Genomic DNA, 57,671 nt, shown 5'->3' with positions numbered 1-57,671 from the left:
ATAAAACGCTCAATGGGCAAGAGACCATCGCTCTTGTAAACCATGAGTATTTAAAGATAGCCAGTTATATGTTCTTGGTTGAATTCTGGCAAACATACAGTCTAGACAGAGTACTCCGAGAGCGAGGCACAGTAATCAGTGACGAAAGCCTTAAGCAAATAGGGATTCAACCGGTCGCCTTTCGAACGCCAATGATGAATGTGGGTCCACTTAACTTGGTGTTCAACACACAACAAGTTGGCAATCCACAATGCACACAAAGTAATAATCAGCCTTTCGATGTGACGTATGACACCCTCTACAATATGGTTGTAAAGCTTCAGAATCATCTAACAAGCCCTGATGAAATTGCAGCACAAACGGCACTACTCTATATCAAGGCGTACATCTATCTAAGAATCCACGCGCCGAACTCTACGTACACCTATGCCAATAACGATTGCTTGTCAGATGTGAATGGACTATTGACGTGCGCTGATGACCTTATCGACCATGAAGCGATTAGCAAGCCGCATTTAGACAGAATTAGACAATACATGAACGTTGATTTGGAAAGGCTGAAGTTTGAGTACGGTACCAGAGATGCATTAGCCCAGTGCACATTGACCAAATGGCACTATATCCAGAGCAGCGGCGCCTCCGAGCCTTTGAATGATGGCGCCATTATTGCAGCATCGGAAGCGCTGATGGCCGACACTAGCTACAGCCTCAAAACAAAAGCACAGGCGAACACCGGATTCGGCAGTATCTTAAAGGATACGAAAGAGATCATGTTGTTTATTTACTATCCAGAACTTTTTCCGATCAAGGAAGGGTTTAAAGCCCGAGATTTAGTCAAACCCTTGTTGATCAATCAAATGAAACTGGCGAGCTACCGGTTAAGTTCTGTGTTGAAGGATGAGAAACTATTGAATTATGCCGCGCCACAGTCTAAATGATTACGCAGTCTTCGAGCACCAAAGCTACAAGACAAGCTCTGTTCAATCCACACATGGCCACAACACGTCGCTTGCAACGAACAGTGAGATAAACCAGTTTGGTTTCATCGTTTGCCGTAACCTTACCCAGTTGCAGCGGGTGAAAGCGTATATTGGCCTATTTGTGGTCTGCAATAAGCAGCCAGTCCGATTGCTTACTAGGGTCAGCGGCGCGCGAGGGAGGACCGTCGAAGAAATGGTTGACGTTGCAAGAGTCAACTTCTTACTCGATGTAAGCATTGAGAATGGCCGTATCTCCGTGTCCGACATGGGGCCCATGCTAAACGAAGATCCCTCGAGGTTTGTGCAATACGCGTTTCCGACAGGTGTCGTAAACTATCGAAGCACAACGTACCAGTTATTCTGAACATGCGAATGCATACGATACATAGACCAAGAGATCCACTTCAATCATAAGTACTGCCCATACTAATGTGTGGTGGTGCAAAATATTTGATATCATATGTTGTGGTTCTAAGGGAAGGGTGGCGTTGATGAAACGATTGAGTTTACTAGAGATTGGAAGCCGGTTGGAAGGAGCGATTTACGACTCGTCGGATAACGCAAGCAACTCACTTTCTATAAAGCAAGTGATTGTAGGGGCTCTAGCTGTAGCTACAATAGCAAGTGGTATAAACCAAGCCTTTGCCATGCCAAGTATTACGGAACCATTAGTGGCTACGTCAAGTCGCGCCGAGCAAGTTCATGAAGCTTATAGTTTCACCGATTCAGCGCTGGCTTTGGGAAAGATACTCGCGAAAACCAACAAATCTAACTCTAATATTGACTTTGCTGGTGCTTCTAGGATTAACAACTGGTCAGATATGCAGTCAGCTGTGAAAGCGGCAAATAGTCAGACAGTGGTTTTGATAGAATCGCCGTACGCTGGGGTAGAGATCACTTACCTAGTCAACGCCAAGGAAATGAAGGCTAACTCGGAAACCCACAGCTACCAAAAGGTTCAAGACGAAATAGCTCAACACTTCAAAGAGAATGTAGAGTTGGCTCAGGTTCTTAGCCCTCGGTATTTGAAAAAGGCCCCGCAACTTATCACCAATAGAAGTAAGGCTAACGCCGAACTGAACCACTTCAATGCGAGTTTGGAGCCTATGGCCTTTAAAACGGTAGTACCCCAATCCGAAGAATATCTAAAAGTGAATGTTGTTCACGTGGAACAATTACACAGGCCGGCCTATGAACTGATGAATGAGATTTCAGATCAAGACTACCCACTCTACAATGGGCCGCTGGTGGACCACAAAATGGCGAGAGAAGTTACGGTTGAAACCGCTTCGGAGATATCTGCTACTTTCATAGCCATGCACGAACTAGGTCACTCATACATGTATAGGACTCTGGATGTAGATAAGGCGATGGAAGACATCACTCAAGGTTCGTCTAGTGTGTCAGATGTCGTTCTAAGTGAGTTTTTGTCCATGACCTACTCAGAGGCGATCGCAGATTCTACAATGCTAATTGCTGGCGCCAAGAGCCTACAAAGCAACGAGTGGGAATCGCTGAAACTTGATTATCTGACGATGCGTGGTAACCCCGAGCAGTACAAAACCACCAGCACCAATGCAGCTCTAGCTCACAACACAACGTTCTTCACAAAACCGTTAATTTCATTTCTCAATCAATATAGGCAGCAACCGGACAATTATCCGGAATTCAATGACATCACTGCGGACCTAAACACCACCGCAACTGCAATGACGTTACTGTACCACCAAATGCAGATTCACTCGGGAAGTAGCGTAGGACAGCTGCTTGAAAAGCACAGTAACGATACTTATTCATTTAGCAAGGCTACTGAGTCTACGTACCTAGACACAGTCTCGGCGTTATTAGGTTCAAAAGAACATAGATTTGAGCTGTTGAATGCGACAGGTTTAGCAAAGCAAGTGAGTGAAGCCAACCACATATTAGAGGCAAAAATGGGTCACAACCAAGACGTCTCGATGACGCCGAACGATAAATACGTTCTAACACCCTATTAGGCCGAGAATGATTACTAGTGATTACATTGTCAATATCAAAGGAGACGAAGTGACTTTGATTATTGGAGAAAAAATTCCTCAACGCTTCATTATCGAAAAGATAAGGGTACGTCATGAATCTGAGACTCTAGAACTATGCACACTGAATAGTAAAAATGATGTATTGGTGCAACTGGAGTCAAAACACGCAAATTACATTTGGTCTAAGCGAGATCTGCTATCTGAGATGGGGATTGTGTGGAATAGCTCAGGCATCTACCCGCCCAAGTTAAAACACCTATCTGGTGCGGTTGTTACAAGTATCGACTGGGTTCCAAGCTAACTTCTACTTGTCAGTGACTATGCCGGTTACTGAAGTAGACGAATCTGACGCGAGAAATGAACTCGCGTGGCTCAGATATTTCAAGGTCACACAATCATCGGATTAGTCATAAGCAGGGCTAATCCGAGTTTCCTATCACGTTACATAAAAACAGCAGCTTAACTCAACTGAACATAAAATGTACTACCATGTAGGAAACAATCATTTCCAATATGGGCAATTAGTTTTTATGGATGCTGACAATATTGAGTTTAAGTGGGTGTTCAACCCGCCAAAGAAAGAAGTTAAACAGCCCGATACAATCTCACTCAAAGACTTTGATAGTCTTATTGACCGAATCGACAATCCTAGTGTTGACCCACTGATAGCAGCCCGTAACCAAGCGATCTTGTGGCTTACTCTTGGCTCAGCTTTTCGAGCAATTGAGTGCTCCAAATGGCTAGTTAAAGAGGCACTATACGAGAATGGGGAATTGATGCATTTAACTAGGATTAGAGCTAGCGCGACTAAAGGAAGCCAACCAATTATCGCACCAGTGATTATCGATAAGGAGCGATTCTACATAAATAGGTGGTTAGATCTGAGAGTCAAACATCGAGTCGGGTTGAACTACGGTAAAAGACGGGAGCAGTATCGCGGCCTAGATCCTGATAGCCCTGTATTCATGAGTAATCATCACGGAGAGTGGAAGTCATTCGCTTTACAACGAAAAACGGTAAAAGGTAGAGAGTACGAAGTCTGTACCAGTATGCAAAATACGATTAAAGCACTATATCGTGAATACGGCCATGCGGGATGCTCTTCGCACACAGGTCGCCATACAATAGCGCGGCTAGCTCAAAAAATTCTTAGTAAGAAATGCACAGATGCGGAACTGAAAGCCACTATTCAACACCTACTTCACCATAGGGACATTAGATCACAGGATGAATACGTCGATATCGAATGGAAGCAACTTAAGGATAAATCAGCCCTTATGTTTCGTTGAAAAATTACAATCACGCACACTGCGTCACGCACCTTGCATGACGCAGTGTGCGTGATATGATATAATTCTGTGTAACGAATACAGGATATTAAAACAATGCGATCAGACCCTTTTCCAAGACGAGTAGTAACAGGCCAAGGTTTTTGCAATAGAGCCAAAGAAAGAGCAAAGCTCAGTAAACTGTTACTTCAAGGTACACACGTTTGGATACAAGCCCATAGACGGCATGGCAAAAGCAGCTTGCTTGAGCAGGTAGGTGAAGACATTAGACAAGAAGGGCATGATATTACCTTAAAACGATGCCATATCCTTTTTAATAGCGGTAATGAGAGTCTGATTAAACAACTTCTTCAAACCACATCAGATCTAATGGGCCAAACTGCGAGCATTCAGGCTAGTAAGTGCGGCTACACAAAATCTGACGCTATAATCGACTACATCAAAGATAAATTCGATAAACGCGAGTTGAATGTCAAACTTGACCGAGGAATGCCAAGTATTTCGTTCGAAAAAAGCTCTGATAACATTTCACTTAGCTCATTGCGCAGTGCTATGAGCCAACTTGACGAATACGCCTACGAGTCTGGTATCCGTGTGATTTTCATCATAGATGAGTTTCAGGAACTTGGTAAAACAGATGGGGGCATCGAAATTGAGTCAGCCATTCGCCACCAGCTAGAACAATCTAAGGCCATCACTTTCGTATTTTGTGGATCAGAAAGAGCTTTAATGGCTCAAAGTCTAACCGATCAGAAAAGACCTTTATATAACCATACCAAGCCGTTTCCATTAAACAGAATAGCCGTAGAGCATTATAAAGATCATTTCAACAAACTGGCACAAGTTGAGTGGGGAAGCGTTCTGTTAGATGGTGTTATAGAAAGAATACTCGAACTCTCGGAGTGTCACCCTTACTACGTGAACTCTATTTGTAGTGATCTTTGGTTGTTACCTGATCCCCCTACAATTGCAGATGTGGATGAGGTATGGCAGGAAGTGGTTGATATGGCCGAGCGTGAAGAAAAAGGCTTGATATTGAGCCTCAGTACAAACGATAAGAAGTTGCTATCGGGCATAGCCAAGGGCATTAACGAGAGGCTTCAGTCAAAAGGGTCATATACAAAGATGAACATGGCTCCTAGCTCAGTGAAGCGCTCCGTTGACTCACTCATCAATAAAGACCTGATTGAGTTAACTTCTGGTGGAATTTACCGTGTAATTAACCCTGTAATTGCTGAAATAGCAAGGCGACATAGTTAATTGGAAACTGGGCTGGTGGCACTAGCTCTATCAGATAGGAAAAATAACACATGATCAAAGCACTAATAGAGCGGGTTCTTTTACGAAAAGGCTCAACTGGCACTGGGCAGTTCACGTTTGAAAAGAGTGGTGAAATCTGGATTTCAGCGGAAGAAAGAAAAGACCATATTGAAAACTTCGGTCAGCCAAAACCAGTAGTGGGTAAAACTCGATTTAACGATCGACTACTTGAGCAACAACGTAAGCTTGAAGAGGCTTTCGAACTTGTTCCTGAAGGAGTTGTTGTTGAGTGGGGTATCACCGATGGAGTGATCGAATTTCTAGTGAAAGAAAAACCCGTTGATTTTTCAGACCAGCAAGTCAAAGAATTAGTCGCTAATTTGAATGCAATTGCACAGGAAACGGCAGTGTTATCCAAGTAGGAAAATTCCAGAATTAAAAAGACCATTTAAATGGTCTTTTTAATTGACCTGCTTTACTTAAAGACCTATTATAAACACTCTGAAGTAGTCTCTATTAAAGGTTAAACATGGCAACTATTAGACCCATTCTTGCAGATAACTCTACAAGCATTACTGAGTTGAAGAAAAACCCTATGGCTGTAGTAGAAGAAGCTGATGGCTTTCCTGTTGCAGTTCTAAATAGAAACCAACCGGCTTTCTATTGTGTTCCTGCTGACGCCTATGAATTACTAATGGATAAGCTTGAGGATATCGAGCTTGCTCAAATAGTTAAAGATCGCCAGAACTCTCCAGAAATCGAGGTTTCATTGGATGACCTATAAGTTACGTTTCAAGGTTGAAGCTGAGAAAGAGTGGAAGAAACTGGATTCAACGGTAAAGAACCAGTTCAAGAAAAAATTAGGACAACGACTAGCTAATCCTCACGTACCGAGTGCCAAACTTAGTAGTTTACCAAATTGCTATAAGATAAAGCTCCGTAGCGCAGGATATCGCCTTGTCTATGAGGTTCGGGATGAAGAGGTTGTTGTATCGGTTGTCGCTGTGGGCAAGCGTGAGAGAAATGAAGTGTACAAGTCTGCAATAAAGCGACTTTAACGTGTGTAGGAAACATCATGGTACTACGTAGATCTTTTTCTGGACAACTAGACTGTAGATTTTCATAGTCTGGAAATCGTTGGTAACGACAGCGGCGTTTGCTTGCGTTATCAGCGGTTTAAGTAACCGACAGGGCGCTAGTCCACTCTGGAAAGTCAGAGACAAAACCAAGACTTTCCACAGCGAATTAGCTTGTTTAATTCGGTAATCACAAATCTCCGGAAAAGAGCTGGTGGCATTGACTTGAAAGGCTTTCAAGACTTCTTCCAGACCAACAAGTAAAGAGTAATGGAGAATAGATGGTCAGATCCGAATGTTTGCGATAACTGACCATGAGATTGGAGCTACCCACCTGTTTGACGCATCCAAAGCCAGTTCCAGTTTATTCCACCAGCATGCTGTCTAATCCAAAGTGCGTTGTGTCACAAAGTAGGAACATAAATGAGTCCTATATGTACATTATGTCTCTAGAGGTATTCCTGTAATTTCTACATATGGTGGTCAATATCAAATCGATATAGGCTACAGGAAACAACGGGTCGAAAAAGAGGTTTGATATGGCCGAGTCATCAATTCTATGGCAGAACATACAGCGTCGAATGGTTGATTTAGGAATTAGGAACATCGCTCAACTATCAAAGGAAAGTGGGGTATCACGGACTGTGTTGCAGAACTTAAAAATGAAGCCACACAAAAGCCTAATGTCTGACTCCGCACTAACACTAGCAGCTTTTTTAGGGTGCGGGGTAAGGTGGCTTGTGAGTGGTGAAGGGCCAATGAACGACGAGTGTTTGGTTAATGATATAGTCACAAGTCAGACGGTGCCCGTGGTTACATTGGAGTCCTTGTCAGCTGGGGTGGTAAGAGCCGATAGCAGCGTAAGGGTATCATGTCCCACAGGAGCAAAGGCAAGCGTTTTCGCTGTAGATCTGTCCTCTTCGCAAATCCCGCAAACGTTAAAAGAACGCTTTTCAGAAAATGGATATCTCTACTTTGACCACTCTCACACTCCCGTCAGTGGCAAGTTAGTCATCACCTTACCCAGCGAGGGAGTCCCTGAAATAATGGAGTTTGCGTCTGCATACGGCAAGGCTTTCGTTAAACCGTTACACAAAGACATTCCAACCAAGTATCAAATGCAGCCCTTAGAAAACCCTTCTTCGCTATTCGCGACAGTAGTAGGCTGGGCTACATCACTTTAGCCGACGAATAGGGTGCCTTTCTGGGTCTGTAGACGCAATTGTACTGGCCCAGTTTACGAGAAGTCAGATGGTCGAATTGGGCACCATAGCTCAATCATGGCGAGTAACATATCACGCGCTTTGTCACTTGGAATTTGATGCTCTGGCTTATACTTTTTGTGAACCTTGAGAGACTCACTGAGTACGTAGTCGTAAGGTAACAAAGTCTTATCCGACAAATCTGAACGAGTCGCGGCATGAGGATTGGCAACCATATGGTGGGCGAAGAACCGTAAGTAGGTTCCTAAGCTGAATAAGCCGGATTCAGAATGGATAGTCACTGCCATGTTCGCTCGTTCGATGACTCGAGCCGCAATATGAAAATCCTTATAGGTGATATTAGCGTTATTTTCTTCCACCAGCTCATTAAAGAGGGCGGGAGATACAGAGTACAACTTGTGGCAGAATGTCGATTTCATAAAGCTCAGTTGACGATGAGCGGCTGTGTAATACTGAAAAGCCATGCGACATGCTTCTTTCACTTGCGAAGAGTGATCGCTGCTCGTCGTAGCTGCATAAGGCTCTAACAGAATTTCAATGATGTCGCTAAACCAAACAGTGAGTGCACGATAATATTGCGCCTCATTTTCAGGTTTGTAGTCATTGTCGCGATATAGTTCAATCCCATGCTCAAGATATTCACCAGACGGTGCACTGGTTTTCGAACGGCAGAGCTTGTTTAAGAACGCATTCACTTCGGATTCCAGCTCAATTGCCATACTATTGAAACCGCCGTTTGATACGTTTTCTTCAATTTGAGTTTGGGTCAAACCTCGACCAAGCATCTCAGTTGCATTTTTGTAGCGAGTAACGAACGACGCAATCTTTTCCTCATGATTGGGGCCGGCAAGCTGAAACACTTGCTCAAACTGGCTCGGGTAGTGTTCAAGAAGAAACGTATTGATCTGGCTAACGAGGTCGTATGCAAAGGGATGGCCGGTGGCTTTGGCCACATTGTCTTGCGTGCGGGTATAGCAGTTGTTGATGTCGGCTACTGCATTAGTCAGCATCCGCGCGTATGCCGAACGGACGTCATTACGATAGTTATTCGCTGGGTTGGCGGTATTGTCTCGAATAAGTTGCGCGACGCGCTCTGAGTCGTAATACATACGTGACCTCACTTCTTGTTGCTATCCTGAGACTCAATAAGAGTGCTCTCAGTACTAAACCCTAATTGATTGGAAAACTCATGGGACAGTTCTACTTTCACTGGCTCGTAGAAGGGTGCCAAATCACCTTCCAGCTCCATGCTACTAACAGAATACAATTGGTCGTATTGCTCTTGGTACACCGGAAGCCAATCAGTACGTGGAATGATATGACCTTCTGGTGCCAATGGCGTAGTTACATCATCCACTGAAATGTTGCAGGCTTTCATCGCTGTAAATAGATCATAATTTTGTTTTGTTGGTTGTTCTGGGAAATAACGGTCGAGCCCAATGACATGTCGAACGTATGAGCTAGGTAGTTTATCTCTCATTTGAGATACATCACCGAAACACTGGGACAGTTCGTGAAATGCCGGCGCATTAATGCGCTGCAAAAGTAAGAGAGTCGCAGCAACAATGTAGATCAATGGGAATTTCTCATGGAGGGTCACCATGTATTGGTGGTACTCGCGAGAAACATACTCATCTAGCCATACTTTGGTCATAGCTTCGATACCACCAATAATGACATCTTGCTCATCTACAGAGAACTGCTCGCGCATCAGTTCTTGAACGGAAACGCTCTGAGAACCAACGGTCAAGCGCTTAGCAAGTGGCTTCGTCATATCCAAGCAGGGTTGCTCGTCAAGGATATAGCGCGAGATGGAGTAGATCTCTCTCATGCGGATGAGGTCATCTGCTAGTGAGACATCATTGGGACAATAGGTATTGAACAGAACGCTTTCCTTTGTTGGTTCTCGAAGAATGCGCTCTTTGCACTCTTGCGGCAATCCCCAATAGATCAAAAAAGGAGTAGCTGTTGAGCGTTCACCTACCATCGCAAAGCTACCAGCCAATCCCATAATGAAGTGTGCGTATCGGGACGCATCGTTCAAAGAAATAGCACCCATATTGCGCGTGCGATAGTTAGAGTGAAAGTTATGGTAGAAAGCGTTAACAGCAATCTGGGTAAGCACCTGAAACTGTGGGTTTGCATCGTTACACATGGCACCAATGGAATCGTAAGCGATGTATCGAGCGTCAAAACCAGAGGCGTGTGGTTTTTTGTATAGCTCGGTCTTGGCCATGCTTGCACCAAGCATTCGACCTTGAATTTGCTTAACACCACAAAAGCGTTGCCAGTCATGCCAAACTTCATATGCCAGAGGATAGAGAGCAATAGAGTTTTGAAGATCCAATCGTCGAGTGTTCAAGTTGGCAAAGAATGTTTCACGAGCATCAACTTGAGCTTGTTGCATTCTCGCTTGGTTGAGTTGCTCCGCTTGCATTTCCGCCATACGGCGGCGTTCATACCAATCACGTAAATGCTCTTGGTCACGCAAAGCACGCTCGATGCGCTCGATGCGTTTGGATTTCATGTATTGATCCGCAAGAAACTGACTCATAACTTCCTTTCACTTGTTTCACTAATCTCAAAATTAATCTTAACACGGTTATTGATTCCATCCCTACCAAAACGTAGAATATGTGATATATTATTTTTCATAATATTGATTTTTTATTGGTAGGGATTTAGGGATGAGCGCACGGAAACAAACCAATACGTCTGCAACGGCGAAAGACATAGCCAAAGGCGCAGCTAAATCCGGAACCTTAGATCTCCGTAACTTCACTCACTATACCCATACCTCCCTAGTGCAAGCGATTTACCTGCAGGCAGACACGATTAAAAACCAGCGCAGAAACAACCTGCTTTTGCTCGGTATGACTGCATTGTTAACCATTATGCTCGGCATCACAGTTTCCCAGCCCAGTCCTAAACCAGAGTATTTTGGTTGGGACGGCAGTAAATTCGTACGGATTGAGCCTTTGTCAGAGCCGCCTGTCAATATCAACGCAGCGCGTAACTGGGTCGAGGCTTGCATTATCAACGCGCTGGATATTTCTTTTATTAACCCAATCAAGCGCATTAACACCATTATCAATGATTGCTTCAATGACAATGGCAAATTGGCCTACCAGCAATGGCTTACCAAAGGGGCGAGTAGCGAGCTTGTTACGATAGGAAAAGCGGGGAGCGTACCGGTAGACAGTGAGTTGGGGCAGATAATATCAAAGCGCATTGCTCTAGACGCATCGGTAAAAGCACCGAGCCGTATTATTCCTATTGATCCGATTAAGGATGCGGAAACAGACGAAACCATTCTTCGATGGGAAGTCTCATTTCCAGTGATTATCCGTAAAGAAGTCGCAGATGTCGGGTCTGGCACTGCAACCATCGTGGTTAAGACAATCATCGTGCGAAACAACTCAGAGCAGTACCCGCATGGTGTCGCCATTGATAGCTTTAATCTAACGCGGGGCTAGATGATGGAGCGTTTTATAGTAGGTCTTTGTTTTACTCTGTCTTTCGGTGTCATAGCCGAGGATCTTGAAGTGAGTGCAATTGACTCCTTGCTTCAGCAAACCATACAAGAGCAAGCCGCTCGCCCAACCGTACAGGAGAGCACGGAAAGTCCTACAGCCAGCAGTGAAACATCATCTGAAGTAACCACACAAACCACTCGGAAGCGTACAGCAGCAGAAATACTCAGCACCCCTATTGATGGGTCGCCAACTGTGTACAATCAAAAACTGACCGCACTTCAAGCGGTACTAAAGCGCACCGATGACCCCAATGCGTTACTCAATGCTCTTATTGCCGAAGGCACTCTTCAGCTGTCGCCGAATGATATTTTTTTGCTGCGCTTGGCCATTGACGAGATAGAACGAGCCAAAAATCAGAACTTTGTCAATCCAACCTTGATAAACGACGAGTACATGGTGGATTACCGAGATAGGTACAAAACCTATGATCTATTTGTCCACGATACCGGAGAAACGTTGCTCGAGTTCTTGGATATAAACGGAGAACCATGGCCGATTTTCGACAAAAGTGAGAGTGATGACCTCAACATTAGGCAGGGTGAAGACCACATGTTATGGATTTCACCTAATACCAAATATCGACAACTCAACCTTTTCGTGACGCTGCAAGGATACAAAAACCCTATCCAGTTCATTGTGAAATACAGCAATGACAAAAGGCATGGATTGACAACGTTTAAAATCCCGACAGTGAGTCCCACCAGCACATTGGCAAAAACGACAAAATCGCAAGGGAATGTCACGTTATCTAGCCTATCGAATACGGTTGAGAGTGCAAACAGTGAGTTTGCGCCGGAAGGTCTTTCCTATGAAGACCTCACGTATTTAGCAAGCACTGGCCGATTTAGAGAAGAAAGTGAACTAAACGCATCGGCAGTGAACGTTCTGGTTTCTGATCCCTCAATCGCACAGGTCTGGTTTGTTAATGACCGCTTTGTCGTGAGAACACCTTATCACCTCTATGGTTTTGATGACATCATCAACGCTGGTGGGGCGATGAAAGTGTTTGTAACCACCCGCCTCAATAGCGTGGTGCCGATGAATACCGGAAGTGGTCAGGTCAACCTATACATTCCCAATTACCACAACTACGTGAGACGGTAGATCATGCAAGATTTAGCAAGTACAGAGCAGGTTGCGGAACAAGAACCGTCGGTGCACGAGACGTTAGCAAGCCAAGCGCACGAGCAGAATGAAAAGCCGAAAAAGAAAAAGCTCGAACTCACGAAACGAGGCAAATTGCTCACGCATATTGGGATGCTGCTATTTGTGGTTATAGCGATCATCATAGTTTTGGATTACATGACCAGTTCTGAGCCACAGGCCGGAACTACAGTGGCAGCACCCAACTCTATTACAGGAGCGATTCAAACTAGTGATTCGACAGTATCCACTGAACAACAGCAGCGCTTAGATGTACAGGAACAGCAAGACTTAGATAGCTCCAATCAAACCGGCAGCACGTTTGTTCAAAGCAATCTTTTTGATGTCGACGGCTTCAAAGAGGCCGAAAGCTCACCCAAGATAATTGTGGGCGCTTCAGCGAATGAACATGAAAAAGCAGGTGCACAACAACAGCAACAGTCCACTCAGATCAGCGCCGAAACTCAACCGGTGAATGTACTCGATGATGCCACTGATACCACTCGGCTTGGCGGGAGTGCTCAAGGGCGAACTGCCGGCTCAAGTTCTAGTGCTGTAACGACAGAAGCGAAACTTAATAGAATCACTGATCTGATGGGTGAATTCGACAATTCTCGTCAACAATCAGGTCGAACTGGTTCGATGAAAGCTGGAAATCGGATGCGTGTTGAGCAAGAAGAGCAAGTCGATTTCGGTCTCTCCGATACCGTAATTGCAGGCAACGCCACCACAGATAACCTATCTCAAGAGTTCCAGCCCCGCGCAACCAACACAAAAGGAAAAGGGCGAGGCTTGAGAGTTGGAGATACGCTAATCGGCAAAGTGAAAAATGGGCTAAGGTCAACGTCTCCCAGCCCACTGTTGTTAGTAGAGGTTGTGCAGCCAGAAGAATTGAAAGGGGCAATGTTCAGTTTTACCCCGCAGGTGGCGTATGACAATTATGTGTTTCAGTCGAATTCGTTCAACTACTTCGGTGAATCAGATCAAATCAACGCAATTGTCGTAACACCCAGTGCCAACTTAGAAACTGGATACCGCACGGACGTGGATTACCATCGCCTCTACAAGTGGGGGATGATTTTCTTCAGTGGGATTTTTAGCGGTGCAGCGGACTATGTGAACAATTTAGGTGGTTCGGTTGCGGTTGGTGGTGACACAGTGATTGAAACTAATGAATTTGATTGGAAAAAACTGGTCGCTTCATCCGCTGGTGGTGTGGCCGATAGCGCGCAGCAAGAAGTGGAAAAGGCAATACAGATACCACCAACAGTATGGATAGATGCCGGCGATATCATAGGAATAATGATTGCGGAAGACTACAACCCACAGTGGTTCCCGTTCATTCCCAAGCAGCGCAATGATTTGCTCGATAGTCGTCGAAGCCTTAACTAACAAGAGAGACTTAGTTGAATTATGTCAGATAAACATCAAGAAAATGAGCACACCATTGACACGCTAAGCGATCCAGAACGCATGCGAGAAGGTGTGGACCAAGACATGGATGAGTATGATGCGTTCACTGCCATTCAAGATGAAATCAACAACAATCAGGCATCATTCGAGGATGATGAGGAAGATGTAACCTCCGAGTCAGAGTCTGACGTTGTGGACCCATCGATTGAAGAAGGTAAGTCGCAAGTTGAGGATAATTTCGAACAGCTATTGAACCAAGTGACACCGACGACATTGGACACAGAGCCTGCTGAGGGAGTGAATGACGACAGTGAACAATGGATGCAAGCAGAGCGACCAATAGATAAACAAGAAGAAGATGTCGAGGCTCTACCTCCAAGTGATGACACAGAAGAGGCGCCCACTGAACTGAGCGATGCAGGTGAACAGACACCGGAAAGCTTACCGTTCTACCTCACCACCAAATTTTTTGCGGTGGTTGGCGTCATCATATTGATCAGTTTAGGTCTTCTGGTGATGACAATTGTCGATGATCTATCAGCAGGGGATGAGAAACCGACCGGAAACACAATGGGTGGGCAAGTGGGCACTGTTCAATCACCACCAACAGAACTTGCTTTGCCAGTATCAGAGGTGAACACGTCCGAGAGCATGGACACACCGACAGGGGAAGCGCTGTGGAATGGAGTCGCGATTAGCACCCAAAAGGATACGAACGACTACACCGATAGTGACCCGATCACGAGAGACCGTATTCGCAACCTGCAATCACAACTTACCGATATGACGATGAGACTCGATAGGGCCAATCAGCAAATCGACATCAAGGATACGGAAATACAAAGCGCGCTGAAGGAAAGAGATAGCGCACTGAGCACTATAGCGAGTCAGAAACAAGATATTGTGAAAGTGACAGAACGCTGGGAACAGGAAATCGAAAAATCCCGACTATTACAAAATGCTATCGCAAAAGCGGAAAACGAAATCACCACGTTGAGAACCGACTTGGCCACTGAGAAAAAGCTCACTTTACGGGAAAAACAAGGTCGAGAGGTAGCTGAGCAACGGTATTCAGAGCTATTAGCATCGCAATCCAAAGAGTTTATCGAACTCAAAAACTCAGTAAGCAGTTTAGGTGAGCGATTTGATGATGTAGTCGCCGAGCGAGAGCTGCAACAAGCCAAGAAATACTTAGCGGAATTGTCTCTGATTGAAGTGGACCAAGACTCGGGCATTGGTCGGTTTGCAGTCATAAAAAACGGCAAAGTAACCAAGCCCATAACCTTGCGTCAGGGCGAAGAACTCAAAGGCCGAGGGATTGTCAGTCGAATCGACCCATACGGATGCATTGTATTCGCAGATGGGGAATCGTATGAACCGCTCAATGGCTATTGCCCATAGGACGCAGACAAATGATTGAGTTAATCAAGTTATTCTCATACGCGACGTACATCATCTATGTCGCAGCAATTGTGGCGGGTGTAGTTATATGTATCAGCGCATTTATGCACCTAGACAGACTGAAAGGGAACCAATCAAGCGGGATGATGCAACCTGACAACACACCGCTGCATACTGTCACGCGATTCATGTTCGGCATTTTTCTGATTGGTTCGAACATGATCGCAATGTACTCAATACGGTCACTAGGAGCGGCAGAAAGTTACGTGACGGACCCATACGCTGCACTGGGGTACATTCAAGGAGTACAGGTCAGTGAAGATGAAAAGATTCTAGCGTTGTTCGCGCTTACCTTATCAAGAACCATTGGTGCTCTAGCGATCACCAGTGGCTTGAAACACGGCTCAAATATGAGTCATCCACAGGAACAGGTTCGACAGTCGGCACGATTACGCTTGCTGTGGGCCGTTCCTTGTTCTTTGATTTTTATCTACCCAGAGTGGTGGATAGACATCGCAGCAACCTATTACAGCAAAGCCGCATATTTTTCAGGCCTCATTCATGGATTGTAATTAAAGGAAAACCAAGATGACTAATCTAGTAAATGGCCGTATGGCCAACACACTCAAATCAAAAACAAAACTCATGGCAGCGAGTGCATTGATGCTTACTTCGTCGCCAGTGTGGGCCGCAGACCTTACAACGCTAGGAGGTCGAGTTGTTCAGATTCTATCGCTAGTGGTAGGGATCTGTTTACTCGGCGCTTTCACGTACGGAATCATCAAGATGGTGGGCTTTTTTGCGGGGCTGAAGAAGCTTAAGGGTGCACAGCAGCAGGACCCATCAGCTGGCAAAGATCTTGGTATCGACTTCGCTATGGCCCTTGGCCTAATGGGTGTAAGTGTCATCATTAGCTACGCGGTAGTCTCATTCTTTGGCACAACAGCAATTATCGATGCAGTTGTTGGCTCAACAGGTCAAGAGTCAATTATTAACCTTAACCTTGGGCAAGGAGAATAATCAATGGCAGGGCATGTCATGTATCATATCGGTATGAATCGCACGCACGGAAGAGACCGTCTACTCGAGCAAGGCAATGCTCAATTTGTAGCCATGGCAAAGACTGTCATGTTACGAGATGAGTACACATGTCAGTGCTGTGGTTTCAAATCAACCGCGTGGCAACAAGTGGTCACGCGCAATGAGCAGTACACGCTCGCTGATTATACCGAAGCCAATATGATCACGGTGTGCCCATTGTGCTTTTTGGGGTTAAGACTGGGTTACGCCGCAGAAGAGGACAATATCACCTTCGTATACCTTCCAGAACTGACACAAGCTGAACTAAACAACTTGATGCGTCTGATCTATTTCTATTTAGAATTGCCAGAAGTGGATGTTGAGGAAGAAAGCCTAACGGAAGAGCAGCAATCTTTGAACGATTGTAAGTCCTATGTCGAGGCACTATTGATGGAACTCAGAGACCGTCGACAGGTAGCAGATAAAGACGTATACACGCACTGTAAAATCAATGATCTCAAAATGTTAGCCACAATGTTTGCGCAGATGCCTGATGACAAGTACGCGAAACGAGAGGCATTCTTGAAACCAATGAGGTATCTGGCCGATCCATCAATAATGGTCAAGTTCAACAATCACTATCGTGACACCATTTTTAAACAGTTGGATGGTCATCGAGAAATCTTAAAAAGCGCGAGCTTCAAACTGGACTCTTTGATTCGATAGAGTGAGTTATGACCGATGAACGAATTTGTGCTGATATGGAAAGTGAACCCGCTAGAAAACCACTCCCAGTGGTTATGCATTTGGCCGGACTGTCGAACGCAGCGCGCAGATTCGTTGGAAGCAGCTTTGAGCGTCGAGGATGTATCTAAAGCCGCCATTTGCTATAGCAATATCGCGGTCGAACATCTAAACACGAATAATACTCGAGCACGACTGATCCACTTCAATCTTACTCCATTCGAGTATCGTTATGTGCTAGGCCTGTTGGATGCATACTTACCAGACTTTGAAGATGAATCCAGCATTCTATCCAATGGGCAAATTCATAGAACAGAAACAAAATTAAAGCGTCTCATGCAATGGGTCGGACGCTTTCACGCTCACCGGATTTTGTTCGAGAAGCAGGTGGGAAATAACACGAATGTTGCGCGACCAAGCGACTCGTTTAGGCGCATGGCGCAATGGCTACAACGACGCTCGTGTCGAATCTATGCCGAAGGTGCGGTGATGGATAAACACGTCTACTGCGCTCGGTGGGCCGCGACTCATTGGCCAGAAATGATAAGACTAGGGGTTGCTTCCACGCCGACACGAGACGCAGGCATGTTGAAAGCCTGCAGAACCGATCCCGCTAGAGTGCTGTTGATAGAGCAGGCAGCGTTTATCCTCGTAAATTTCTCTAAAACCACGGTGGACCTTGATTATCCGGCCAAACAATCGGTTTGGGTGTCCAATGCGGAGTTGAATGCCATTGCCCAAGCTGATCCGAAAACACGATTTGAGGTGGAAGACCTACTGGTATTTGCTGTGAGCGAGTTTGAACCTGTCGATGTATTGGTAGACGAAAGCTATGAACTGGCAGTCACTCACGGGATTGTTGCGCGTTGTGTATCAAATCAGTTCGATGGTACGTGGACGATGGCGTATTGGCGCTCAATGGAACGTGCCAACTGGATTTCATTGATTGCACAGGTGAAAAAACAGTTTCAAGTAGTGATTAGCGGTTACGGTGACGGATATTTGAGCTTCTACTGTTGGGAAGGCGAAATGGCGCGCCTCACGGAGATGCTTCGGTTGAGAGCCGCAGTGCTTAAACAATCAGACCAAGATTTTGATGCTGAGTTCAAACAGGAACTACGGTCGCTTTTGCAATCGCGAGAGGACAGCTTGAATGCAACTACAACAGATAATGACGAGTTAGACAATGACTATTCACAAGCACAGACAGCCGGAATTTAATCAAAATACTATTGGCCAATCGCTAAGTGAATTAGAGCAAATTGATAGTGATGTGGTACGGATGTTAGACCATGTCACTGAACAACCAACAAGTAAGCTACGACAAAAACTTTTGAGTTCCATTGTAGAAAAAATGGAAACGGAGTTAGTAGCTGCAGAAAGTGGGGATGAAAATGGGAATTCTTGATTGGCTGAAACCTAAGCAGAAGATAAAGCACTTCGACTCGACACGTTACATTGATTTGGAGACCCCCTGCCATATCGATGAACATGCCCTGATAACTCGCAATGGTGGCCGAGTTACTTTGATCAAAGTAAATGGAAGCATGAATATTTTAGGGGAAACGGGGGGTGAAGAGTTCTCAGCCACGTGTGAATCTGTCCTATCAATGATGCGGACCCTATTCAATAATGATCCAGATGTCAGTCTCACGTGGACGTACGAGCAAGATCCAGAACTCACAGAAATAGAGCTCCGAGAACGGGTACGTCCATCAGTCAATGCCGCGGCTACGCTCGGCCTAGAAGTAGCAGACATATTTGAAGAACTGGTGCAAGGGAACGGGGAATACTGCATGTCACAAGATGCATATGTTGCCGTCTGGACAACCCCTATTCCCCAACAAGAGTACGTAGACGGGAAGCTAACCAATGTCGAAACGGAGAATGTACCGTTGATGCGAGTGCATGACTTCATGTTCAAAGGGTCTGCGAACCCATTTCTTAGTGATCTGCAAACCATCAAGAAGCACCAAAACTACGTTAAGACGGTCATCGAAAAACTTAGGCAAGTGCAGATAATTTGCGACAAGCTTAAGGGGAAAGAAGCGGGACAAGAGATCCTTCGCAAAATTAACCGAGGGGATCACGCTTTTACGCCGATAGTGTACCCAGACGCATTAAGTGAGATAACACCGGCCACCGACAAAGCCATAGTTGACCCACAAACAGGAAGAGTCGACGTATCCTCATTTATGGCGCCTTCCATGGCAGAGCAGTTGGTGAGACGCAATATTCACGAGACCAAGCATGAAGGCGTATTGAAAGTGGGTAATATCTTTTACGCCACCCACACAATAGATGTGTTTCCAAAGCAGCGTCTCTCCTTCAATAAGTTACGCAAAGCACTGAAGGGGACACCATTTAGAATGACCTTCATCATCAAGCCTAAGCCGGTGTCCATGCTCAGCAGTATTCATGCATTTATGAATGATCACTTGGCAGGTTTGAGTGAGGACAACCGCGAAGCCTATAGGCAAATGCAACTTATGCGTAAGAACGAGGAAGAGAAAGACATACCGAGCGTATTTGTGCAGATTTTGCTGACCACATGGGCTAATAATGAGCAAGATGTACTTCGCTACTCTTCGATTATTGGTAATACCATGACCGACTGGGGTGGTGCGCGGGTAGAATATGACAATGTTAGCCCATTTCAGACGTTTTTCACCAATATCGCCGGCGTTAGTACTAATAGTCATTGTCTGGGTACCATCATCGGTGTGGATAGACTCATCGGTTCGTTGCCTCATCAATTGGAGAGCTCGTTAGAGAGCTATGGACCAATCATTTTCCGTCATGACAGCGGCAAAATAGCATCGTACAACCCCAACAGTAATCTTCAAGACTATGACTACACCATCTACTTAGCGCGCCCGAGACAAGGTAAATCGCTGTTGATGAACATGAAAGCATTCATGAAGCTTCTGGCGGAAGGGGCTTCAACATTGCCACTTATCACGTCTATTGATATAGGCCCGTCGAGTGAAGGTGAATTGCAACTTGTGCGAATGGCGCTGGAAAAACGATTTGGCAAAAAACAAGCCAATCGAATGGTTGTAAGTCAACTATGGGACCCATCACGCGGGGATTGGAAGATCAACCCAAATGACATCCGTCTGGGTCGAAACTATCCAACCAAACAGGAAATGGAGTTTATCACGAACTTTTATCATTCGGTGTGTGCAGACGCAGACACCGGCAGACCGATTGATGGAGGGGCAGACATCATCAATGTGTTGGTGGAGAGAACGTTCTTACACCTTGCAACTGCACACGGAGAAAAGATATTTAGTCCGGCGCTTGCCCCGCGACTTTTAGAGCTGGCGAAGGAATACGACATCGCTGTGGACAGGAAAGATCCACTTAATGAACAAGAGAAAAAATTCCGCAGCTACTATGAATTGCGAGACGAATTCTTCTTGAGAGATTGTATCGAAGGTGCATCACTAGCACATCGATATGCGATGCCAACGGTGCAAGACTACATCGCTATGCTGACGACGGACCCAACCATCCAAGATAGGTTTAAAATCTATCGTGAGGCTTCCGCCATCATTGCTCACAAGCTCAAAACGCATCTTATGGAAATGCCGCACCTAACACGCGTTACGACGATAGATTTTTCCGAAGCGAGTGTGATTAGCTTTGATTTAAAACCGATCGCTGAGGGGGCAACGGATAATGCGTCCCGTATCCGTTTGTTCACGGAATACATGCTAGCGATGAACGTCGGCATGAACAAATTCTTCATCAACGACTCTATTCTTCAAGATATGAGCCCAATGTATGTGAAATACTGGAAGGATAGGATCGACCAGTTTAGTCAAGTGGACAAATGCTTGAACTTGGATGAGTGGCACTCTCTGACGATTAAATCCATTGTCGGTGGCGAAGAAATTTCGATGCCGGTCGCAGGTTCCGCGTACATTGAATGGTTAATCAAACAAGCACCTAAGTGGCGCATGAACATCAACCAAGCGAGTCACTCATCTGCGGACTTTACTTCTGCAATGAAAGATCTCGCGACGAATGTCTTTATCTATTCTGGTACCAAAGGAAAGGAACTGGAGCGAATCACTAAAGACTTTGGTTTGACAAAACCTCAAGTCGCGGCACTTACTGAGTTGCACTCACCTGATGAAAGGGGCTCACAGATGCTGTGGCTGTATTCTGTACGCTCGCAGGAAGGGATCACAGGTGTGAGAGGCTCGGCGAAAGTAGAGTTCTTGTGTTGCGGCAGTATGTTGTGGGGGTTGAACACCTCTGCGAAGGATTTGCCTCACAAACTGAAGTTAGAACGTGAGCACAGTGGCCGACCTTGGTTGAAAGCTCTTTGCAAGGCATACCCCAATGGTTCGATGGAAAAGCATCGCTCAGGAATCATAGCTCAACTTAGAGAGTCGAACATGGAAGCCGACCAAGTGCTAGGTAGTGTCGAAGATCAGCTTTATTCACGAGTGTGTCAGACACTTGTAGAAATGGAGTACGGAAAAGAAGTACTGGCAGATGTTGAAGCTATCAAGAAAAAAATAGCCAAAAATTAGCGACGGGTGGGCTAGAGACGGTGCTTGCTTAGAGAAAAACTTGATGCGTGTCGGCGTCGTAAAGTACCCACTCGTCAAGCCCGTCGTCGCCAAACTCATCGCTATAAAGTTCTGGTTGTTGTTCCCCATAAGGCGGCAATTGGTGCTCACTGAGAAACTTGAGTCGCATTTGATCAAGTAATTGGTGGGCCTCATCAATTTCCCTATCCAACATTGCATGAAAAGAGGTGAAACCGGAGATGGTAACAATCTCATCTGGCTTCAGATTCGGGCGGTTAAAGAAGAGACAAAGTGTGTTCGAGTGTTCAAGTTGACCAATTCCGAATACGTTAAAGAAATGCCTAGAAAATTCTTCGTTTGTGCAGTTGATTGCGTCAATTTTCACATCGAAAGTCGCTTCAATCGTGGTGTTCGTTATTCCATCGCAATCATCGCTTTCACAATGAACAGACAATATACGTGCTTGGTAGTGATAAGTCATTGAGGTTTTGGACATAAGTTCCCCTTGGGGTGAGTAAAAAAGCTAGGCGGAGCCTAGCTTTTAATAATGGTGAGAACGTTGAGTCTATGTACGCTTGCGGAGCCAACCAAAACCAAGCAAAGCGACTAGGGATAGGAAGCCCAATGAACCGCCGCCGCCGCCGCCGCCAACAGCACCGCCCGTTGAATCATCATCGGAGCCAGTGGCGATAGCGCCGCTCAGAAGAATGGTATCTGAACCATTCAAATCGATTTGAGCGTTTTTTGCAGATGTGATGCTTTGACCACCAGCATTAAAGGTGACCGCGATAGTACAGGCATCGCCAGACGCCAATGTCGTATTGCAGTCGGTCACATCCGCAGAGAACAATCCAGTAGAATCGTTCAAAGTTGGCGTGAGTAACTGAGATGAGTTGGTGTAGTTAGCCACCACTACATCAAATTGCTGCGCAGATGTTGAGCCGCTAGTGACATAGCGAGTAGCGCGAGGGTACACCAATTTATTCATTGCTCCGGTGATGTGATCCATTGCAAGAGTGAAGTGCTGCACATTACCCACATAATCAATGATACTTGATGATGAAATAACACCAACGATATTGCCGTTGTAAGAGACAGGAGTACCGCTATCGCCTTCACCAAAGCTCATATTAGAGAAACCGTAACTCTTGAATTGATCAGTACCATCATATGAGCAAATGATGCCCATCGTATCACTGGCTGTACACACCGCTTCAACATACTCATCGGCGAGTGAATCAAATTTCGAAGATGGTGGCGTATTGGTGCTGATGACGCGTTCAACGCCTTTTTCCCAATCGGTGGTGACACGCAATTGCATCTTCTGCATCACAGAGGGGTAAGACTCGCTTTCAGTTACGCCCCAACCGCGAAACGTCACAGTGGTATCAGCAGGTAGGTAGGACACTAGATTATCAGTGTCATACAATGGCACGATACGCGCACTGTCCGAATGAGGGATGGGTGCCGACAGGCTAAGTAGTACCCAATCAGACGTAAAATCACTGGTCTGGAAGGTACGTCCGTTCATATCGGTGTCGGCAGGATAGACATCCGTGTCAAACCAGTTCTGAGCTTTAGTCACCCAATCATTCACAATCGGTGCGTTAGCCCCGTCAACAAGGACGGTGTACGTCACATCGGTAGTTTTGAGTTCGCTGCGAACACCTTGGCTTACATTGAGACTTCCCGTATTTGGCAGAGCGCCATCGACGGTATTATCGGAAGTAAAGCAATGGCGAGCGGATAGCAAGTAGCTAGAACCGATAAGGGCACCGCCACAGTTAGAGCTATTGTTTACCACAAGCTTAACAACATAATCCTTGTAGTCCGAAGCGCTGACATCTGTACCATTGAGTACCGCGTGAGCATTGAGAGATAGCGCTGAAGTAATAGCCGCTACGATAGTTGACGTTTTTACATTCATAATTACCGGTTCCATGTGATTATTTACAGGTAATGTTATCATAATAAGAGAAATAAACAAGCTGTTTTTGATAAAATAACAAAAAAAGTATATGTTATTTTTTATAGCTGATCCTATTACAGCAAGAGAAGAGTCAAATGGAAAGATTTATCGAAGGTTACTCGGATAAAATGCCGCTTTCATCCCAAGTCCAGATGGTTGTCGATCTGAGTAAGCCAGACATTTCGCTTAAGCTAAACGATATTCACTCTATCTTAAACGAGGTGATTTCTGAGGTAACCGATAAGCCGCTCATTGAACAGGTGTTCGATATGGTTGAAGAACTCAACTGCGAGGCTTATCAGACGGTTGTACAAAGGAATCCGGCTCTGAACCTAAGTAGCAACCAACTGCACACCTTGGTGGATGGGCTTGGTAAAGAAATGAAAGGTCGGGAAGAAATCTACAGCAGTAATCACGAAACCCACTCTAGTGTGGTGAACTCATTGTTTAACTCGCTAGCCTCAACAATGCTTAACCCATCTTTGAGAGATGACAGCCCTGACCGTCAAGCAGCGGCAGAAGAATTGCTTAAGGATTGGATGAGACAAGGGAAGGTGTAATATGTTGCCAGCACTGGAAACCAAATTAAATCAATCTGCCGAGCTACGTAAAAAGCTGACGGTATTAAGTTCCTATATTCACAAAAATTTGGTGCCGGTTCGAAAGCACCATGAAACGGCATGTGAAGAGATTGAAAAACAGTTTCTTATGCAAATTAGGCTTGTTGAGTCAGACAGCATCATAGCGAATCCACATAAGTACACAGCAAAAGCATTTAGCCACTCTGTCATATCGAGAAGGCGATTGGTTAACTCCATTGAGCAGTATTTAGAAACCACTGCTCAATGGGCATATAGCGCATCCAACGAACTTAGGAAGTAACGAGCATGATAGTGAATAATCACCGTTTTATAGCGATCGAAATAAGAGAGAGTGTTGCGAACATCAGTTTTGAAGCTTGGATACCACTCGATGCTACCGGAGAAGCAATTATCAGGGGTACCATTGTCGCGCTGGAGAACGCGCCAATAATAGACTACGAGGTGAAGTGGGACGTGGAAAGTCTGGCTTTGTATCGCGATCGTGGTCACGGGCGACGATTGGTGGGAGTGACAAACCTAAATCAATTACAAAGTGATCAGTTGAAAAAACTGAAAGAGAATTTGACGTGTACTTCGGCAGTCAAACAATTCGACGAAGACGTATTGACGCTCTTTCATGAACTGTTAAGCAAATTCTTCAGCGATCGTAAGCGCAAGCAAGTAAGAGAAGAACTCGAAGGTGAGTAGCTCAACAAATTTTCCTTTTAAGTGGGGTAATATCAGTGGAACTGCGCTTGTAGTGAGCCCGTAGACAGAACCATACATCACCGGCTGTTCCATTGCGATGGACTTTTCGGTTAGTGCGCCACGCACGAGCAATGCCTTGTTTACCCGCTAGCCAAGCTCGATGAACCTTCGTTGAAGCAAACAGCCTTCGGATGCCCCGAGCAGGTATCACCTGAGACCAGCAAACAATAAAAGCCCAATGATATACTTCATCATTGCATCTGCTCATCAATTGCCCTTCTTAGCTAGTTGTCGACTGCGATTTTACACGAGGGGCACCTCTGAAAGTGGCTTCGTGAGCGCCAATTCGCTCTAAATAGCTCTCGACTGAAATGTGTGGCCGCATAGACACTTTCTCCCATTTGCCACCCGCTGCCCGTAGGTGGATGACCCCAGTATAGTGTTTTGGTTTTTTTTGCCAAAGTGTGTCATCAATCAGACAAAAAAGTGTTTCGCCAAATAGGTGAGGGTGGGTGTCTTTAGTCGCCAGTTTGTGCTCTCTTGCTTGAGGCGAGGTGCAATGCAAGTTGCACGGAAACTTGAAGGACGCTTTGAATTTCTGCATGTCATAAGCCCTATGTGATTAACGCATGGATATTGTGTGAGTAGAATAAATCGTTACCAAGTAATAGAGATTCACACTGAGCATTAAAACAGATCTCTTTTCTACCGGTTGGCTCTGAATAACCCTGCAATGCCTTATTCAGTAATGCTTAAAGAGCTTTCCAGAAAACTAAAATACTGAACCTACATAGCTCAATCCATTCTGAAAAATCAGCTCAATACGATGACTTTTCAGAAGAGACCAACGCCGCTTCGCTTTGCTCAAATCGTTGATAGCGATAGCAAAAAACGCTAAAGCTACAACGATTACCAGACTTAGCTTGGATACAGGGTAGATTTTCCAGACCTTAATCTAAAGGGTCACGTAATTTCCCCTTGTTACTGTTCGTCGTAGGTAATGCGATTTTGGTAACTGCCCCAAGCATCCCATTTCGCACGTTCCATCAATGCTTCACCGATACCCATTAGAGTGCTACGGTCTGAGAAAAACGCATCTTCGATTTGTTCGAGAGTGGCGTTTTCTGCTAGGCCAGAAAGAGCGCTAACAGGGTAAATCGCCTCTACAGAATCAACCCATTCCTTGATTTCTGTCGGTGTTAGTTTTGGCAGTTTGGTAGCCATAGGTCGCATATTCCCCTTAGTTTTCTTTGGTTGGCTTACCAACTCTTTCAAAGTAGCTCTCAAGCTTTTCTAACATAGATAAGCGTTCATCATGATCGCCATGATCAAGAGTTAAGTAAGCGTCCCATAGCAATTGCTTTTGGTCTGGTAGTGGCAAACGTTTCTCATCAAACAGCGGAATTTCATTGGCATGACTAACTCGAAGAGTTGCCCTATCTCTAGGATGCAGATCTTGATTTGAGAGTTGTTCTAAATGCTTCTCTAAGATAAACATTGTGTAACGCTTGTCAGTAGCAAGTTGAATATAATATCTAAAGCCATTTTTCTGCTCTCTGACATTAATAACTGTTACCACTCGCCCCAAAAATGTCTGCTTTTTTTCGATGCTATGGTTAGAGTTAAGAGATGAAACAAGTGCTCTCTGACCAATGGAAAATTCTGAATCAGCCATCATGTTCCCTTATTGCTTTAATTTTTGACTTTTTAGCCTAGCAACGATTCGCTTAGAGCCAATATGACCAATTAATACCACCGTTACGAGAGTCACAACGCCTAAGAGTACACCGTAGTTTTTAAATACAACTGCTATTCCATACCAAAGCAGCAGTAAAATTCCGATCAATGCGACCAATCTGATAATGGGCATAAATTTCCCTTAAGTTTCGTAAGTTTGATGTGTTGAGCGTTCATCATGCTTGTCCTTTACTGGACGGGAAGAGTCTATCTATCTTCTGAGAAAGTCTCTCGAACGTATCAGAGTCGCTTTTTCCACCGCTGTAGCTAGTACTTCGTAGTGAATAATCCATTGAAAAACGGGGTAAACCCGCTGATGGTGATGCGTCAGACATATAAACACGCTTGCCCACCAGACCAATTTCTCTAGCAGCATCTCTGATGCGACTTTTCCACACAGAGTTGTTTAAGTTTGCTTGAGCAAAGCCCTCAAATTTTTGGTTTAAATCCAAGTTTGTGGAATTCATGTGGACATTTCCATGATTACGAATCTGTTCATTTGCCCAATCTATCAACCATTGAACTTGCTCTGATTTACTCTTCTTCATAACGGTTCATACCCTGTTAAAGCTTGATTAGATCGTTTGCCAATTTCTCCTACTGTTTGTTTTTAACGGCTATTGGCTTGCCATTTTTATCTAATACGGTGTACCCAACAGAACGAACACGCTCCATTTCTGTTTGAGTATCACTATCAAAACCATCCAATCGGTCTAGAGTTACAACATAGCCTTTCGCACGAAGTGATCTAACCGCTTCACCCACTTCTTTATCCGTTTGCATTTTTCGATAATGCTGCAACATCTGTGAGCAAAAGAACCCCAACAACCCGACGAAAAGAGCCAAAGCTAGTGAGTTGGCATCAAGCATTATTTTCCCCTTAGAGTGTGAACAGCGCGCCTGTGCCAATAGCTACAAACACCCAAATTATAACAACTATTGATTTAATCACGCTCAAGTGCGCGGTTTGCTTCTCTGCTTCATCCAGCATTTTTTGTTCAAATTCAGTCATCGCTCTTTCCCTCTATTACTCGTATTTACCTAAGTAGAACTCACGCGCATTCCAACTTGAGTCGAGAGGCTTTCTATCAAGATTTAAGTGGGTGATTTTGTATTCAGTATCTTCAACGCCGATCTCTACCCAACCAACTTGTTCAGTCCTAATTTCATTCTTCTCAATCACAGGCCACTGAGAAATAATATGGTTTGCACTGTTTGCCATTGTTTCATGTGCATAATCAAGAATCGCTTCGTTTAGCTCTGGAAGTGACTCGCGGCCTGTTACGACAAGCCCTACCGAAAGCCCTTCAAATCCGCTAAGTACATCGAATTTAGCCATCTAAATTCCCCTTGTTACTGTTCGTCGTAGGTAATGCGATTTTGGTAACTGCCCCAAGCATCCCATTTCGCACGTTCCATCAATGCTTCACCGATACCCATTAGAGTGCTACGGTCTGAGAAAAACGCATCTTCGATTTGTTCGAGAGTGGCGTTTTCTGCTAGGCCAGAAAGAGCGCTAACAGGGTAAATCGCCTCTACAGAATCAACCCATTCCTTGATTTCTGTCGGTGTTAGTTTTGGCAGTTTGGTAGCCATAGGTCGCATTTCCCCCCTCAACGAGAACAACTAAGGTCAATTTCCATCATCAAATCTTCTACGCCTGACTGACCTAAACCAAAGCGCTTACCATAAACATCACATTTTGAGCACTTCATCCAATCAAATACAGCATCACGCCTCTTATCGTGCTCACCAACATTGCTCCACTTTTCCCAAGAGTGAGCGCAGCACTTAACATGTTCTGGAAGTGGATTTGCTTCAAATTGGTATCCTTCTTTGTACTGTTTAGTGTATTTGTAATACTCCACATTAGCACCGACATTGGATACCATATCAGCGCAATAAGAACAGACTCGCCACCATCCATGATTTTCGCTTTCATCAGGATGGACATAGTATTTACCTACAGCCTTTTCACCTTCACAAAGCTCACAGAGACGCTTTGGCTGCTTAGTCTTCATTTGACCTGTAAGAACGTTAATTGCGGCTTCAAATGCTTCTCTGCTCATCCTTTACCCCTTAAATAAGAAATTCATCTATATAATCGATACAATCTTGTTGTGTCTTTTGATGGTCAATAACAACTTCAACTTCAAATCTGTCATCAACAGCGTACCAAGTCCCGTTTGATTCTTGGTCTATAAAGTAACCTTCATATCGCATAGTAAATTCCTATATCTTGTGGTGTCTCAGCTGCTACTTGCTACTATATGTAGTAGTTAAGTGAAAGGGGGGATTTTCCCTTATCTAGTTGGTACAACTTCGAAAACAGCATCGTTATCAATCATAACCTGACGCTGAGAATCACCAGACAACGGCTTTAGTGAAACAAGAGTGCTGTCATTGTAACCCTCATACTTACTAGCCGTACTTGCGTCATAACCGTGAATCGCTACCAAACGACATTTGCCAACTTTTGGTTGTTGAATAAAAGATTCATGGCTAAAAAACATACCTTTATTGATTTCAGTAATCGTTGCTGTTTGCATTGTCTTGCCTCATTTACTTAACCTACAACAAGCATAAGCGTGACTAGTCACGATTGCAAGTTTTATTGTGCAAGTTTTGTTCTTTTTTCAAGAAGCGCTTGAGCGTATGCCTTTACGGATTTTTCATCATCCTCATGGACTCTGATATTTATTTGCTTGATACCCATAGCTTTATCGCGCTCCCGTTGCTCTTTCTTTCTATCGTTAGCTGTTTTAGCCATTTTGGTAAATATCTCCCATTGAAATCGCAAGTGTGAATAGTCACACTATAGCGCCAACTGTGCTGCCTTTTCAAGCTGCTTTGGTGCAATTTCGATATATAAAACTGTGGTCTGAATTTCACGGTGGCCTAGCGTCCTAGCTATGGTTTCAAGTGATACGTTGGAGGCGTTCAATTTGGACGCTAGAGATCTTCTGCCACTGTGCGAACTTGCACCCTTTAATCCAGATTTTTGATAAATAGTGCGTATTAAAAGCTCAACAGAATCAGCAGCATAGTAAATATTCTCACTTCCATCAGACATCACTCTGCGTTTGGCTTTTAACGAGTACGGGAAGCCTTTGGAACTAAGAACAAAACAACTATTCGGATTTAAGCCTTGGTATTCAAAGTTAAGCGATATGCCCTGCTTAAACCTCAGTCTGTAGTCGATATATTTCTGTATCACGCTCTGAGCGCGTTTGGATAGCCAAACTGATCTAGATTTGCAGCCCTTTGTAATAGCCGCCCTGAGTGCAATCTCTGGCTTAATATCGCCACGTTTAGTGATTATGTCGCTCACAATGACGCGACTTAGTTCGGTGACTCTTAAACCTGATAATGATAGGGCTATGATCGCGGCTTTCTGGTATGGGTTCGACATTAGCCGTATGCGACTAAAAACCTTTGTGATTTCGTGCGCCGTGAGTGTGCTTGCTTGTGATTTGGCTTTGCTCATGTGTGCCGTTCCTATTGAAAATGGGGAAATACACACATCACAACCTTTGGCCGTGTTGTTTAGCGTAGCACTATATAAAGTCTATGTTTAGGGGAAAACGCCTTAATCACAATATGTAGTATGCCACGGCAGCTGATACGACACTAGATGTAGTGGTGGTAAAGTATCGCGCAATCAGTGGTAAGTTTTGCCAAAAGTTTACCAGTGCTCGATGCAACAGGGGAAACGGGTATGACACTTTAATGCTCATCATTAGCATGGATTCGTGCTCGGTAACAGCAACTAGTAACGATTTATTTCTCTCCTACAGTTATGCGGTGGTGAATGCTCGATATTTATTGAAAAATATAATACCATATATTCCATAAGTGTGTTGGGAAGTGCGGAATGAGTAAAGCGTTATTAGAATTATATTTGGCCGGTCGGAATGCGACACAAGACAAGCTTGAAGAGCTTAAGGAACAGGGTGTCGTGGTTCAGTTTGCGCTGCGTGAGCTTGCAACAAAGAAAGTAACACTCACTAGTGTTTACGCGCAAAGACCAAGTAATTATGGCGCCGCGACCGGCGGTCACGAACTGCAAAGCCTAGTCACACAGCAACTACCTTTAGTTTTGTTTGGTATGGGGCTTTTCCCATCACCGAAAACGGCTTATTTCAACATCAAAGAGCCCTTGGTTACATCGAGTGGCATGCAGTTTGTGGAGCAGATTCCGACGGATAGCCTATCGAATATTCTGTACACAATGTCAACGTCACGAAAAGGGTATTTTGATATTGGCGTTGTAGGCGACAATATGGAGTTTGTTCCGATCATCAAAGCTGCTGTTGACCTATTGAACAAAGAGATAATCCGAGATCTAGTCGCGGTCGATGAACAAGAGCCGATTACCAACCCATTACCGCTGACCAACTTTCGCTTCATTGGTGACAACATCGACAGGGATCAAATTGAGCGTGTTCGAACTGAGCTCAGTCGAATCAATAAGCTCAAGCCTACGACGCTGAGCCATTGGATATTGATGCCAGCAGAATTCTACAACAGCGAACATGGATTAGAGCGCGCTGCACTGAATGCGTTTAGACATGGTAGCAAGGCATCAAGCTATCGTGAGTTCTCCAATGATGCTGTGCGCATTGCCCACCAGCTCAAAACCCATAAAACTTTACACAAGGCTCTTGGGCTTATCGCAAATGCTGACAAGCTTCGAAAGTACATAGAGCGAAACGAAGAGTACCTGTCGCACATGATACACAACGAAGTGATGGCGATGAAAAGCGCGTCAAAGGCGCTCAATGTTACTCATTATAGCAAAACCCTATTTAACATTGCTTTCACAAAGCAAGGGTGGATGAAGAGCTCAGCGTTCGAATGGTCAACGTATACGGATTTGGATTATCACAAGGACTTCAACAATAGCTTGTTTGATAGTGTGTTGCCGGAAATTACCGCACATACCATCAACAAAAATCCGCTCAATCGTGTCGCTAATGTCACGTCACTGATTAGCAACTTCAACCTTCGTGAAGTGCCTATCAATGCTGTGTATAGCCAGCGATTTAAGACACCAGAAGACAACAAGTTACTCGAACAAGAATGGGACATGGCATCTATCGCGCCGTCTTCCATAAGCTTGCACCACACGACGATATCAGACCGACCACTTTTCGAAGGTTTTTTTGAGGGAATTCCCAGCGTTGATCAGGAGAAATACTCTGCCTACATGTATGAGTTAATGCAAGGCGAGAAAGGGGCGAAGCTATCAGGTTGTCAGTTTAAATTGCCAGTAACGCTGACCGAAGCCGATGGCCACCAGCACCTAAAGCGGCAACGAGGCAGTGAGCCATTTACACATATCGCTAAAATGCCACACCAAGAGCAAGAAATGCTTACCTTGTCTGAGTGGCTATCACTTCGCATTTTGAAAGATGCCGGCCTCAATGTCGCGAAGAATCAGTTGGTCGCCTACACGAATCCACATGCCGATCTTGGACAGCAAACCGATAGCAAGAGCTCTACACCCAGTGCTCAGCCCAACACGGAAGGTTGGGACGATGACGATATGCTGTTCCATGAAATTGGACAGGCATTTGAAAAGTTAATGTACAAAAACGAACAAACGGCACAACAGGAAAAAAGTGCCAAGGTACCCCCTTTCCTTATTTCAGAGCGTTTTGATATTGGGTATGAGTCGGACAGTGAGCATAGGTTCAAGAAGATCACGTCGATAGATTTGGGGGCGATCTGTTCGGTGGCTTTTTCTGAAAAGTACAAGCCCTCATTGGAGCTGGTGGCTGAGCGAATGAAATCAATGCTGCCACACCATCAGATTGACGATATTTTTGAAAACATGTACGAACAAATTATCGCTTCGTGCTTGCTACACAACAACGACTTGCACGTAAAGAACATGACGATACTTGCTACTGAAGATACACGAACAGGACATGTTCACTATGAAATGAGCCCAATCTATGACGTGCTCATTACGCCAATGGTGTTCCCTAGTATCGACAAACGAGCACTGTACAGCCAAGCGTTATCGATTGACGGCACTAAGTGCCCGTCGAAAGAGCAAATCGTACAGTTTGGCATTCAGCATCTGGGTATGTCCAATGAGAAAGCTTTGCGCATCTTCGATGCTTTAGAATCGAGAGTTATGAAAGCAGTTTTAAACCTAAAGGACGACCTGCCTTCTGAGTTGACCAAGAACGCACTTTGGAAGGATGCATTAGAGTCCGGCTTGCTCATGGTACAACGCAACATTCGTCACATTCAGGCGCATGGTAAACCTTACGGTCACTTTGACTATCGAGATTTAAATATTAGCCACTCAATGTAAGATAGGGACACGATGCACGTAGAGCAGATAATCGATCTGATGATATAAGCATGTCGGCCCTGTTATCAGCAGTATGAGTGCTGTTTACATGGGGTCGAAACGACCCTATAATCATCCCTACAGATTGGAGCCAGAGCGATATGGAACTATGAGCAACAAGCGAATGCAAAAGCGAGGGATGTGCATCTATTGCGGAAAGCAGCAAGCCGTGACCGCTGAAGGCTGCATGGTTGCCCATGGGTATACACTAGCCAATGGGACTCAGATGGGAAGGTGTAGTGGAGTAGGCCGTGTGCACTATGGACACAAGGCTGCTCCGAAAGAAATACGAACAGCAATTCAAAAAGCACAAGCAAATTTAGAGTCCATTCCATTGCTGGTGGATGCGACTCGAAATGATATCGAGCAGGGAGTACTGAGCGGCGCTAAGCGATCGGATATGGCGAGGTTAAAAAAGTATCTTGCTCAGCTCACGGAAATCGAGAGGCAGCTGCCAATGCAACTTGAAAGACTCGAAGAGCTCAAAAATAAGTGGAAACAGTGCGAGCCAGTGTTTGTAGATTTGGATGTTGAAGCAGCTGACAAACAACAGGCCAGAACGAAAGAATCCGATGCCAAGGCTTCGGCAAAAGCGAAAGAGCGAGAAGCGAAAGCTCTTAAAGCAGAAGCGCGTAACCGTCGCGCTATGGACAAGTCGAATGAGATTTGTGGTGAAAATCTTCATCAGGTCGACCTAGATGGCGAAGTTATTCTGCAATGGACTGCACGTTACTCGGATAGACAAGAACTGGAACGTGAGCACGCCGAGCGTACTGGTACATTTTTAGCTGAGCAATTCAGCGATCCGCAAGAGCGCTGGGATGCAGCTCAACGAGCAATCCATCGGGTTCGCAAGACAGACGGTCGCCAGAAGCAACTGCACAGGTGGTGAATGGTGAATCCGAAAGTGCAAGCAATAGAAACGAAGCGAGTGAAGGACCTCGTATCCAACTCGATTTCGGAATTCCAAAATACCTACCTCACCCGAGGGGAATCACTAGCGAGACACGAATACGCGCTAGACCCATGCAAAGTTTCACATGGGCGATAGGAACTGTTGAGCCGTGAACGCGGCATAGGCGGGGAGATTGGGAATCATTGCGCGACGCACTCGTTGGCCACAAAACAAGCGTTACAACGAGCTGACTTGCTAAAACAGTCCAGTAGTTAGGTGAGCACCATGAACAACCGAGAACAAATTACAATGACAAACGCGGAGCAGTTTGTACGATTGCAAGCGTTGTTAAATATGACAAACGAAGAAGTTGCGACATTTACGGGACAAAGCATTACGGCGGTCAAACGATGGCGAAATGGAACACAACAGCCATCTCTTTCGGTCGTCATGGCGCTTTCGTATCGAGTCAAGTATGGAGAGGATTGGTGCGTGGATTTGAATGCTGTTGATATTAGTGAACCCAAGCGACTAACCAAGAAGTTGATTTTGGAATCAGTGACGGAACGTACCGGTGTAAAGCGCGAGTATGTTGATTTGGAATTCGTGCGTGAAGATGATTGTTACGCATGGAGTGGGAAGGCTGGTGCATGCATGAGGGAAATGAGTACCTTTAGCAGAATCAATTCGGTGACGTTGTCACGATGGGTAGAAGATTTCCAAGCGAAAGTTGACGACATCATGGAAGGTCAACAATTTGATTCCCTCAATGGCTACATTGAGAATATTGACTGGAGCGTCGACTGACGCCCCACAATCAGGTCTGCATATCGAAGTCTGGATAGAAGGAGCGAGGATGCTACGCAAACAGCTAGAAACAGCCCATGAGTTCTTGGTTAGCGAAGAGATTGACGGCGTGTTGTTTAAGGCGGACATTAGCACCATTCCTGACGCCGCGTTCGATACTAGGGGCATCAATAGGCTATTAGGCTCCCTTGGTATCACGCTAAAGGACATTTCATACGTTAGGCCGAGAATGGATACACCGTGCATATATGGTTTGTGTGAGATTATCGGAGATTTGGTTGTAGTTGAGTCATACCTGACATGGAAAGACTTAAAGCGAATCAAACGACAACATGGCGGAGTGTTCTATATCAGCATTAATGTTGATGGCGCATACTCAGACCGACAGAGACTGCTAATCAGCTGGGATGTTGAGAGCGTGACGATGGACAGTCTCGTCATGTCGCCGGTTGTTGACCTACTTGCAGAACATGGCCATGAAGGGAACATTAGTCATCTGACGCGTTCTCGTTAGACTCCCAAGTCAGAACATCTTCAGGGTCCTTAATGGCCAAACGAGTAAAACCATGGCGCTTAGCTCCATAGGAGCGTGTGGGCCGCGTAACATCCGTATGCCCCATTTGCTCTGCCAACATTTCACTGTTATCGGGATTCATCGCTTTAAAGTTGGCCGCATATTGAGTGCGACCAACAGATAACGCGACCGAATGGCCAAGGGTTTTCATCGAGAGCTTTTTCAATAGATTGCGCAGGCGATTGTACACGGCACTGTAATCTTCACGCTCAATAGCCAACTTCATTCCGAACAGAAAGCGTTCGATCATCAGCATGTCCAGCATTGACAGATGCGTTAAGTCTATGTCGCGGTACAGAGACATTTCCCCCGATTCAACATTGCGCTTGGATGCTTCACTTTTGATGGTATTAGGCGCTCGTAAAAATGGCGCCCCCTCAGAAGGATAGATAAGCTCACAACTCGCCACCTCATTGGGTCGCAGACTAGTGAGCATGTTAAATTCAAGCCACTCAACGGCGAGTCTTTCTTCCGGTGAGTCAGCAGCCATTCTAAGGACGTAAAACTCGCGCACATGGATTCTGTGTGCTTTGGCTTCCTTTGCGACTTCCATATGGTCAACTTTGACTAATGAAATGTCGCCCAATAGATTTCGAAGAAAGGTGACAGGCGCGAGTTCTTTGTCTAATGCGGCATTGAAGATGGCGTTCAAACTGACTCGGTATCGTTTCCATGAACTGGGTTTAAGGTTTGGCGCAATATTTTGCAAGGTGAACCCTATAATCTCTCGCCATATCTTCACGCTGGTGGAATCCAAACCAATAGAATCCCTGAACTGAGAAAGAATGGAATCGATTCGCTTGAGGTTGTACTCAGATAATGGTTTGAGGAAGTGCCCCTCACCCATGGTTAATACAGTGCCGTTTTCTAGGTACTGCTCGAGAACAGGACAGGTTCTAAATTCTTCAGCCATGGTTGACCCTCCATTATTTCAAAGTACAATCTTGAGCTATCTCAAAATTTAATATACCATATTTTTGAGAATAACGGAGCCACGATGATGAGAAACGGACTGATACTTTTTCTGATAGCCACATTAACTGGATGCGCGAGTACCAGCTCAACCTCCAAGAAAACCGACGACGAAAGGTACATCAGCGAGCGTCTAGAACAAACACTGGCATCACTAGCATCAAAAGCCATTGAGTCCAAACAGATTATGATGGCACATCAATCTGCCATGGCTCGCTTAGATGCTCGTATACAAACAAGTGGCAGCTACGCTTTGAATGAGGCACCTCCAGCCGAAATGGACAAACCCATCCCCCTTAGTAGTACATTCTATGGTGATGCTAAGGAGCCTTTAAAATTGATTGCTCAGCTAACTAATTACGAGTTTAAGATTAGTGGCCCGTCAACATCCACCGAAGTGCTCTGGGTCAAATTGCACAATGAGTACACACGCACAGCGATTGAATTGATTGGTGATATTGCCGCTCAGATTGATAAAAGGGGTGTAGATGTTCATATCTGGCCAGCTACAACAAAAGATCGTAATGGTGTAATCGTGTTGGAGTTCAGGGGGTAACATGGCTGGACTACGTCAACGCGTTCTTATCGGACTATTTCTTATCAGTTGGGGAAGTTTAGCAAGCGCAAGCACCCAACTTTACGACTATTTCTATAACTTAACGTCTAGTAGTGACTTGAACCGCGGCGAACTAATGGGAATGTTGGTTAATAACGCCCACTTAAACAGTCTGAGCAATCGAGGGATGCAGGCCGAAGCAGAGAGTCTCGGAGTCCAAGCTGGTCAGTATTATGCTGAGCAATATATCAAGCGCTACCTCGATGAAGCGGGTCAATATCTAGATGAAGGTATTGATATAGCTCCGTATTTAATGACGTACAAAAGCTATCTCATCATGCCGCCAATCATGACGGTGTCCGACGGGACCAAAAAGTACCTCAATGAAGGTAAAACGGCATTCACGTACGCAGACGAAACTTACATCATTCAGGAAGATCCGCACTTTTTGGACGCTCCGCCCACTTGGAGAGATTATGTTGTCATGAACGCTGTGCCACCTCGAATCATGAGTGACAAGCTTCTGCCAACCACCAATGAAGAAGTAAAACAGTGGAAGTCGGGCTTTGCTCGGGGATGGAAGATAGGCATCGAAACTGCCATACAGAACGTAACTTATCAGTTGTCCCGAGCCGTGTATGACCTTCAAGGTATCCAGCTGTATACAATGCTGAAGGATGCCAACATGGTGACAGAGCCTACCATTAAGCATGCTGCCTTTAATACCACAGGAGACGATGTCCGACTTGATCTAAACAGCGGATTCGTATCTCTTGAAGTGAAGCCAGTGTTTAACCACAACCCACAAACATGGAAGCTAATCCCAGCGCTTCCTCCGCTTGATGAACTCATGCCTCGGGAGATGTATGAGATGCTCAGAAGGATTGGGCAATGAGTACTGACCCGACACTGATTGATGCCTTTTCCGATCTCAACTTTGGCGGTCTTGAAGATCAATCTGGAGTCCTCGTGACGCCGGAGCTAGAACCTAAGTTGAGTGAATGCGCGGAAATTGAGCTAAACCCGATTTTAGCTAATATTCCAGAAGAGTTGCGTGCTGATCCGCTGCTTACGGATGCAGAGTATCTCGACATTTGTGAAAGTGGACGGATCGCTGGATCGGATATTGACCGGATACTGAAGATTCTAGGGAGAAATGGCGGCTATTCGGATCTCATTGTTGCATCAGACCAATACATCTATCGCAAGAAAGACAAGCGTTTAATGCCGTTATTCGTCAACAAGATAACCGCAGACGAAGTCAAGGACATCGTGGAGTATATGTTTGACGCTGAGCAGGCGTCCAGTGCGTTTGCTCCCGACTCGGACATTGATGCCACCTACGAGCATCAGTATGACCGCGCCAAAAGCCCAATGAGAGCACGTGTCAATGTTTGCTCATTTCAAAATGGACCTCAGCGCACGTTGAAAATGACTTTGCGAGATATTCAGCCGATACCTCCGAGCTTCGATGAACTAAACACTCACCCATTAATTCGACAGTACGCGTCGGGTAAAGATGGCCTGATCGCCATCGCTGGCTCTACAGGAAGTGGTAAAACGACTACTTGCGCCTCAATTATTCGATATCTAAAAGAAGATACGGAACATCACCGAGTTATCCTTACTTACGAAAAGCCTATCGAGTTTAATTTCAAACACGTAAGAGGTCCTAACCTCGTTTTTCAGCACACTATTGGTCGGTTTGGTGATTTCACTAGTTTCTATAGCGGACTGGTCAATGCACTACGGAACACGCCAGAAGTGATACTCGTCGGTGAAAGCCGAGATAAAGAAACCTTCGAAACGCTACCAAAGATCGCCGAGTCTGGTCACCTTGGGATAACCACACTCCATGCGCGATCTATTACAAACATCTTCACCCGTATCGCTAACGAAATTGGGGCCGACAGAGCAGAAGGTGTAGTGCGTCAAACGATCGAGTATATGCGGTTAGCGGTGTATCAAGAGCTTGTCAAAACGCAAGACGGCAAAATGGTGTGTTTGGTCGAAATACTACCGTTTACCCGAGAAGTCAAAGACGAAATTCTTAAGCAGCCGTACGAGAACTTCAACAGCACCATCGAGCGATTGATTGATAAGCATGGCGTATCACTGAAGACTAGCGCGAAGAAGGCACTGGATGAACAGAGAATCAGTGAAAGAGAATACAGAAGCGTGATCAATTAGAGGTACGTATGGCGATTAAGCTTGATTTCGAAGTGAATGAAGAACTGACTTACTGCGACAAAACGACCAGAACCGCTGACATTCAGAAAATACCATATCCCATCTTCTTGTACATGTTGTTTGGGGGAATCGGCGTAACACTGATGTTTGGATTTGGCACCTTCATCATGTCGTTGGTGTTCATCTTTGGGTGTCGCCGACTATTGAAGAAGAAGCGTCTGCGTTTGCGGACATTGCCTTTCTATTTGGAAGAACGACGCAGCATGACAAGACGTGCATTGAGCGAAAGACGCTTTCGCATAGTTAAACAAGAGGTTGATTAGATGAAGAATGTCATTTGTGTTGGGATGGTGGGTGCGATGCTATTCCTACCCCCGATATCACATAGTGCCCTATACGTTCATTCTGCACCTAAACCACCAGCTCAACAGGTGGTACAGGATAATGCTCTGCCAGAGCAAGCAAGCATTCGTGGTCGAGCACGTGACCAACGTTTGGAAGACGCATTGTCGAGTATCGTGCGCAATAAGATGCAAGTGGAGTTTGTCTCGCCAGAGCTTAAATCGATGAAAGTGAATTGGCGCAGCACAGGGGAGCCGGTTCAAATAGTGCTTACAAACATCGCACGCGGCTATGGAGTGGATATTTCTTTGAATGAGGCGCAGGAAACCGTGTTTGTTGCGGTAGACACAGGCAAGTGTGACCCACTCAGAGAGAGTACGTTACTCAAACGCAAAAAAATGTGGGCCTCTCTTGGGATTAACGACATGCCCACGCTGCCGCCTCGTCTTCCGCTCGCGATAGATTACACAGGGCATGCGTATCGACTATGTTAGCTCGAATCATTCGCACTGCGCCTCTTTTAGCGGTCTTGTGGCTGTCGATTTGCCCGATGTTGTACGCCATGGGCGACTCCAATCGAGACATCATCTATCGAACCGAGTTGAAGAAAGTCGCCAAGTATCGTGATTGTGTTACTAAGGCTGCGGTGACCTACGGCGTTCCCGAGTGGATACTCATGGCGGTTATTCGACATGAAAACGGGCCTCTACATGGTTATCTAACGAATCCCAATGGCACAAAAGATTACGGTATTACCTGCATAAATGATGTTCGAATACAGGACTTCAAAGATGCGGGGATTCAAGGGGTGACTTCAGAGCGGATCATGGAAGACCCATGCTTTGCCATCTATGTGACGTCATACCTGCTCAAGAAAGAGTATTTAAAAGAACGTAAACAGAAAGTGAGAAAGGAAGGAAGCATTTGGCTTGTGGCCACAGCGAACTATCACTACCACTACAAAGGCCGTTACCCAAAGAATCACAATGCATACAAAGAAAAGATCATGAATACGTTGGAGCGTTTCAAAACGCGAATCAAATAAAAATTGGAGAGTTTTGTCCATTTGAATGTAAAATGGTATAGAATATCTGATATAATATTTTTCATTATGTTCGACTGGCAGGGAGTGTATGGAAGCCATGAAAGTCACCGTAAATAAAACCATGGCCACATGGACGGGAGTCATCATCGCAAGCATGAGTTTGTTTGCTCACAGTGCAAGCATTCAAATGGCGGAGATTAATCCTGTACTGACCCAAGATTGGGAAGTGCTCTACGCCGACACAAAGTATCGCGAGTTAGTCGTGCATTTCGAAGATACTAAGACGACTCCAGATTGGACGGAGATATTGGATGATGCTGGAAAGCGCTATGGACTAGCTTATCTACTGAACATGGAAGACCGCCAGATGGTGATCGCCCAAGCCAATTCTGGACTCGTAAATTCCGGTGTTCACTACGTTCAACCTAGCTCTGTTGAGCAGATAACACGTTACCGATGGACTGAACACTATAGTGCAGGTCTGACTGAGAAATCTCAGTACGCATTTAATGTGAAGCAGGCTGAGAAAGAAGCCTTTCGCCAGCAAGAAATTCAGACCAACAAAGAGATTCAACGCCGTGTAGCGACAACGAAAGCTTCGCTAGAGGAAAGCACTAAACGTCAACAAGTCGCCCTCCAGACTAAATATGAAGCAGAACAACGCAGACTCGAGCAAGAACGCATTCGAGTTGGCAAGCTGCAAACTACGCTAACGGCTCGATTGAAAGACGCTGAAACAACGCAGAATGCCGCAGAGTTATTGCTAGCTGAAAATCAATCAAAAGCTAGAACACTAGCATCCGAACAACAATATGTCGCTCAAAAGCAAAAGACTCTGAATGAGCAGATCCAACAGCAAGAACTGATTACCAACAACTTGAAGAATAAGTACTACCCATCCGATGACCGCGTCATTCCGAAAGGGAATGCTGAGAGTGGGGTTGATGAATTCTTAAGAAATCACTGGAAATACAAATTGGTGTGGTCTGAAGAGGCGGTGAAAGATGTTTTGTATGACGAAGTTCGGTTTGTAAACGACCTTAGATTCAACAAGTACGACCTCAGTAAAGATGTGTCGAACATCGTGTGTACTTTAACCCGTGATAATAAAGGAATTTCGTTCTACGCAGATATCGATCCAGCGAGTCGCATTGTCTATCTGCAAGTGCATGCCACCACAGACGAAATTCGTAAACGCATCATCGATACCTGCTTTAAGTAGGCACCATGAGAAAAGGAACTTATATGAAGCATCAATACATCAAACTTCTCCCTATGGTTGCAAGTCTGGCATTCGCCGTGTCTACATCCTCGCATGCCGAGAGTATTATTGCGGGTAGCCTATCTAAAGAAGACTTGGTCACACTCAAAGGGACTTCCAGTGATACCGGTAACCAACTCGCACGCGACCGAGTGAGTACCGATTCATCAACTTACGATCGTTTGCAATTCACCGAGAAACAAGCGTATGACTTCAAGGCCGAACGTCAACTTCCAAGCTACCTAGCTCTTAAAGTGACTTCATCCTCGCGTTTGAAGGTGATGCCGGACATGCGCATCCGATTTTCAGTCAAGAAAGGAAGTTTGATGGAGAATATGGGGGTGCTATTTAGTCATACGACGGACGGCAAGCCGTATTTTCATAAGAACTTCCCAGACTCATTACGTTTTTACAACGATTTCTATATTACGGGCGACAACGTTGCCGATCTGATGAATCAGATGATTGAGCCATGGCGTGAGAAACATGCTGCTCACGCATATGCGCATCTGAATAACATCGTTGAGTTCACTGTTTCGAATTGATAGGCGACGACCATGACCAATAAACTTCTTATAGCATCAAGCATTGCGGCAGCTCTCATCCTAAGCGGGTGCGCGTCGTATAACGAAATTGAAGAAACCCAGAGCCGAGTAGAGAAAGATATCGCGCAAGAAATGCGACTTATCGATGCGCTTAAGTCAGACAAGCCGCGATACTCGAACGTTACGGTAACCAACAAACTGTTCGTTGCACCAACGAATCGTGAAGAGGCCGCAAAGCCTAGCTGGTGGTTTGATCCTCTCAAGGGTGGTAAAGGCAACAACGTATCACTTAACCAAGCGGTGAACATGGTGTTGGATGGGGATGTGAACGTTAAATACGGCCGCAACATCGACAAAAACAAGAGAATTTCGTTCTCCGGTCGCACAGTCGGAGATGCCATTGAATCAATCGCCAGTGCATCAGGGTATTCATATCAAATTGCCTCAAGCAATAAGCTGTCGTGGAGCATGTATGAAACTCGCTCTTTCTCTATTGCAACAACCCACGGCACGGACTATTACGGTCAGGGCAAAGGCAAAGGTGAGTCAAGTAGTGATGACAAGAGCATTTCGTCGAACTCGGAATACGTTAATGCAGTAGGAGAAATTGACGCTCTGGATGAGGTATATAGAGAGTTGCTGACGTATTCGAGCTTTCGTAAGCCGGTGGCATTGACTACGATGAGCTACAACGACTATCCATTACCACCGATTGAAACTGTGTACGATGAGGATGGAGGCACATCCAGCAGTGCGACCACAACATCGAACTCGAACACCTCACAAAAACCGGAAGACATCGCAGACAAAGATATTCCAATTTACCTGAACCGAGCGACATCGACAATTACCGTGCGTGATACGCCTGCAGTACTCGATGAAATGGAAAAAATTGTCGCTGAGCGAAATCGTCTGTTCAGAACGAACGTGTATCTAGAAATAGACATTATCGAGGTAAAACTGACTAACGAAGGTTCTCAAGCCTTCGATGTGTCTACCGTGGTGAGTGACATTGGTGACGCCATTATAAAAACGGGGGTGAACACTGGTACCGCCGCAAGTCAAATCGGGCGAGCGTCCACAACGTTGCCGACTAATGTGATTTCAGCAGAAATTACTGGTGGGAAGTTCAGTGGTACAGAATTGCTGATGGAAGCACTTTCCTACTATGGCGCAGTGTCGAGTCGTACCATGCCGCGTACAACCATGCAGCCCAACACGCTTTCGAAGCTACAAGATATTGAGAATTTCTACTTCATCTCTGAGCGTGCAGCGACGAACACCGCGAACGTCGGAACAGAGCTGACCATTGAACAAGAGAACCAAGATGTTGGCTTTAGCTTGTATGTGTTACCAACAATCTTTGAACACGATGTCACTATTCGTATGGCAACTAACATTTCATCGTTGCTAGAGCTGACGCGTAACGGCGATACGTCCACGGACAGTGATAGCGGTAGCGACAGTGTTTCAACGTACGTCGAGTCTCCACGCACATCAAAGAAAGACTTTATGTCCAAGTTCACTGTAAGAGCAGGAGATACGATGGTGTTAAGTGGACTAAGCCGTGAAATTAAGCAGCTAAGACGTGGTAAGGGTATTTCTGAACTGATTGCATCGAGCGAGTTTGGTAAATCTGAACGTATTGAGACGATTATTACCATCACGCCGTACATCTACCGCCCAAGAGCGTAAGGAAGGCGGTATGTTTAGGTATCCAAGTAGTATCGTAACAAGCAAAGAGTACAGCTATGTCAACGCTAAATCACTTAGCGATCGCGATGCCCGTAAGCTTGCTTCGAAAGGTGAATTAAAGTACGCACTCCATGAGCGGCGCCAACTTTGGCGACTGGTTGGTAGAAAATCTAGTGCGATCTACATGGCGAAGAAAGAAGGTGTTGTACTGCCAAGTTATGTACTTGATCAGATAGGAAAGAGCGGTGTGAGAGTTGATGGCGCCGTTGTATATGCGGAAAGTCTCGGTAAACAACTCGCACTTATCGTGTATAGCGGAGATAGGGAGCTTCTGCTTGATTGGATCTTTGATTTTGATGTGAGTGATCCGGAGTCTATTGGCATAGAAGTGCAAGCGGCGCTGGCTACGATCAGTGATTCAAAGGTCAACATGTTTATCTGTAATGGCCACCAGATGGTTGATTCAGAGCATTATATACAGCTGGCAAATGAAGAAGGACGGGCTAGTTATCTAAACTTTCGCAAAGATGTTATCGGTACTTCGATTGTCCTCGATAAAGACGGATTGAGCTTTGACGGTCATACGATTTCGTGGGGGATAGAGGCAGACCATAACACCGCGGGAGAAAATAATGCATCACATAGTGCGGAGCAGCCGACTAATGATGAAGACAAAACATGGGTTTGCCGGACACTGCCAAACGGATTCCTAACAGAGCTGACTATTGATGAGCTGTTCCAAAAACCTTGTAGAGCCCAAGCGCCTAGATTGGTGAAGATAGCGACGTTACAAAAGCAACAACGTCGAGTCTACTACAGCTACTTAGGTACAGTGGGCGGCGTGATTGCAGCTGTTAACTTCGCTCAATATAGCGCTCAACAGGCGCGTATTGCAGAGCAAGAAGCACTCAAGAAGCGACAACTAGTTGTGGAAGACCCATGGAGAAAATATCGCAACGACATCACCAATGGCTCGAAGAATCTTCAAGCAGAGTTTGGATTAAAAGGTGTATCACGAGCTCTTCAAGTGATCAGTACGGCAAATACACCTAGAGCTGGTCAAAAACCTCTCGGCTGGGAAGTTGGCGAAATGGTCGTTACAGGCCCTGTGATAACTATAACGCCATATTCGATGGGGGGGTCATATACAGATCTTAAAGAGTTCGTTGAAAAACGGAGAGCTTCGTTTCGACTTCGTTTCAATGAAACCGGTGCCCACGTCGACTCTGCGATACCACCCGTCAGGATCAATGAGAAGCCATATATATCCAGTGCGGAAGATGAGACCAGCTATATAGCAGATGCTGTGAGCTGGTTATTTGAGGACGTCACTGTGACAACCGATAACCGCGCCGTGAACGGTGAGGGCGTTGGTCAATATCGTGTTCATTTAGTTAAGTTGGCGTTCTCATGTTGGCTGTCTGAAGATTTTGAATATCTTGCGACACAGTTTGCTTATCGCAATTACTCATTACATTCCATAAAACTAAAGAACGAAGCATTAACCCGATTTGATGAAGAAGGCAACGTAATCGAAAACAATAAGTGCGATTTCGGCTATTCGGGCGATTTGTTCATTCAAGTATTCGGCAAGTAGGTAGGAGTGCCTCATGGTATCTAGCAAAGGCCGCAAGGCCAAAGAAAAAAACGGAAGCAAAGACAAGGACGATCAGAACAAGAAGGCCGGAAACAAAGCCTTTAAAATCGGATTGATAGTCATCATGTTGAGCTACAGTGTCTACGTTGTTCTAGACGAAATGGGATGGTTGGAGTTTGACTCTGAGTCGGGCTCTACCGCATCAGCATCGCTTACACTTGGAGATACGGCTTCGAGTGCTTCAGTGAGCGGTACGCAAAACGTGAATAATGCGCCCGTTGCACAGGAAAGTCGAAGCAGCTTTCAAGCAAAGGATGTCCCTTTAGTGGATGTGCAAAGCTTCGACAAACTGTCAGCTCTCTATCTTTTATCTGAACGAGTGCAAACATCGAACAAACCCGCAGCTGAGTTGTACGGCTTGACGAGATTATCAATCCACGCAAAGAGAAACCAAGCAATAGAGACGGAGCTGTTGGCTAAAAAGTCCAAGTTTGAGCTTGAGTATCAAAAGAACCAGTCAGAGATCAAAGATATCGTTGACGGTAAGCCAGTTAAAGAGTCTAGTCCTAGCCAATCACAGCAATTCCCGCCTGACTATCCAAGCAACAGTGGATATCCCATCGACATGGGGCAAGACCTAACTCAAGGCGTGCCAAAAACGGATGCTAGTGCCAGTCTTGGTGCAGAAGATGAAGATTTATCTAAGCAAGTCTACCTACCTACAAATTTTGTGCTGAGAGGAATGGTCAACGATCGAGCAAGTTTAGCGATCAAGGGTAAGACATACGATTCAGTTCGTCGTGGACAACGAGTGTTGGCAAGGTTTGAAATCACTCAATTCAACTACGAATTAGACTGCGTCACTATCAAAGATACTGTCGATGATTCGAGCTTCATTACATGCTTGAACTAGGCCATTTAAGATTAGATTAAGGAGCTCTAAATAATGAGTAATGATGTTGACACTTCGTTTGAGCAGCACTTTTCTGACGAACTTGGTGCGGTGACGCAGACTGTGATGGACGATGCGTGGATCTCTGAACCGTCAGAGACATTCATGGATACACATCATGAAGAGGTATCCAATGATGTTGAACCCACAATAGACCTCGGAGAGAACGCAGCAGCACTAAAGCAGCGTAGCGAAAAAAGCTATGCGGTAGACCAAGTGAATATGGATGCTTTGGAAGAAGTAACCCCAACAATGCCATCCGCGCTTCGCAGTGTTCTACCGCTAAAGGATGGTCGAGTTTTGATAGCACGAACCGCCATGCGCGAGTTCTTTCCACAAGCCCAGCTACTAAAGAGTGCCATTCAGAAACACTATCAACAACAGGTCAGATTTGAGACAGCCGATGAAGCATTATTAGAACAGTTATCCATTACTGTTCAAGAGCAAGCATCGCTGAATGACTCAAATAAGTCTGAGCAAACGAAGTACATGGCAAAGGAGCAGTTTGAGAAACTGGTGCAATATGGTTACGAGAACAAAGCTACTGATATGGAAATGGTGCTCGGGTCAAAGTTGGTGGTTAACTACCGCGTCGATAAAATCATGCAAAAGTCGATGAAGCGAGTGATTGGTGGTGAAATGGGTGAACGGATAATCGTCCAAGCTATCAACACCAACAAAGGCGGTGGGGACGTCAACTATGACACGCCCCAATCACTGCGTTTTAAAGTCACCGTAAAAGAACACAATGGTAACGAGAAGCAGATTCAGCTGCGTGCGGAAAAAGTACCAATTGAAATTGAGGGTGAAAAACAAGCGCTCGGCTTGTTTGTTCGCTTGGTAGAGACAGACAAACCCAAAACCCTTGAAGAGCTTGGCGTTGATACGCCGATACGTACTGCAATGAAACGTGCGTTCAACAAGCCGAAAGGGTTGATACTGGTTACCGGCCCAACCTCAAGTGGTAAAACAACATTGCTCGGCGGTGCGATACACTATTTCCCCAAACACTTGTCTGGTCGGACTGTTGAAGATCCCGTCGAGCTCAATCTCCATGGCGTAAACGAGCACATCACACAGTCGAGCGTAGGACACGAGCAGTGGGATATCTACTTGCAGTCGATGTTAAGGCAGGACCCGAACATGATATTGCTGGGCGAGGTCCGATCTTTATCGCAGGCCATTACTCTTCTAACCGCAGCCAATACAGGCCACTTGAGTGTGTCGACGATGCACACCAATGACGTAGTGGGGATTGTGACACGACTCCTAGATATGGGAGTAGAGCAGAAAGATTTGGCAATAGATGGATTGCTCAAACTGCTTGTAGGAACTCGACTGGTTTCGAAAACATGCCAATCGTGCGCGTTAACATTTGACGAACTTGATGAAGACAGAAAGCAAGTCATCACAAAGGTCTTTGATCAACAGCATTTGGGCTCAATGCGGTTCGTAAATAGTGACGCGATGCCTTGCCATAACCACCAGAATCCTCAAGAGTGCGGATGCAACGGTGGCGTACGCGGTATGGTTGGCGTAACGGAGTTTGTGGAGCCAACACCGGCAATGATCAATCGCATCAGAGAACATGGCGCTGAAGGTTTGCACAAATGGTTGAAAGACCGTGGTTGGAAATCAATGGTCGACATTGGTCGGTACAAGGTGGAAAAAGGTCTCATTGATCCGTTTTACGCCAACGTGGAGGTAGAAGGTATCTTAGATACTGTCGCAGACGACCCTAGCTTTGGAGAGAGCTACGGTATTGAGTACGAACATGGCACAGTTTAGAGGGTGAAGTGATGGACATTGGATTCTACCTAAAGCAGTGGCTTAATTCCGGTGTTGATGATACGGAAGATTTGGCACTGACCAACATTGTCCCGCTCTATAAAGCGCTATGGATAAAGACGCGCTTTACTCGAGCAAAGCAATCCAAATTCCTTGAACATTTCCTGTCGATAAAGGGCGAATCAATTCACGCCAAAAAGAATGTCGAAGTGATTGAGTTAATGGCGATGCTGTATCAAGAGGCAGATACGCTTGATGCACCAATTATGAGAGCGGTATTGGTGGTACTCAACGAGCGGCTCGGGGAGGGACTGCCAATGCATACCGCTATGGCGGATATGTTCGATACGAGTTTTGTAATGATCATGGGCGCAGCCGGAAAAAAATCTAAGCAACAAGAAACTGGAATGCAGGAAAAGTTTAATCGCGCCATTAAACAGGCGACAGATGACACTATTGCCATCGCAGCGGTGCGTCGAAATACGACACTAAAGGTGACCGTAAGCGTAGCACTGTTGATGGGTTCATTGGTTGTGAGCAACCTTGGTTCACAGTATTACGCCCAAGTGAAACAGGAAAATGCATCAGCAGATCGTTTCATCGACGTTCCAACAACGCTCTTTGCGCTCGGTGAAATATTTGTCGCCTATGCGCCCATTGCAATGCTGATTCTGTTTGCCTGCTACATTTTGCAGCACTACTTCATTAAGAATTACATGGGGGAGTTCCGACAGGCACTCGATACATACTGGCCACCATTCATTCTGTATCGATTCTTCTCGGGTCTGAATATTTTTTCGGGTTTAACTTTGTTGATTAGTTACATTGGGTACGAATCACAAGAAGCGGTCGACAGTATCTACGAAACTGCTTCTGAATATGAACGGCACCACTTGCGCATCATGAGAGATAAGCTGGGTGAGGGGGAAAGTGGTACACGTCAACTTGATACGGGGCTTTTAACCAAGGATTTACAACTAACTCTACGTATGGCCGGTCAGGGTGAGTCATCGAGTGTTCGTACGGCGCTACAGATCATTGACTCACAGGGTAAGGAATCGATCATCAAAAAACTGAAGACGACCTCAACGTTCTTCATGGTGGTGATTGTTATGATAGCGGTCATCATTTCCATTCAAATCCTAGCGACATCAGCACTGCTCTTTCAGGCTTCTGCTGGGTTATAGCCCAAAAAAAAGTGGCACGAGCTATAACATTAAAATAGAATATGTAGTATATTATTTTTCATCCAATCCAGAAAAAGGGAATAAGAAATGGGACCACTTAACATTAGTCAAGTCGGTGACAAAGCCGGCGCTGTGGAACAAAAAGAAAGCGTAAAGCGCTCAGCCATTGGTCGTCGCAAGCGTCAAGGCGGATTTGCGGGGTTTGGTATTCTTGAGTACTCGGTAATTGGTGCAGGTATTGTTGCTTTTTTGGTTACGCTAATTCTACCAAGTATCAAAAACTTTAATGATAACCAAACCGCAAACGATATTATGTTTGCAATTACAACCGTCTCGCAAGCGGCTTATGACTCCCCATATGGAATCGCGAATGACTATTCGGGTTCAACAGCCAGTGATTTGGATAGCTTTTTACCAGAAGGGTTCTCATGGCGTCGCAAAAATGGTCAGACACTGACGTATTCACCAAACTCGAATCCAACTAAATTTGATCTATCGATTGCAATTCCGAACGAACGAGTGCTGGACCGTGTTGAAGCCAAATACGACGCGTCACAATACAGTGTAAGCGGTACAACGATTACGGTTACAGGACCGTAATGTTGTATGGGCCATAGTAAAAAATCAAAAGGGTTTATAGGAGCTGGAATGCTAATGTTTGCCATTCTAGCTCTCACACTAGTGACCTTTTCTTTTCAATGGTTAACGGTAGAAACACGCAAAGCAAAGGCGCGCAATTACCAACAGATGGCTGAAAGTCATATGGCCATATTGCGGAGTCTGGGTGATTATTTTTTTGTCGATTGCATGGATGACGGACAAGTCGCGTCGGTGACGGTGGAAGAACTCATGACTCTCGGCTTCTTAAACCCAGCACTAATATATAATCCATACAACTTTAACTATGCCTTAAGCATCGACCGAGCGGCAACGTCATTTGATCCGTTGACTGGTCGAGCTCAGGCAGAGGGTTCGTCTGTAATGGTATTGACCGTGAGTGATAGCGCTGAACATAGAGACCATTTAGCTTTGGCTTATCGAGACAAAGAGATCAACTATTCACAGTTAAATGATGATTTAATTGTAAGAATGGATCTTAATGTGACAGATGAACAATTGGAACAGTACTATCTGTTGGGTGGAATGCAGCAAGATGGCACAGGACAAACGTATGTGTGCCGATGAGGTTGTATGGTTGAGATTAACCACATCGAAATAAGCAGCTTAAAAGATTCGTTGTATTGCCGAGGTTTCAGAGAACGATACAAGTATTTGTATCTGAACAAACAGCTACCTTCGGTCAGCGGCTTAGGCTCTGATTATGAAGTAGTGACCAAAGGCTTACTTGGGCGGATAACGCTGACTGAAGTGAGAAAACGGGCTACGTGTTGCCAACGCCAAGTGAGTATTGTCATTGAAATGGAAGCGCTAAGACGCTACTCCAAAAAAGTGTGTGACGTAATTTTCAAACAATTCGATATCATGCAGAAGCAACAACTGTTTGATAGCGATACCGTCTATTCTCACTTCAACAGCGGTCAAGATGTTGAGCGTGTTCGAAAGCTTGCACAACATCTCGCCATCGCGCCCAGTATCAAGTATGAGTACATAGGATATCGTTCAGTTACCTTGAACCTTAATAAGCGATTGATAAAAAAGAAGTTCGAGGTTGCCATGTATGAACTGGCTATGTCTGGACTTTTACCCCACATACTGAAACAGCAGTCACTCAGAGATGAGATCCATCAAGCACAACGTTACTTTACGCGTGAGAAGACGCTTGCAGAGTTAAACCAACAACTCGAAATCAGTTTAGAAGCATCCCGTAAGCACCTTTATCGGTTTGTGTTGAAACTTGAGTCGATCAACAGAAACCACCAGAAATTACGTCAAAACGGCTTGAGCGCTTAATTCGTCAGAATATCTTCATTGTTCAAACGTCGATTCATCGCGTTGGAAGCTCCCCCCTAATCATATGATTTACAATTAAGCAATCTATGAAATTTGTGGTACCATTTATTTTGTGTATGTGTGTGATAGGGAGAGTAAGGTGGACGTAACCTCAAACAAATTTGTAACCCTGTGTATGTTGTGCAGCGTGCTTGGAAGTATCGACATCGCTGTTGCAAATGACACAGGTGTCAAAGCGGCGGCTGAAACTCAGTCACGCTATAAAGAACTGGCAACCGATACCATAAAGGAACTGCAACTTGTTCAAGCGGCGCTCAAAAATGCCTACGTTGATCAAAATGGCGCATGGCCGACGAACTTGAGCGGTCTGAGTAGTTACTACACTGGCTCATTTCAGACGCCCGTCGGTACCATCCAAGGTACTCAGTCGACCAGCGGCTACGAGCTCTATATTGATACCGCGAATCTAGACGCCAAGCTAAAAGCACAAATCTCAACTATGTTGGCAAGAAACAACGGCGGATTTAATGGCAACCGAGCTATCATGCAAGTGGAAACGCCCCAAGCCGCCGCTATTGTGCGCTCATCTCTGTCTCGCTTCGCCGACCCATCGGGCACCGGTGAGCTCAACACCATGTACACCGACCTTCTGATGAACGGCAACAACATCGCCGGACTCAACGACCTCAATGCGTCCAACGTCATCGCCAACAGCGCCACAATCGGTCAGTTGGTCAATACTCAACTCACCAGTGATACGGCCAACATCGGTACCGCTATCATCACGCAGGCCAATCTCACCAATGCCAATATCGATACCGCGCTGATTGACACCGCGACCGTCGACATGGCGACAATCGACACCGCGGCGATTTCTACGTTAAACGGGGATGTGGCCAGCTTTGCGACGCTGACCAGCACTACCGCCACTCTAGACCAAGCGGATGTCAATGTGCTAAACGCTAACACGGTCAATGCGGCGCTGGCAGCACTCGATGATGCGACGATAGCGAACACGCTGACGGTGAACGGCGCGGCGCTGTTTGGAGATTCGGTGACCATTGCGGGAAATACGAATTTAGGTGGTAACTTGTACAGCAATGGCGCCTTGGTCATCGATAACGCAGGCAAGCTGTATTACCAAGGTCAGGATTTGGATACCCGTTTTCTGGGCATCACGGATACCGCGGCTAACGCCGACATGCTTGGTGGCGTAAATGCAGCGAACTTTGCGCGCAAGGATGTCACTAACGTCTTCACTGCGCCACAAACATTCAATAATGGAATTACGGTCAATGGTTCAGGCATTAAGACCAATACATTGGATGCGAGTGGTAACATCTACACTAATAATATGTACGTGCGGTCACGAAGTACTTGGATTTCAAGCACAATCGATAAAGCGAACAGTGCTTACACGAGAGTGGGAGCGTTGGAGCAAAAGGTTAATGCTGGCGCATTGAGCAACAAAATGGGTGGATGGGTTGTCACTGCTCAATCCAGCTCTTGTAGTCAAAGACCGTTTGCAGGAATTAAGGTAGATGGCGATCCTACAGGCTCATGTGTTGTTGGCACGATATTGCAAAGGTCGCGCCACTACACCAGCTCAAACGACAACGATTATTGTAGGCTTACGCAGTGGACATGTCAGTGATCGCCGAAAACATCAATAGAAGCCGAGCATAAGCTCGGCTTTTTAGTCTCTTGAAGTTGGCTGTGCAATTGGTTACTCATTGTTACTGAATTTGTGATAGTATTATTTTTGTGTATTCGGTATGCAGTTCTGCTGCAAAGGAGAGACAATGAAGTTAGCAAATAGTAGCCTCGTTATGTGCGTAGGACTGTCGATAGGTTTAGTGGGATTCTCCGCACACGCTGAGCAAGCGGGTGTAAACGTTGCAGCGCAAACGCAGGAACGGTTTAGAGAGCTCGCGCACTTGACCATGAAGGAGATGCAACTGGTGCAGTCAGGCCTCAAGCACTTCTATGTGAATAGCAGTGGTGCATGGCCAACAAGCCTTGCCAGCATCAACACGTACTATTCGGGAGAGTACGGCACACCCATTGGGAAGATACAGGGAATTCAAGTTACCAATGGCTATGAGTTATACATCGACACAGCCAATCTAGACCCCAAACTAAAAGCTATGCTCAGTACTGAGTTGGCTAAACAAAGTGGCGGCTTCAGCGGTAATCGTGTGGTCATGAGGGTAGAAGCTCCACAAGCCGCTGCGATTGTGCGTTCGTCGTTATCTCGTTTTGCTGATCCGTCGGGAACCGGCGAACTCAATACCATGTATACCGATCTCCTGATGAATGGGAACAACTTGGACGGTGTGAATGATCTTAATGCGTCAAATGTCATCGCCAATAGCGCCACAATTAGTCAGCTAACCAACACGCAACTGACCAGTGATTCGGCCACCATAGGCAATGCAGCTATCACGCAAGCAAACCTCACCAACGCCAGTATCGATAGTGCGCTCATTGATGCCGCGACGATTGATATGGCGACCATTGATACTGCGGCGATTTCAATGCTCAATGGTAATGTTGCCACTATCGACTCACTGACGAGTACTACAGCGAATGTGACGAGTGCTACGATTGGTGATGCCCAAGTGAATGTGCTTGATGCCAACTCATTGAAAGCGGTGATTGGTCAGATAGACGACCTTTCCATTGCCAATGCACTATCTGTTCAAGGTAGCGCGTTGTTTGGCGGGGCGGTAAGCATAGGCGGTGATGCCAATCTGGCGGGAAGCTTGTACAGTAATGGTACGTTGGTCGTCGATAGAGTTGGCAAGGTTTACTACGAAGGACAAGATTTGGATGCTCGTTTCTTGGGTATCACGGATACTGCAACCAATGCTGATATGTTGGGTGGCGTTAACTCGGCAAACTTTGCCCGCCGAGACGTGGCCAATGTATTTGCGGCGCCGCAAACATTTAATAATGGCATCACAGTGAGCGGTTCGGGCATTAAAACGAATACATTGGATGCCAGTGGTAACATTTACACGAACAACATGTACGTTAAGTCACGCAGCACTTGGATATCAAGCGTTATCGACAGTGCTAATGATGTCAAAAATCGGGTTGGGGCATTGGAAAACTCATTAGCAAGCCAAGCTACAACTGGTACGTGGCGGTTTGTCGGTGGTTCAAATAATGCGAGTTGGGCAATGTCGCAATACTTCTCTGGCAATAAGTCGATTACCGTGGTGTACAATAGTGTCACAGGCATGAAATGCCCAATCAAAGGCGAGTGGGCAGCGCAATCCGGTGAAATGTGCAATGGAAGCAACAGCAATAACACAACATGTACAACTGGATTGATGCTGTGGCATTGTGATTAGCGACCAGTAAACACAATCAATTAAGACCAAGCGTAACCAAGCTTGGTCTTTTTTTTGGAGTGACCAACTACTAAAGAGTGCGATCTGTCTGGTCATAGGCCGCCAATTCTTTTTCCCGCATCGCTCTCGTTTCCACAAGGTCATATACGTCGATATGAAGAGTAGTCCCTTGTGTGCCCACGCCAATGAAATCTTCACCATGAGTTATGGTGACACGCCAAAAGGCATGGCCCATAAGGGACATGCAATCAAAGTACCCAAAGGACGTTTGGACTCGTTCATGGACAGCTTGATGGTAGTCTTCATCGTAGTGATAAGAAGGGAAGTTGAGGATTTCCCTTTGGCGAGCGACGCGAACGAGCGTCCCGTATTGGGATTCACAATAGCGCTCAGCAATAATGCGTGGTTTACGGACTGTGCGGTCAACTAATCCATGGTGAAACCGCACTTTCCAGCGAAGCGGAACCTGCAAATCATCATAGAGTTCGGTCAGATCGCGGTAGTCATTAAAATTGACGGTGTCGAGAGTTTTAGCAGTAACGGTATCGGTAGTGTCGATACGCGGCGCACAACCAGTAAGAGCGGTGATCGCAATAATAGAAAAAAGTAGCGGTTTCAATTGGGGTCCTCCTAGACAGTACGAATTAGCAGAGTGACATGGTAACGAGCGTGAGCATCGCCTCAATAGTGGGTAAAGCGCACAAATTCACATATCGCTCATTTCAAAAAATATGCTATATTATATTTCATTATACAACAACAATCACTGTTACTTGAATACATACTAGCATGAATAGACCGTACCAAGCACTACGTACCACCGAGTCATCCCTCACATCGAGAGCGCTATGAGAGCGAGGAAGTTTCTGTTTTTTCTTCTTTTTCTTTCTCTTCTCCCATTTCTGCGCGCGGCTTTGGCAGGGGAATTGACGCGGTTGCGTCGTGGTGTTGTAGTGCAGGGCGTTGCTAGTATGTATTCAAAATAGAGAGGGCGGCTAGGTATGGATGACCATAAGCAAGAAAGCATCGTCACGACATTCCGACAGCTGGTTGATGTCGCTGTGCCAAAACTGATTGCTGCACTCCAGCAATGTGAGTTCGGTACCGTGTCGGTGTATCACAGTGTGATGCCCGAGCGACGTGCGGTCGTTGCACATGTCGATGTTCAACCGGTTCCCCAAGAACAGGTTATCGAAAAGCTCGAGAAAGCCGTTCGCCCTCATTACCGTAGCGATGACACCCCATACACGCCTCGACTCAATGGATTAATCCAAGTGAAAGGTCCGATGGCTAATCAAGCGAAAGAGGCGGCGCTGGAAGTGAACCTGCTCAAACGCCGCTTTGGTGATGAGCTGAAAGATGCGTTCCCCAAGATGCACCACCGTGAACGCTTTTTGAAAAACAACTTCGAATCCCTCTGCACGCGCTCGGTACACCGCCAACTACTGATAGGCGGTAGCGACGTCATGAAGACGACGTTTCACTGGAGTGAGTGCAATTTAAAAGGCACCAAACTCAGTGACGCGCAAGCGTGTCGTCCCATATTGGCCTACTCATGCGATCCCGACAAAGTGCAGTCGCTGATTGAAATTATCGAACAGCGCATGAGTCACAGTGACCGATATCAGCTGGTTCACATTACCGAAGTACGGGTGCACCCCGTGCAGTACGTCAAATACGCCAAAGGCGATTCTTATCGTCGACAAGCTTATCGCAGTGGATTACCCCTGCTTGTGTTTGGAGAGCAATTGCTGGCGCCCTGTACATTGGAGCCCTTCGTACTGGGCGCAGAGCGCAAGCGCCAAAACAACGGACAGCGCTACGACTACGTTGAGATCTTGCCAGAATACGGCATCTATCAACGCGCACTGACCGATCAAGAGATGGAAGAGAAAGGAGGCAGCGCATGTTAAGGCGTCTACCGACAAATGTCATTCGGATCACGACGGAACAACTCAACGTCATTGCTAGAGAGACCGCAGAACTGATGCACTACAGCGCAATGGGCAGTCGTGCCATTGGAGAACAATTGATGAGTAAGTTTGCGGCCAGCATGCCCGAAATAAGCCGTGAAATGTGTGAAATTGCTATTGAAGATAGCTCGTACCTCTTCACTGGCCAGCTCTTTGCCAAACACGGCCTTATTCCTAACCAACGCGCACAAGAAACCGTGCGATTGGCGTACATGGATAAGATGACGAGTCGGTTCAATGAAATTCCCGAGCCGTTCGAACGTTATAAAGCGATCGAAGCTGCTGTCGCCGATATGACGTCGCTGCTCAATGAACCGCAGTGGCAGACATTGATGTCTAACACGGCCTTACAACGAGCGGTAAGGACCGAATACCACGTATGCGAAAGTTCCAAGGGGCTGTGCGTCGTCGCGTTGACTCAGACGCCGAATGAACCGCTACCAGCATTACAAGCGAAACTCGACAAGATGGTGGGGGAGCCCGTCACTAGGCTGACGTCCACCTTATCGGCCGATGAAATCAGCGGTTTTTTGCAAGTGCCAATCACCGACAAAATCAACCACGTCTACTTCAAGAACGAAGGGCCGACGTTGACGGTCAACATGTAACGGGGGAGCAGCTCATGGAAGCCAGTCAAATTGATGCTATGCCCCTTGTACACGCAGTAAGACAGTTGCTGTTAGAGAAAGAGGTGGTGGCTTATGATGTCGGGGCCTCTCTGTGGCATGCATACCCATCACTGCAACCCTCCATTGTGTGGCACTTAACGGAATTAGAAAAACAACGGGTATTCACTGAATACCTCGATACGCTTGCAAAAGGAACCGACCATCCGATACGGGATCTGTTCGAGTTGGACCGAAAAGCGGGACAAGCACAAACATTGGTAGAGTGCGCGCAAGAGTGCTGTGAAACGCTGAGTCACTCAACGCAGTTCGAGGCGTGTCAGCACAAAACGAGCGTTCCGCTGCCCAATGGCCAGTCGCTGGATGTGGGACTGAATACTGAAC

Annotated in this window: 63 protein-coding genes (1 of these 63 running past the window's edge); 46 read left to right on the top strand and 17 right to left on the bottom strand. The window is 45.7% G+C overall.

The annotated features are described in order from the left end of the window. From AC6R1O_RS05735 to AC6R1O_RS05700, 8 genes are all read left to right on the top strand, one after another. A protein-coding gene (locus AC6R1O_RS05735) for a hypothetical protein (protein WP_500656676.1) crosses the window boundary here: on the top strand, positions 1–938 show its 3' portion. 160 nt of this gene lie to the left of the window's left edge; the window shows 938 of its 1,098 coding nt (coding positions 161–1,098); the start codon falls outside the window, past its left edge; the stop codon is at positions 936–938. A 533-nt stretch (positions 939–1,471) separates the two neighbouring features. Next, positions 1,472–2,977 carry a hypothetical protein gene (locus AC6R1O_RS05730; protein WP_500656675.1) on the top strand — a complete coding sequence of 502 codons (1,506 nt, stop codon included), beginning with the start codon at positions 1,472–1,474 and terminating at the stop codon, positions 2,975–2,977. Positions 2,978–3,026: 49 nt separating this feature from the next. Beyond that, a complete protein-coding gene (locus AC6R1O_RS05725) occupies positions 3,027–3,299 on the top strand; it encodes a hypothetical protein (RefSeq protein WP_500656674.1) in 273 nt (90 codons plus the stop codon). 178 nt (positions 3,300–3,477) lie between these two features. Beyond that, positions 3,478–4,287, top strand: coding sequence for a site-specific integrase (locus AC6R1O_RS05720; RefSeq protein WP_500656673.1), 810 nt, complete (start codon positions 3,478–3,480; stop codon positions 4,285–4,287). A 96-nt stretch (positions 4,288–4,383) separates the two neighbouring features. Next, positions 4,384–5,547, top strand: coding sequence for an AAA family ATPase (locus tag AC6R1O_RS05715; protein ID WP_500656672.1), 1,164 nt, complete (start codon positions 4,384–4,386; stop codon positions 5,545–5,547). Positions 5,548–5,597: 50 nt separating this feature from the next. Further along, positions 5,598–5,969 (top strand): hypothetical protein, encoded by a 372-nt coding sequence (locus AC6R1O_RS05710; RefSeq protein WP_500656671.1) that lies wholly within the window; start codon positions 5,598–5,600, stop codon positions 5,967–5,969. 107 nt (positions 5,970–6,076) lie between these two features. Further along, positions 6,077–6,331, top strand: a complete 255-nt coding sequence (locus tag AC6R1O_RS05705) for a type II toxin-antitoxin system Phd/YefM family antitoxin (RefSeq protein ID WP_500656670.1) — start codon at positions 6,077–6,079, stop codon at positions 6,329–6,331. After that, positions 6,321–6,605 carry a type II toxin-antitoxin system RelE family toxin gene (locus AC6R1O_RS05700; RefSeq protein WP_500656669.1) on the top strand — a complete coding sequence of 95 codons (285 nt, stop codon included), beginning with the start codon at positions 6,321–6,323 and terminating at the stop codon, positions 6,603–6,605. Before AC6R1O_RS05705 ends, AC6R1O_RS05700 begins: the two co-directional genes overlap by 11 nt. 1,255 nt (positions 6,606–7,860) lie before the next feature. On the opposite strand, the gene AC6R1O_RS05695 is transcribed toward AC6R1O_RS05700, so the two are convergent. Both AC6R1O_RS05695 and AC6R1O_RS05690 read right to left on the bottom strand, forming a co-directional pair. Then, a complete protein-coding gene (locus AC6R1O_RS05695; protein ID WP_500656668.1) occupies positions 7,861–8,955 on the bottom strand; it encodes a hypothetical protein in 1,095 nt (364 codons plus the stop codon). 8 nt (positions 8,956–8,963) lie between these two features. After that, positions 8,964–10,400 carry a hypothetical protein gene (locus tag AC6R1O_RS05690; protein WP_500656667.1) on the bottom strand — a complete coding sequence of 479 codons (1,437 nt, stop codon included), beginning with the start codon at positions 10,398–10,400 and terminating at the stop codon, positions 8,964–8,966. 133 nt (positions 10,401–10,533) lie between these two features. Here AC6R1O_RS05690 and AC6R1O_RS05685 point away from each other — a divergent pair, with 133 nt between their 5' ends. The 10 genes from AC6R1O_RS05685 (at position 10,534) to AC6R1O_RS05640 (ending at position 21,650) form a co-directional block, all read left to right on the top strand. Continuing rightward, entirely contained in the window at positions 10,534–11,322 is a 789-nt protein-coding gene (locus AC6R1O_RS05685) for a DotI/IcmL/TraM family protein (RefSeq protein ID WP_500656666.1), read from the top strand. A gap of 69 nt (positions 11,323–11,391) precedes the next feature. Next, complete coding sequence (locus tag AC6R1O_RS05680) at positions 11,392–12,486, top strand: DotH/IcmK family type IV secretion protein (protein WP_500656665.1); 1,095 nt, start codon at positions 11,392–11,394, stop codon at positions 12,484–12,486. A 3-nt stretch (positions 12,487–12,489) separates the two neighbouring features. Then, on the top strand, positions 12,490–13,917 hold the full coding sequence (locus tag AC6R1O_RS05675; RefSeq protein ID WP_500656664.1) for a TrbI/VirB10 family protein: 1,428 nt from the start codon (positions 12,490–12,492) through the stop codon (positions 13,915–13,917). A 21-nt stretch (positions 13,918–13,938) separates the two neighbouring features. Further along, positions 13,939–15,339 carry an MICOS complex subunit MIC60 gene (locus tag AC6R1O_RS05670; RefSeq protein ID WP_500656663.1) on the top strand — a complete coding sequence of 467 codons (1,401 nt, stop codon included), beginning with the start codon at positions 13,939–13,941 and terminating at the stop codon, positions 15,337–15,339. 11 nt (positions 15,340–15,350) lie between these two features. Continuing rightward, positions 15,351–15,911 carry a hypothetical protein gene (locus tag AC6R1O_RS05665; protein ID WP_500656662.1) on the top strand — a complete coding sequence of 187 codons (561 nt, stop codon included), beginning with the start codon at positions 15,351–15,353 and terminating at the stop codon, positions 15,909–15,911. Positions 15,912–15,927: 16 nt separating this feature from the next. Continuing rightward, entirely contained in the window at positions 15,928–16,359 is a 432-nt protein-coding gene (locus tag AC6R1O_RS05660) for a hypothetical protein (protein WP_500656661.1), read from the top strand. 3 nt (positions 16,360–16,362) lie between these two features. Continuing rightward, complete coding sequence (locus AC6R1O_RS05655; RefSeq protein WP_500656660.1) at positions 16,363–17,085, top strand: hypothetical protein; 723 nt, start codon at positions 16,363–16,365, stop codon at positions 17,083–17,085. Positions 17,086–17,100: 15 nt separating this feature from the next. Next, positions 17,101–18,324 carry a hypothetical protein gene (locus AC6R1O_RS05650; RefSeq protein ID WP_500656659.1) on the top strand — a complete coding sequence of 408 codons (1,224 nt, stop codon included), beginning with the start codon at positions 17,101–17,103 and terminating at the stop codon, positions 18,322–18,324. Then, positions 18,290–18,511: a hypothetical protein gene (locus tag AC6R1O_RS05645; RefSeq protein ID WP_500656658.1), complete on the top strand. Its 222-nt coding sequence runs from the start codon at positions 18,290–18,292 to the stop codon at positions 18,509–18,511. Before AC6R1O_RS05650 ends, AC6R1O_RS05645 begins: the two co-directional genes overlap by 35 nt. Next, on the top strand, positions 18,498–21,650 hold the full coding sequence (locus tag AC6R1O_RS05640) for a hypothetical protein (protein ID WP_500656657.1): 3,153 nt from the start codon (positions 18,498–18,500) through the stop codon (positions 21,648–21,650). Before AC6R1O_RS05645 ends, AC6R1O_RS05640 begins: the two co-directional genes overlap by 14 nt. 28 nt (positions 21,651–21,678) lie before the next feature. On the opposite strand, the gene AC6R1O_RS05635 is transcribed toward AC6R1O_RS05640, so the two are convergent. Both AC6R1O_RS05635 and AC6R1O_RS05630 read right to left on the bottom strand, forming a co-directional pair. Then, positions 21,679–22,146 carry a hypothetical protein gene (locus tag AC6R1O_RS05635; protein ID WP_500656656.1) on the bottom strand — a complete coding sequence of 156 codons (468 nt, stop codon included), beginning with the start codon at positions 22,144–22,146 and terminating at the stop codon, positions 21,679–21,681. Between the two features lie 69 nt (positions 22,147–22,215). Then, complete coding sequence (locus tag AC6R1O_RS05630) at positions 22,216–23,577, bottom strand: trypsin-like serine protease (RefSeq protein WP_500656655.1); 1,362 nt, start codon at positions 23,575–23,577, stop codon at positions 22,216–22,218. Positions 23,578–23,714: 137 nt separating this feature from the next. Here AC6R1O_RS05630 and AC6R1O_RS05625 point away from each other — a divergent pair, with 137 nt between their 5' ends. The 3 genes from AC6R1O_RS05625 to AC6R1O_RS05615 are packed head-to-tail and all read left to right on the top strand — an operon-like array spanning position 23,715 to position 24,908. Next, positions 23,715–24,179: a hypothetical protein gene (locus AC6R1O_RS05625; RefSeq protein WP_500656654.1), complete on the top strand. Its 465-nt coding sequence runs from the start codon at positions 23,715–23,717 to the stop codon at positions 24,177–24,179. 1 nt (position 24,180) lies between these two features. Further along, positions 24,181–24,501 carry a hypothetical protein gene (locus AC6R1O_RS05620; RefSeq protein ID WP_500656653.1) on the top strand — a complete coding sequence of 107 codons (321 nt, stop codon included), beginning with the start codon at positions 24,181–24,183 and terminating at the stop codon, positions 24,499–24,501. A gap of 11 nt (positions 24,502–24,512) precedes the next feature. Then, positions 24,513–24,908 (top strand): hypothetical protein, encoded by a 396-nt coding sequence (locus AC6R1O_RS05615; protein ID WP_500656652.1) that lies wholly within the window; start codon positions 24,513–24,515, stop codon positions 24,906–24,908. 981 nt (positions 24,909–25,889) lie between these two features. Here the strand turns inward: AC6R1O_RS05615 and AC6R1O_RS05610 are convergent. The 11 genes from AC6R1O_RS05610 to AC6R1O_RS05560 all read right to left on the bottom strand — a co-directional run bounded on the left by AC6R1O_RS05610 (position 25,890) and on the right by AC6R1O_RS05560 (position 30,132). Beyond that, entirely contained in the window at positions 25,890–26,132 is a 243-nt protein-coding gene (locus AC6R1O_RS05610) for a hypothetical protein (RefSeq protein WP_500656646.1), read from the bottom strand. Between the two features lie 16 nt (positions 26,133–26,148). After that, positions 26,149–26,583 carry a hypothetical protein gene (locus tag AC6R1O_RS05605; protein WP_500656651.1) on the bottom strand — a complete coding sequence of 145 codons (435 nt, stop codon included), beginning with the start codon at positions 26,581–26,583 and terminating at the stop codon, positions 26,149–26,151. A gap of 238 nt (positions 26,584–26,821) precedes the next feature. Further along, entirely contained in the window at positions 26,822–27,193 is a 372-nt protein-coding gene (locus AC6R1O_RS05600; protein WP_500656650.1) for a hypothetical protein, read from the bottom strand. Positions 27,194–27,242: 49 nt separating this feature from the next. Beyond that, complete coding sequence (locus AC6R1O_RS05595; RefSeq protein ID WP_500656649.1) at positions 27,243–27,515, bottom strand: hypothetical protein; 273 nt, start codon at positions 27,513–27,515, stop codon at positions 27,243–27,245. A 10-nt stretch (positions 27,516–27,525) separates the two neighbouring features. Further along, positions 27,526–27,657, bottom strand: coding sequence for a hypothetical protein (locus tag AC6R1O_RS05590; RefSeq protein WP_500656648.1), 132 nt, complete (start codon positions 27,655–27,657; stop codon positions 27,526–27,528). A gap of 15 nt (positions 27,658–27,672) precedes the next feature. Beyond that, positions 27,673–27,984 carry a hypothetical protein gene (locus tag AC6R1O_RS05585; protein ID WP_500656647.1) on the bottom strand — a complete coding sequence of 104 codons (312 nt, stop codon included), beginning with the start codon at positions 27,982–27,984 and terminating at the stop codon, positions 27,673–27,675. Positions 27,985–27,998: 14 nt separating this feature from the next. Continuing rightward, on the bottom strand, positions 27,999–28,241 hold the full coding sequence (locus tag AC6R1O_RS05580; RefSeq protein ID WP_500656646.1) for a hypothetical protein: 243 nt from the start codon (positions 28,239–28,241) through the stop codon (positions 27,999–28,001). Positions 28,242–28,258: 17 nt separating this feature from the next. Then, on the bottom strand, positions 28,259–28,714 hold the full coding sequence (locus AC6R1O_RS05575; protein WP_500656645.1) for a hypothetical protein: 456 nt from the start codon (positions 28,712–28,714) through the stop codon (positions 28,259–28,261). A 234-nt stretch (positions 28,715–28,948) separates the two neighbouring features. Next, positions 28,949–29,194, bottom strand: coding sequence for a hypothetical protein (locus AC6R1O_RS05570; protein WP_500656644.1), 246 nt, complete (start codon positions 29,192–29,194; stop codon positions 28,949–28,951). A 62-nt stretch (positions 29,195–29,256) separates the two neighbouring features. Then, a complete protein-coding gene (locus AC6R1O_RS05565) occupies positions 29,257–29,415 on the bottom strand; it encodes a hypothetical protein (RefSeq protein WP_187379818.1) in 159 nt (52 codons plus the stop codon). Between the two features lie 45 nt (positions 29,416–29,460). Then, positions 29,461–30,132: a tyrosine-type recombinase/integrase gene (locus AC6R1O_RS05560; protein ID WP_500656643.1), complete on the bottom strand. Its 672-nt coding sequence runs from the start codon at positions 30,130–30,132 to the stop codon at positions 29,461–29,463. Between the two features lie 387 nt (positions 30,133–30,519). Between AC6R1O_RS05560 and AC6R1O_RS05555 the strand changes: the two genes are divergently transcribed. The 4 genes from AC6R1O_RS05555 to AC6R1O_RS05540 all read left to right on the top strand — a co-directional run bounded on the left by AC6R1O_RS05555 (position 30,520) and on the right by AC6R1O_RS05540 (position 35,228). After that, entirely contained in the window at positions 30,520–32,973 is a 2,454-nt protein-coding gene (locus AC6R1O_RS05555; RefSeq protein WP_500656642.1) for a HipA domain-containing protein, read from the top strand. A 292-nt stretch (positions 32,974–33,265) separates the two neighbouring features. Continuing rightward, a complete protein-coding gene (locus tag AC6R1O_RS05550) occupies positions 33,266–33,904 on the top strand; it encodes a hypothetical protein (RefSeq protein WP_500656641.1) in 639 nt (212 codons plus the stop codon). A gap of 288 nt (positions 33,905–34,192) precedes the next feature. Further along, a complete protein-coding gene (locus AC6R1O_RS05545; RefSeq protein WP_500656640.1) occupies positions 34,193–34,714 on the top strand; it encodes a helix-turn-helix domain-containing protein in 522 nt (173 codons plus the stop codon). Positions 34,715–34,763: 49 nt separating this feature from the next. Next, positions 34,764–35,228, top strand: a complete 465-nt coding sequence (locus tag AC6R1O_RS05540; protein WP_500656639.1) for a hypothetical protein — start codon at positions 34,764–34,766, stop codon at positions 35,226–35,228. Here AC6R1O_RS05540 and AC6R1O_RS05535 read toward each other — a convergent pair. Beyond that, entirely contained in the window at positions 35,203–36,201 is a 999-nt protein-coding gene (locus AC6R1O_RS05535) for a hypothetical protein (RefSeq protein ID WP_500656638.1), read from the bottom strand. The genes AC6R1O_RS05540 and AC6R1O_RS05535 overlap by 26 nt on opposite strands. Positions 36,202–36,285: 84 nt before the next feature. Here AC6R1O_RS05535 and AC6R1O_RS05530 point away from each other — a divergent pair, with 84 nt between their 5' ends. The 18 genes from AC6R1O_RS05530 (at position 36,286) to AC6R1O_RS05445 (ending at position 54,688) form a co-directional block, all read left to right on the top strand. Next, positions 36,286–36,816, top strand: coding sequence for a hypothetical protein (locus tag AC6R1O_RS05530; protein WP_500656637.1), 531 nt, complete (start codon positions 36,286–36,288; stop codon positions 36,814–36,816). A 1-nt stretch (position 36,817) separates the two neighbouring features. Further along, positions 36,818–37,711, top strand: a complete 894-nt coding sequence (locus AC6R1O_RS05525; protein WP_500656636.1) for a type IV secretory system conjugative DNA transfer family protein — start codon at positions 36,818–36,820, stop codon at positions 37,709–37,711. After that, entirely contained in the window at positions 37,708–39,006 is a 1,299-nt protein-coding gene (locus AC6R1O_RS05520) for a type IV pilus twitching motility protein PilT (RefSeq protein WP_500656635.1), read from the top strand. Before AC6R1O_RS05525 ends, AC6R1O_RS05520 begins: the two co-directional genes overlap by 4 nt. An 8-nt stretch (positions 39,007–39,014) precedes the next feature. Further along, positions 39,015–39,329, top strand: coding sequence for a hypothetical protein (locus tag AC6R1O_RS05515; protein ID WP_500656634.1), 315 nt, complete (start codon positions 39,015–39,017; stop codon positions 39,327–39,329). Beyond that, on the top strand, positions 39,330–39,842 hold the full coding sequence (locus AC6R1O_RS05510; RefSeq protein ID WP_500656633.1) for a hypothetical protein: 513 nt from the start codon (positions 39,330–39,332) through the stop codon (positions 39,840–39,842). Continuing rightward, entirely contained in the window at positions 39,836–40,393 is a 558-nt protein-coding gene (locus tag AC6R1O_RS05505) for a lytic transglycosylase domain-containing protein (RefSeq protein WP_500656632.1), read from the top strand. Before AC6R1O_RS05510 ends, AC6R1O_RS05505 begins: the two co-directional genes overlap by 7 nt. Positions 40,394–40,490: 97 nt before the next feature. Next, on the top strand, positions 40,491–41,615 hold the full coding sequence (locus AC6R1O_RS05500) for a hypothetical protein (RefSeq protein ID WP_500656631.1): 1,125 nt from the start codon (positions 40,491–40,493) through the stop codon (positions 41,613–41,615). A gap of 23 nt (positions 41,616–41,638) precedes the next feature. After that, positions 41,639–42,199: a hypothetical protein gene (locus tag AC6R1O_RS05495; protein WP_500656630.1), complete on the top strand. Its 561-nt coding sequence runs from the start codon at positions 41,639–41,641 to the stop codon at positions 42,197–42,199. Between the two features lie 12 nt (positions 42,200–42,211). After that, a complete protein-coding gene (locus AC6R1O_RS05490; RefSeq protein ID WP_500656629.1) occupies positions 42,212–43,894 on the top strand; it encodes a secretin GspD/PilQ domain-containing protein in 1,683 nt (560 codons plus the stop codon). Between the two features lie 10 nt (positions 43,895–43,904). Further along, positions 43,905–45,491 (top strand): hypothetical protein, encoded by a 1,587-nt coding sequence (locus AC6R1O_RS05485; RefSeq protein ID WP_500656628.1) that lies wholly within the window; start codon positions 43,905–43,907, stop codon positions 45,489–45,491. A gap of 13 nt (positions 45,492–45,504) precedes the next feature. Further along, on the top strand, positions 45,505–46,404 hold the full coding sequence (locus tag AC6R1O_RS05480; protein ID WP_500656627.1) for a hypothetical protein: 900 nt from the start codon (positions 45,505–45,507) through the stop codon (positions 46,402–46,404). A 33-nt stretch (positions 46,405–46,437) separates the two neighbouring features. Beyond that, positions 46,438–48,231 carry a GspE/PulE family protein gene (locus tag AC6R1O_RS05475; RefSeq protein ID WP_500656626.1) on the top strand — a complete coding sequence of 598 codons (1,794 nt, stop codon included), beginning with the start codon at positions 46,438–46,440 and terminating at the stop codon, positions 48,229–48,231. An 11-nt stretch (positions 48,232–48,242) separates the two neighbouring features. Then, positions 48,243–49,418 (top strand): hypothetical protein, encoded by a 1,176-nt coding sequence (locus AC6R1O_RS05470; protein WP_500656625.1) that lies wholly within the window; start codon positions 48,243–48,245, stop codon positions 49,416–49,418. 87 nt (positions 49,419–49,505) lie between these two features. Beyond that, positions 49,506–50,018, top strand: a complete 513-nt coding sequence (locus AC6R1O_RS05465) for a hypothetical protein (RefSeq protein WP_500656624.1) — start codon at positions 49,506–49,508, stop codon at positions 50,016–50,018. Positions 50,019–50,066: 48 nt separating this feature from the next. Then, positions 50,067–50,603, top strand: coding sequence for a hypothetical protein (locus AC6R1O_RS05460; protein WP_500656623.1), 537 nt, complete (start codon positions 50,067–50,069; stop codon positions 50,601–50,603). A 6-nt stretch (positions 50,604–50,609) separates the two neighbouring features. Further along, positions 50,610–51,329, top strand: coding sequence for a hypothetical protein (locus AC6R1O_RS05455; RefSeq protein WP_500656622.1), 720 nt, complete (start codon positions 50,610–50,612; stop codon positions 51,327–51,329). Positions 51,330–51,468: 139 nt separating this feature from the next. Further along, complete coding sequence (locus AC6R1O_RS05450) at positions 51,469–52,983, top strand: hypothetical protein (protein WP_500656621.1); 1,515 nt, start codon at positions 51,469–51,471, stop codon at positions 52,981–52,983. A 148-nt stretch (positions 52,984–53,131) separates the two neighbouring features. Further along, complete coding sequence (locus AC6R1O_RS05445; RefSeq protein ID WP_500656620.1) at positions 53,132–54,688, top strand: hypothetical protein; 1,557 nt, start codon at positions 53,132–53,134, stop codon at positions 54,686–54,688. Between the two features lie 70 nt (positions 54,689–54,758). On the opposite strand, the gene AC6R1O_RS05440 is transcribed toward AC6R1O_RS05445, so the two are convergent. Then, entirely contained in the window at positions 54,759–55,307 is a 549-nt protein-coding gene (locus AC6R1O_RS05440) for a hypothetical protein (protein WP_500656619.1), read from the bottom strand. A gap of 382 nt (positions 55,308–55,689) precedes the next feature. Here AC6R1O_RS05440 and AC6R1O_RS05435 point away from each other — a divergent pair, with 382 nt between their 5' ends. From AC6R1O_RS05435 to AC6R1O_RS05425, 3 genes are all read left to right on the top strand, one after another. Further along, positions 55,690–56,601 carry a hypothetical protein gene (locus AC6R1O_RS05435; RefSeq protein ID WP_500656618.1) on the top strand — a complete coding sequence of 304 codons (912 nt, stop codon included), beginning with the start codon at positions 55,690–55,692 and terminating at the stop codon, positions 56,599–56,601. After that, positions 56,595–57,269 carry a hypothetical protein gene (locus AC6R1O_RS05430; RefSeq protein ID WP_500656617.1) on the top strand — a complete coding sequence of 225 codons (675 nt, stop codon included), beginning with the start codon at positions 56,595–56,597 and terminating at the stop codon, positions 57,267–57,269. The genes AC6R1O_RS05435 and AC6R1O_RS05430 overlap by 7 nt, the downstream gene beginning before the upstream one ends. A gap of 14 nt (positions 57,270–57,283) precedes the next feature. Then, the coding region (locus tag AC6R1O_RS05425) for a hypothetical protein (RefSeq protein WP_500656616.1) at positions 57,284–57,671 on the top strand (388 nt) is incomplete at its 3' end.

This window comes from Vibrio sp. R11-SG3-ISO3-SZ (genome assembly GCF_059834345.1).
This window is presented reverse-complemented; position numbering and strand designations above follow the sequence as displayed.

Coding starts and splice junctions, on each gene's coding strand:
- AC6R1O_RS05720 (WP_500656673.1), top strand. CDS start 3,478: ATGTACTACCATGTAGGAAACAATCATTTCCAATATGGGCAATTAGTT.
- AC6R1O_RS05545 (WP_500656640.1), top strand. CDS start 34,193: ATGAACAACCGAGAACAAATTACAATGACAAACGCGGAGCAGTTTGTA.
- AC6R1O_RS05570 (WP_500656644.1), bottom strand. CDS start 29,194: ATGCAAACAGCAACGATTACTGAAATCAATAAAGGTATGTTTTTTAGC.
- AC6R1O_RS05610 (WP_500656646.1), bottom strand. CDS start 26,132: ATGGCTACCAAACTGCCAAAACTAACACCGACAGAAATCAAGGAATGG.
- AC6R1O_RS05695 (WP_500656668.1), bottom strand. CDS start 8,955: ATGTATTACGACTCAGAGCGCGTCGCGCAACTTATTCGAGACAATACC.
- AC6R1O_RS05485 (WP_500656628.1), top strand. CDS start 43,905: ATGTTTAGGTATCCAAGTAGTATCGTAACAAGCAAAGAGTACAGCTAT.
- AC6R1O_RS05525 (WP_500656636.1), top strand. CDS start 36,818: ATGGCTGGACTACGTCAACGCGTTCTTATCGGACTATTTCTTATCAGT.
- AC6R1O_RS05590 (WP_500656648.1), bottom strand. CDS start 27,657: ATGACTGAATTTGAACAAAAAATGCTGGATGAAGCAGAGAAGCAAACC.
- AC6R1O_RS05715 (WP_500656672.1), top strand. CDS start 4,384: ATGCGATCAGACCCTTTTCCAAGACGAGTAGTAACAGGCCAAGGTTTT.
- AC6R1O_RS05670 (WP_500656663.1), top strand. CDS start 13,939: ATGTCAGATAAACATCAAGAAAATGAGCACACCATTGACACGCTAAGC.
- AC6R1O_RS05605 (WP_500656651.1), bottom strand. CDS start 26,583: ATGGCTGATTCAGAATTTTCCATTGGTCAGAGAGCACTTGTTTCATCT.
- AC6R1O_RS05675 (WP_500656664.1), top strand. CDS start 12,490: ATGCAAGATTTAGCAAGTACAGAGCAGGTTGCGGAACAAGAACCGTCG.
- AC6R1O_RS05505 (WP_500656632.1), top strand. CDS start 39,836: ATGTTAGCTCGAATCATTCGCACTGCGCCTCTTTTAGCGGTCTTGTGG.
- AC6R1O_RS05595 (WP_500656649.1), bottom strand. CDS start 27,515: ATGCTTGATGCCAACTCACTAGCTTTGGCTCTTTTCGTCGGGTTGTTG.
- AC6R1O_RS05690 (WP_500656667.1), bottom strand. CDS start 10,400: ATGAGTCAGTTTCTTGCGGATCAATACATGAAATCCAAACGCATCGAG.
- AC6R1O_RS05640 (WP_500656657.1), top strand. CDS start 18,498: ATGGGAATTCTTGATTGGCTGAAACCTAAGCAGAAGATAAAGCACTTC.
- AC6R1O_RS05540 (WP_500656639.1), top strand. CDS start 34,764: ATGCTACGCAAACAGCTAGAAACAGCCCATGAGTTCTTGGTTAGCGAA.
- AC6R1O_RS05635 (WP_500656656.1), bottom strand. CDS start 22,146: ATGTCCAAAACCTCAATGACTTATCACTACCAAGCACGTATATTGTCT.
- AC6R1O_RS05555 (WP_500656642.1), top strand. CDS start 30,520: ATGAGTAAAGCGTTATTAGAATTATATTTGGCCGGTCGGAATGCGACA.
- AC6R1O_RS05510 (WP_500656633.1), top strand. CDS start 39,330: ATGAAGAATGTCATTTGTGTTGGGATGGTGGGTGCGATGCTATTCCTA.
- AC6R1O_RS05655 (WP_500656660.1), top strand. CDS start 16,363: ATGGCAGGGCATGTCATGTATCATATCGGTATGAATCGCACGCACGGA.
- AC6R1O_RS05585 (WP_500656647.1), bottom strand. CDS start 27,984: ATGGCTAAATTCGATGTACTTAGCGGATTTGAAGGGCTTTCGGTAGGG.
- AC6R1O_RS05620 (WP_500656653.1), top strand. CDS start 24,181: ATGTTGCCAGCACTGGAAACCAAATTAAATCAATCTGCCGAGCTACGT.
- AC6R1O_RS05490 (WP_500656629.1), top strand. CDS start 42,212: ATGACCAATAAACTTCTTATAGCATCAAGCATTGCGGCAGCTCTCATC.
- AC6R1O_RS05600 (WP_500656650.1), bottom strand. CDS start 27,193: ATGAAGAAGAGTAAATCAGAGCAAGTTCAATGGTTGATAGATTGGGCA.
- AC6R1O_RS05430 (WP_500656617.1), top strand. CDS start 56,595: ATGTTAAGGCGTCTACCGACAAATGTCATTCGGATCACGACGGAACAA.
- AC6R1O_RS05455 (WP_500656622.1), top strand. CDS start 50,610: ATGGTTGAGATTAACCACATCGAAATAAGCAGCTTAAAAGATTCGTTG.
- AC6R1O_RS05625 (WP_500656654.1), top strand. CDS start 23,715: ATGGAAAGATTTATCGAAGGTTACTCGGATAAAATGCCGCTTTCATCC.
- AC6R1O_RS05435 (WP_500656618.1), top strand. CDS start 55,690: ATGGATGACCATAAGCAAGAAAGCATCGTCACGACATTCCGACAGCTG.
- AC6R1O_RS05480 (WP_500656627.1), top strand. CDS start 45,505: ATGGTATCTAGCAAAGGCCGCAAGGCCAAAGAAAAAAACGGAAGCAAA.
- AC6R1O_RS05470 (WP_500656625.1), top strand. CDS start 48,243: ATGGACATTGGATTCTACCTAAAGCAGTGGCTTAATTCCGGTGTTGAT.
- AC6R1O_RS05650 (WP_500656659.1), top strand. CDS start 17,101: ATGAACGAATTTGTGCTGATATGGAAAGTGAACCCGCTAGAAAACCAC.
- AC6R1O_RS05645 (WP_500656658.1), top strand. CDS start 18,290: ATGACTATTCACAAGCACAGACAGCCGGAATTTAATCAAAATACTATT.
- AC6R1O_RS05460 (WP_500656623.1), top strand. CDS start 50,067: ATGCTAATGTTTGCCATTCTAGCTCTCACACTAGTGACCTTTTCTTTT.
- AC6R1O_RS05495 (WP_500656630.1), top strand. CDS start 41,639: ATGAAGCATCAATACATCAAACTTCTCCCTATGGTTGCAAGTCTGGCA.
- AC6R1O_RS05565 (WP_187379818.1), bottom strand. CDS start 29,415: ATGGCTAAAACAGCTAACGATAGAAAGAAAGAGCAACGGGAGCGCGAT.
- AC6R1O_RS05730 (WP_500656675.1), top strand. CDS start 1,472: ATGAAACGATTGAGTTTACTAGAGATTGGAAGCCGGTTGGAAGGAGCG.
- AC6R1O_RS05665 (WP_500656662.1), top strand. CDS start 15,351: ATGATTGAGTTAATCAAGTTATTCTCATACGCGACGTACATCATCTAT.
- AC6R1O_RS05710 (WP_500656671.1), top strand. CDS start 5,598: ATGATCAAAGCACTAATAGAGCGGGTTCTTTTACGAAAAGGCTCAACT.
- AC6R1O_RS05475 (WP_500656626.1), top strand. CDS start 46,438: ATGAGTAATGATGTTGACACTTCGTTTGAGCAGCACTTTTCTGACGAA.
- AC6R1O_RS05535 (WP_500656638.1), bottom strand. CDS start 36,201: ATGGCTGAAGAATTTAGAACCTGTCCTGTTCTCGAGCAGTACCTAGAA.
- AC6R1O_RS05705 (WP_500656670.1), top strand. CDS start 6,077: ATGGCAACTATTAGACCCATTCTTGCAGATAACTCTACAAGCATTACT.
- AC6R1O_RS05515 (WP_500656634.1), top strand. CDS start 39,015: ATGGCGATTAAGCTTGATTTCGAAGTGAATGAAGAACTGACTTACTGC.
- AC6R1O_RS05700 (WP_500656669.1), top strand. CDS start 6,321: ATGACCTATAAGTTACGTTTCAAGGTTGAAGCTGAGAAAGAGTGGAAG.
- AC6R1O_RS05560 (WP_500656643.1), bottom strand. CDS start 30,132: ATGAGCAAAGCCAAATCACAAGCAAGCACACTCACGGCGCACGAAATC.
- AC6R1O_RS05575 (WP_500656645.1), bottom strand. CDS start 28,714: ATGAGCAGAGAAGCATTTGAAGCCGCAATTAACGTTCTTACAGGTCAA.
- AC6R1O_RS05520 (WP_500656635.1), top strand. CDS start 37,708: ATGAGTACTGACCCGACACTGATTGATGCCTTTTCCGATCTCAACTTT.
- AC6R1O_RS05660 (WP_500656661.1), top strand. CDS start 15,928: ATGACTAATCTAGTAAATGGCCGTATGGCCAACACACTCAAATCAAAA.
- AC6R1O_RS05580 (WP_500656646.1), bottom strand. CDS start 28,241: ATGGCTACCAAACTGCCAAAACTAACACCGACAGAAATCAAGGAATGG.
- AC6R1O_RS05465 (WP_500656624.1), top strand. CDS start 49,506: ATGGGACCACTTAACATTAGTCAAGTCGGTGACAAAGCCGGCGCTGTG.
- AC6R1O_RS05685 (WP_500656666.1), top strand. CDS start 10,534: ATGAGCGCACGGAAACAAACCAATACGTCTGCAACGGCGAAAGACATA.
- AC6R1O_RS05500 (WP_500656631.1), top strand. CDS start 40,491: ATGAAAGTCACCGTAAATAAAACCATGGCCACATGGACGGGAGTCATC.
- AC6R1O_RS05530 (WP_500656637.1), top strand. CDS start 36,286: ATGATGAGAAACGGACTGATACTTTTTCTGATAGCCACATTAACTGGA.
- AC6R1O_RS05445 (WP_500656620.1), top strand. CDS start 53,132: ATGAAGTTAGCAAATAGTAGCCTCGTTATGTGCGTAGGACTGTCGATA.
- AC6R1O_RS05630 (WP_500656655.1), bottom strand. CDS start 23,577: ATGAATGTAAAAACGTCAACTATCGTAGCGGCTATTACTTCAGCGCTA.